The sequence below is a fragment of the Corynebacterium sp. HMSC11D10 genome (assembly GCF_001806995.1).
Lineage (GTDB): Bacteria > Actinomycetota > Actinomycetes > Mycobacteriales > Mycobacteriaceae > Corynebacterium > Corynebacterium coyleae.
In genome coordinates this window covers 1-54,181 of the sequence record NZ_KV787056.1, presented here as the reverse complement: position 1 = coordinate 54,181, position 54,181 = coordinate 1, and the positions used below count along the sequence as shown (strand labels likewise).

At 62.7% G+C, this 54,181-nt stretch carries 60 protein-coding genes and 1 tRNA gene (1 of these 61 cut by a window edge); 22 read left to right on the top strand and 39 right to left on the bottom strand.

Going from position 1 to position 54,181, the window contains the following annotated elements; translation table 11 throughout:
• The 3 genes from metG to rsmI all read right to left on the bottom strand — a co-directional run.
• Positions 1-1,294, bottom strand: partial view of a methionine--tRNA ligase gene (gene metG / locus HMPREF3120_RS07455; protein ID WP_246815442.1) — the 5' portion only. It extends 554 nt beyond the left edge of the window; only the first 1,294 of its 1,848 coding nucleotides appear in the window; the start codon lies at positions 1,292-1,294; its stop codon lies beyond the left edge, outside the window.
• Positions 1,295-1,375: 81 nt separating this feature from the next.
• A complete protein-coding gene (locus tag HMPREF3120_RS07450) occupies positions 1,376-3,184 on the bottom strand; it encodes a BCCT family transporter (RefSeq protein ID WP_083279308.1) in 1,809 nt (602 codons plus the stop codon).
• A 97-nt stretch (positions 3,185-3,281) separates the two neighbouring features.
• A complete protein-coding gene (rsmI, locus tag HMPREF3120_RS07445) occupies positions 3,282-4,142 on the bottom strand; it encodes a 16S rRNA (cytidine(1402)-2'-O)-methyltransferase (RefSeq protein WP_070451758.1) in 861 nt (286 codons plus the stop codon).
• Between the two features lie 40 nt (positions 4,143-4,182).
• Here rsmI and HMPREF3120_RS07440 point away from each other — a divergent pair, with 40 nt between their 5' ends.
• A complete protein-coding gene (locus tag HMPREF3120_RS07440; RefSeq protein WP_371441200.1) occupies positions 4,183-5,814 on the top strand; it encodes a dolichyl-phosphate-mannose--protein mannosyltransferase in 1,632 nt (543 codons plus the stop codon).
• 14 nt (positions 5,815-5,828) lie between these two features.
• Here HMPREF3120_RS07440 and HMPREF3120_RS07435 read toward each other — a convergent pair whose 3' ends face one another.
• Complete coding sequence (locus tag HMPREF3120_RS07435; protein WP_070451755.1) at positions 5,829-6,464, bottom strand: zf-HC2 domain-containing protein; 636 nt, start codon at positions 6,462-6,464, stop codon at positions 5,829-5,831.
• Positions 6,457-6,864 carry a DoxX family protein gene (locus HMPREF3120_RS07430; RefSeq protein ID WP_070421414.1) on the bottom strand — a complete coding sequence of 136 codons (408 nt, stop codon included), beginning with the start codon at positions 6,862-6,864 and terminating at the stop codon, positions 6,457-6,459. Before HMPREF3120_RS07430 ends, HMPREF3120_RS07435 begins: the two co-directional genes overlap by 8 nt.
• A 52-nt stretch (positions 6,865-6,916) precedes the next feature.
• On the opposite strand from HMPREF3120_RS07430, the gene HMPREF3120_RS07425 reads away from it, so the two are divergent.
• A complete protein-coding gene (locus HMPREF3120_RS07425) occupies positions 6,917-7,546 on the top strand; it encodes a DNA-3-methyladenine glycosylase I (protein WP_246815441.1) in 630 nt (209 codons plus the stop codon).
• Here the strand turns inward: HMPREF3120_RS07425 and HMPREF3120_RS07420 are convergent.
• The 6 genes from HMPREF3120_RS07420 to HMPREF3120_RS07395 all read right to left on the bottom strand — a co-directional run bounded on the left by HMPREF3120_RS07420 (position 7,543) and on the right by HMPREF3120_RS07395 (position 12,712).
• Positions 7,543-8,151 (bottom strand): cation efflux transmembrane domain-containing protein, encoded by a 609-nt coding sequence (locus HMPREF3120_RS07420; RefSeq protein WP_317985807.1) that lies wholly within the window; start codon positions 8,149-8,151, stop codon positions 7,543-7,545. The genes HMPREF3120_RS07425 and HMPREF3120_RS07420 overlap by 4 nt on opposite strands.
• Positions 8,152-8,213: 62 nt before the next feature.
• Positions 8,214-8,286 (bottom strand) — tRNA-Ala (locus tag HMPREF3120_RS07415).
• Positions 8,287-8,361: 75 nt separating this feature from the next.
• Positions 8,362-9,615 (bottom strand): divisome protein SepX/GlpR, encoded by a 1,254-nt coding sequence (glpR, locus tag HMPREF3120_RS07410; protein ID WP_141739392.1) that lies wholly within the window; start codon positions 9,613-9,615, stop codon positions 8,362-8,364.
• A 138-nt stretch (positions 9,616-9,753) separates the two neighbouring features.
• Complete coding sequence (locus HMPREF3120_RS07405) at positions 9,754-10,392, bottom strand: GNAT family N-acetyltransferase (RefSeq protein WP_070421481.1); 639 nt, start codon at positions 10,390-10,392, stop codon at positions 9,754-9,756.
• 10 nt (positions 10,393-10,402) lie between these two features.
• Positions 10,403-11,713 carry a molybdotransferase-like divisome protein Glp gene (gene glp, locus HMPREF3120_RS07400; RefSeq protein ID WP_070451748.1) on the bottom strand — a complete coding sequence of 437 codons (1,311 nt, stop codon included), beginning with the start codon at positions 11,711-11,713 and terminating at the stop codon, positions 10,403-10,405.
• 24 nt (positions 11,714-11,737) lie between these two features.
• On the bottom strand, positions 11,738-12,712 hold the full coding sequence (locus HMPREF3120_RS07395) for a UTP--glucose-1-phosphate uridylyltransferase (protein WP_070421418.1): 975 nt from the start codon (positions 12,710-12,712) through the stop codon (positions 11,738-11,740).
• A gap of 57 nt (positions 12,713-12,769) precedes the next feature.
• Here HMPREF3120_RS07395 and HMPREF3120_RS07390 point away from each other — a divergent pair, with 57 nt between their 5' ends.
• The 3 genes from HMPREF3120_RS07390 to mscL are packed head-to-tail and all read left to right on the top strand — an operon-like array spanning position 12,770 to position 14,449.
• Positions 12,770-13,363, top strand: coding sequence for a 5-formyltetrahydrofolate cyclo-ligase (locus HMPREF3120_RS07390; RefSeq protein ID WP_070451746.1), 594 nt, complete (start codon positions 12,770-12,772; stop codon positions 13,361-13,363).
• 35 nt (positions 13,364-13,398) lie between these two features.
• Positions 13,399-14,025, top strand: coding sequence for an SAF domain-containing protein (locus HMPREF3120_RS07385; protein ID WP_070451744.1), 627 nt, complete (start codon positions 13,399-13,401; stop codon positions 14,023-14,025).
• Between the two features lies 1 nt (position 14,026).
• Positions 14,027-14,449, top strand: a complete 423-nt coding sequence (gene mscL / locus HMPREF3120_RS07380; RefSeq protein ID WP_070421421.1) for a large conductance mechanosensitive channel protein MscL — start codon at positions 14,027-14,029, stop codon at positions 14,447-14,449.
• Here the strand turns inward: mscL and HMPREF3120_RS07375 are convergent.
• The 7 genes from HMPREF3120_RS07375 to HMPREF3120_RS07345 form a co-directional block, all read right to left on the bottom strand.
• A complete protein-coding gene (locus HMPREF3120_RS07375; protein WP_224212929.1) occupies positions 14,446-14,652 on the bottom strand; it encodes a hypothetical protein in 207 nt (68 codons plus the stop codon). The two genes, mscL and HMPREF3120_RS07375, sit on opposite strands and share 4 nt — an antisense overlap.
• A 10-nt stretch (positions 14,653-14,662) precedes the next feature.
• The gene (locus tag HMPREF3120_RS07370; RefSeq protein WP_070421423.1) at positions 14,663-15,238 is read right to left on the bottom strand and encodes a MogA/MoaB family molybdenum cofactor biosynthesis protein; all 576 of its coding nucleotides are present in this window, start codon (positions 15,236-15,238) and stop codon (positions 14,663-14,665) included.
• Between the two features lie 59 nt (positions 15,239-15,297).
• Entirely contained in the window at positions 15,298-16,551 is a 1,254-nt protein-coding gene (locus HMPREF3120_RS07365; RefSeq protein WP_083284829.1) for a S1C family serine protease, read from the bottom strand.
• 89 nt (positions 16,552-16,640) lie between these two features.
• Entirely contained in the window at positions 16,641-18,104 is a 1,464-nt protein-coding gene (locus tag HMPREF3120_RS07360) for a HAMP domain-containing sensor histidine kinase (protein WP_070451742.1), read from the bottom strand.
• The gene (locus HMPREF3120_RS07355) at positions 18,104-18,802 is read right to left on the bottom strand and encodes a response regulator transcription factor (protein WP_070421425.1); all 699 of its coding nucleotides are present in this window, start codon (positions 18,800-18,802) and stop codon (positions 18,104-18,106) included. Before HMPREF3120_RS07355 ends, HMPREF3120_RS07360 begins: the two co-directional genes overlap by 1 nt.
• Before the next feature lie 106 nt (positions 18,803-18,908).
• Entirely contained in the window at positions 18,909-19,082 is a 174-nt protein-coding gene (gene rpmF / locus HMPREF3120_RS07350; RefSeq protein ID WP_070421426.1) for a 50S ribosomal protein L32, read from the bottom strand.
• Positions 19,083-19,103: 21 nt separating this feature from the next.
• Positions 19,104-19,376, bottom strand: a complete 273-nt coding sequence (locus HMPREF3120_RS07345) for a type B 50S ribosomal protein L31 (protein ID WP_070421427.1) — start codon at positions 19,374-19,376, stop codon at positions 19,104-19,106.
• A gap of 208 nt (positions 19,377-19,584) precedes the next feature.
• Here HMPREF3120_RS07345 and HMPREF3120_RS07340 point away from each other — a divergent pair, with 208 nt between their 5' ends.
• Complete coding sequence (locus HMPREF3120_RS07340; RefSeq protein WP_070451834.1) at positions 19,585-20,718, top strand: SLC13 family permease; 1,134 nt, start codon at positions 19,585-19,587, stop codon at positions 20,716-20,718.
• Here the strand turns inward: HMPREF3120_RS07340 and HMPREF3120_RS07335 are convergent.
• The 6 genes from HMPREF3120_RS07335 to HMPREF3120_RS07310 form a co-directional block, all read right to left on the bottom strand.
• Entirely contained in the window at positions 20,690-21,580 is an 891-nt protein-coding gene (locus HMPREF3120_RS07335) for a DUF418 domain-containing protein (RefSeq protein WP_141739390.1), read from the bottom strand. The two genes, HMPREF3120_RS07340 and HMPREF3120_RS07335, sit on opposite strands and share 29 nt — an antisense overlap.
• Positions 21,581-21,669: 89 nt before the next feature.
• A complete protein-coding gene (locus HMPREF3120_RS07330) occupies positions 21,670-21,984 on the bottom strand; it encodes an NIPSNAP family protein (protein WP_174232238.1) in 315 nt (104 codons plus the stop codon).
• Positions 21,985-22,083: 99 nt separating this feature from the next.
• Positions 22,084-22,413, bottom strand: coding sequence for a DMT family transporter (locus HMPREF3120_RS07325; RefSeq protein ID WP_003849969.1), 330 nt, complete (start codon positions 22,411-22,413; stop codon positions 22,084-22,086).
• Entirely contained in the window at positions 22,410-22,769 is a 360-nt protein-coding gene (locus HMPREF3120_RS07320; protein ID WP_048733039.1) for a DMT family transporter, read from the bottom strand. The genes HMPREF3120_RS07325 and HMPREF3120_RS07320 overlap by 4 nt, the downstream gene beginning before the upstream one ends.
• Positions 22,766-23,311: a TetR/AcrR family transcriptional regulator gene (locus HMPREF3120_RS07315; protein WP_034666346.1), complete on the bottom strand. Its 546-nt coding sequence runs from the start codon at positions 23,309-23,311 to the stop codon at positions 22,766-22,768. The genes HMPREF3120_RS07320 and HMPREF3120_RS07315 overlap by 4 nt, the downstream gene beginning before the upstream one ends.
• A 10-nt stretch (positions 23,312-23,321) precedes the next feature.
• A complete protein-coding gene (locus HMPREF3120_RS07310; protein ID WP_141739389.1) occupies positions 23,322-23,717 on the bottom strand; it encodes a DUF418 domain-containing protein in 396 nt (131 codons plus the stop codon).
• A gap of 204 nt (positions 23,718-23,921) precedes the next feature.
• Between HMPREF3120_RS07310 and rpmB the strand changes: the two genes are divergently transcribed.
• The 5 genes from rpmB to HMPREF3120_RS07285 all read left to right on the top strand — a co-directional run bounded on the left by rpmB (position 23,922) and on the right by HMPREF3120_RS07285 (position 25,702).
• Positions 23,922-24,158, top strand: a complete 237-nt coding sequence (gene rpmB / locus HMPREF3120_RS07305; protein WP_042409504.1) for a 50S ribosomal protein L28 — start codon at positions 23,922-23,924, stop codon at positions 24,156-24,158.
• Positions 24,158-24,322 (top strand): 50S ribosomal protein L33, encoded by a 165-nt coding sequence (gene rpmG, locus HMPREF3120_RS07300; protein ID WP_006841072.1) that lies wholly within the window; start codon positions 24,158-24,160, stop codon positions 24,320-24,322. The genes rpmB and rpmG overlap by 1 nt, the downstream gene beginning before the upstream one ends.
• A 3-nt stretch (positions 24,323-24,325) precedes the next feature.
• Positions 24,326-24,631 (top strand): 30S ribosomal protein S14, encoded by a 306-nt coding sequence (gene rpsN / locus HMPREF3120_RS07295; protein ID WP_034999472.1) that lies wholly within the window; start codon positions 24,326-24,328, stop codon positions 24,629-24,631.
• A gap of 11 nt (positions 24,632-24,642) precedes the next feature.
• Complete coding sequence (gene rpsR / locus HMPREF3120_RS07290) at positions 24,643-24,894, top strand: 30S ribosomal protein S18 (RefSeq protein WP_180950003.1); 252 nt, start codon at positions 24,643-24,645, stop codon at positions 24,892-24,894.
• A gap of 127 nt (positions 24,895-25,021) precedes the next feature.
• Positions 25,022-25,702: a TetR/AcrR family transcriptional regulator gene (locus HMPREF3120_RS07285; RefSeq protein WP_070421430.1), complete on the top strand. Its 681-nt coding sequence runs from the start codon at positions 25,022-25,024 to the stop codon at positions 25,700-25,702.
• A gap of 1 nt (position 25,703) precedes the next feature.
• Here the strand turns inward: HMPREF3120_RS07285 and HMPREF3120_RS07280 are convergent, their stop codons facing one another.
• From HMPREF3120_RS07280 to HMPREF3120_RS07245, 8 genes are read right to left on the bottom strand one after another with little or no spacing between them, the layout of a single operon-like run.
• Complete coding sequence (locus tag HMPREF3120_RS07280; protein WP_070451735.1) at positions 25,704-27,086, bottom strand: hypothetical protein; 1,383 nt, start codon at positions 27,084-27,086, stop codon at positions 25,704-25,706.
• A gap of 27 nt (positions 27,087-27,113) precedes the next feature.
• Positions 27,114-27,968 (bottom strand): J domain-containing protein, encoded by an 855-nt coding sequence (locus HMPREF3120_RS07275; protein ID WP_070451733.1) that lies wholly within the window; start codon positions 27,966-27,968, stop codon positions 27,114-27,116.
• A gap of 12 nt (positions 27,969-27,980) precedes the next feature.
• Positions 27,981-28,628 (bottom strand): hypothetical protein, encoded by a 648-nt coding sequence (locus tag HMPREF3120_RS07270; RefSeq protein ID WP_070451731.1) that lies wholly within the window; start codon positions 28,626-28,628, stop codon positions 27,981-27,983.
• A gap of 39 nt (positions 28,629-28,667) precedes the next feature.
• Positions 28,668-29,531, bottom strand: coding sequence for a serine hydrolase (locus HMPREF3120_RS07265; RefSeq protein WP_210384504.1), 864 nt, complete (start codon positions 29,529-29,531; stop codon positions 28,668-28,670).
• A 2-nt stretch (positions 29,532-29,533) separates the two neighbouring features.
• Positions 29,534-30,409 carry a serine hydrolase gene (locus tag HMPREF3120_RS07260; protein WP_083284827.1) on the bottom strand — a complete coding sequence of 292 codons (876 nt, stop codon included), beginning with the start codon at positions 30,407-30,409 and terminating at the stop codon, positions 29,534-29,536.
• A 22-nt stretch (positions 30,410-30,431) separates the two neighbouring features.
• A complete protein-coding gene (purH, locus tag HMPREF3120_RS07255; protein ID WP_070451727.1) occupies positions 30,432-31,976 on the bottom strand; it encodes a bifunctional phosphoribosylaminoimidazolecarboxamide formyltransferase/IMP cyclohydrolase in 1,545 nt (514 codons plus the stop codon).
• Positions 31,973-32,554: a phosphoribosylglycinamide formyltransferase gene (purN, locus tag HMPREF3120_RS07250; RefSeq protein ID WP_371325687.1), complete on the bottom strand. Its 582-nt coding sequence runs from the start codon at positions 32,552-32,554 to the stop codon at positions 31,973-31,975. Before purN ends, purH begins: the two co-directional genes overlap by 4 nt.
• Positions 32,555-32,564: 10 nt before the next feature.
• Positions 32,565-33,803 carry a cell division protein PerM gene (locus tag HMPREF3120_RS07245; protein ID WP_070451725.1) on the bottom strand — a complete coding sequence of 413 codons (1,239 nt, stop codon included), beginning with the start codon at positions 33,801-33,803 and terminating at the stop codon, positions 32,565-32,567.
• A gap of 300 nt (positions 33,804-34,103) precedes the next feature.
• Between HMPREF3120_RS07245 and HMPREF3120_RS07240 the strand changes: the two genes are divergently transcribed.
• Entirely contained in the window at positions 34,104-34,829 is a 726-nt protein-coding gene (locus HMPREF3120_RS07240; RefSeq protein WP_070421437.1) for a M23 family metallopeptidase, read from the top strand.
• Positions 34,830-35,118: 289 nt separating this feature from the next.
• The gene (locus HMPREF3120_RS07235; RefSeq protein ID WP_224212937.1) at positions 35,119-35,817 is read left to right on the top strand and encodes a M23 family metallopeptidase; all 699 of its coding nucleotides are present in this window, start codon (positions 35,119-35,121) and stop codon (positions 35,815-35,817) included.
• Here the strand turns inward: HMPREF3120_RS07235 and pcrA are convergent.
• Entirely contained in the window at positions 35,814-38,126 is a 2,313-nt protein-coding gene (gene pcrA, locus HMPREF3120_RS07230; protein WP_070451723.1) for a DNA helicase PcrA, read from the bottom strand. The genes HMPREF3120_RS07235 and pcrA overlap by 4 nt on opposite strands.
• A gap of 68 nt (positions 38,127-38,194) precedes the next feature.
• Between pcrA and HMPREF3120_RS07225 the strand changes: the two genes are divergently transcribed.
• A complete protein-coding gene (locus HMPREF3120_RS07225; RefSeq protein WP_070421440.1) occupies positions 38,195-38,488 on the top strand; it encodes a chorismate mutase in 294 nt (97 codons plus the stop codon).
• Between the two features lie 27 nt (positions 38,489-38,515).
• Here the strand turns inward: HMPREF3120_RS07225 and HMPREF3120_RS07220 are convergent, their stop codons facing one another.
• Positions 38,516-38,851 (bottom strand): antibiotic biosynthesis monooxygenase family protein, encoded by a 336-nt coding sequence (locus HMPREF3120_RS07220; protein ID WP_070451722.1) that lies wholly within the window; start codon positions 38,849-38,851, stop codon positions 38,516-38,518.
• Between the two features lie 118 nt (positions 38,852-38,969).
• Between HMPREF3120_RS07220 and pgi the strand changes: the two genes are divergently transcribed.
• Genes pgi through HMPREF3120_RS07205 form a run of 3 tightly spaced genes read left to right on the top strand, consistent with a single transcriptional unit; the run spans position 38,970 to position 42,754 of the window.
• On the top strand, positions 38,970-40,607 hold the full coding sequence (gene pgi / locus HMPREF3120_RS07215; RefSeq protein ID WP_070451830.1) for a glucose-6-phosphate isomerase: 1,638 nt from the start codon (positions 38,970-38,972) through the stop codon (positions 40,605-40,607).
• Positions 40,607-42,094 carry a glutamate-cysteine ligase family protein gene (locus HMPREF3120_RS07210; RefSeq protein WP_070451720.1) on the top strand — a complete coding sequence of 496 codons (1,488 nt, stop codon included), beginning with the start codon at positions 40,607-40,609 and terminating at the stop codon, positions 42,092-42,094. Before pgi ends, HMPREF3120_RS07210 begins: the two co-directional genes overlap by 1 nt.
• 15 nt (positions 42,095-42,109) lie before the next feature.
• Positions 42,110-42,754: a DedA family protein gene (locus tag HMPREF3120_RS07205; protein WP_070451718.1), complete on the top strand. Its 645-nt coding sequence runs from the start codon at positions 42,110-42,112 to the stop codon at positions 42,752-42,754.
• Between the two features lie 48 nt (positions 42,755-42,802).
• On the opposite strand, the gene HMPREF3120_RS07200 is transcribed toward HMPREF3120_RS07205, so the two are convergent.
• From HMPREF3120_RS07200 to HMPREF3120_RS07190, 3 genes are read right to left on the bottom strand one after another with little or no spacing between them, the layout of a single operon-like run.
• Positions 42,803-43,051, bottom strand: a complete 249-nt coding sequence (locus tag HMPREF3120_RS07200) for a hypothetical protein (protein WP_070421444.1) — start codon at positions 43,049-43,051, stop codon at positions 42,803-42,805.
• A gap of 10 nt (positions 43,052-43,061) precedes the next feature.
• Positions 43,062-43,958 (bottom strand): RelA/SpoT domain-containing protein, encoded by an 897-nt coding sequence (locus HMPREF3120_RS07195; RefSeq protein ID WP_070451716.1) that lies wholly within the window; start codon positions 43,956-43,958, stop codon positions 43,062-43,064.
• Between the two features lie 33 nt (positions 43,959-43,991).
• The gene (locus tag HMPREF3120_RS07190) at positions 43,992-44,801 is read right to left on the bottom strand and encodes a DNA-formamidopyrimidine glycosylase family protein (protein ID WP_070451826.1); all 810 of its coding nucleotides are present in this window, start codon (positions 44,799-44,801) and stop codon (positions 43,992-43,994) included.
• 208 nt (positions 44,802-45,009) lie between these two features.
• On the opposite strand from HMPREF3120_RS07190, the gene HMPREF3120_RS07185 reads away from it, so the two are divergent.
• Positions 45,010-46,524 carry an HNH endonuclease signature motif containing protein gene (locus HMPREF3120_RS07185; protein WP_070451714.1) on the top strand — a complete coding sequence of 505 codons (1,515 nt, stop codon included), beginning with the start codon at positions 45,010-45,012 and terminating at the stop codon, positions 46,522-46,524.
• A gap of 10 nt (positions 46,525-46,534) precedes the next feature.
• Here HMPREF3120_RS07185 and HMPREF3120_RS07180 read toward each other — a convergent pair whose 3' ends face one another.
• A complete protein-coding gene (locus HMPREF3120_RS07180; RefSeq protein ID WP_070451712.1) occupies positions 46,535-51,208 on the bottom strand; it encodes an ATP-dependent helicase in 4,674 nt (1,557 codons plus the stop codon).
• A gap of 30 nt (positions 51,209-51,238) precedes the next feature.
• Here HMPREF3120_RS07180 and HMPREF3120_RS07175 point away from each other — a divergent pair, with 30 nt between their 5' ends.
• The 4 genes from HMPREF3120_RS07175 to HMPREF3120_RS07160 are packed head-to-tail and all read left to right on the top strand — an operon-like array spanning position 51,239 to position 53,587.
• The gene (locus tag HMPREF3120_RS07175) at positions 51,239-52,012 is read left to right on the top strand and encodes a 3'(2'),5'-bisphosphate nucleotidase CysQ (protein WP_070451710.1); all 774 of its coding nucleotides are present in this window, start codon (positions 51,239-51,241) and stop codon (positions 52,010-52,012) included.
• Between the two features lie 3 nt (positions 52,013-52,015).
• A complete protein-coding gene (locus HMPREF3120_RS07170; protein ID WP_070451708.1) occupies positions 52,016-52,813 on the top strand; it encodes a thymidylate synthase in 798 nt (265 codons plus the stop codon).
• 11 nt (positions 52,814-52,824) lie between these two features.
• A complete protein-coding gene (locus HMPREF3120_RS07165; RefSeq protein ID WP_070451822.1) occupies positions 52,825-53,301 on the top strand; it encodes a dihydrofolate reductase in 477 nt (158 codons plus the stop codon).
• Position 53,302: 1 nt separating this feature from the next.
• The gene (locus HMPREF3120_RS07160; RefSeq protein WP_070421450.1) at positions 53,303-53,587 is read left to right on the top strand and encodes a mycoredoxin; all 285 of its coding nucleotides are present in this window, start codon (positions 53,303-53,305) and stop codon (positions 53,585-53,587) included.
• Between the two features lie 25 nt (positions 53,588-53,612).
• Here the strand turns inward: HMPREF3120_RS07160 and HMPREF3120_RS07155 are convergent, their stop codons facing one another.
• On the bottom strand, positions 53,613-54,089 hold the full coding sequence (locus HMPREF3120_RS07155) for a GNAT family N-acetyltransferase (protein ID WP_070451819.1): 477 nt from the start codon (positions 54,087-54,089) through the stop codon (positions 53,613-53,615).
• Between the last annotated feature and the right edge of the window lie 92 nt (positions 54,090-54,181).

The following is a 54,181-nucleotide window of genomic DNA, read 5'->3' as shown; positions in this document are numbered from 1 at the left end:
GGCCCGGCGCGGGCACCTGGCCGAAGTTCTTGTGCGCCATGGACACGGTGCGGTTGACCAGGTTGCCCCAGCCGTTGGCCAGCTCGTTGTTCACGCGACGGACGAACTCGTCCCAGGTGAAGTCGGTGTCATTGTTCTCCGGGCCTGCGACTGCGATGAAGTAGCGCAGCGGATCCGGGCCGAACTCCTTGAGGAAGTCCTTGACGTAAATGACCACGCCCTTCGACGAGGAGAACTTCGAGCCCGACATGGTGAGGAACTCAGAAGAGACAACCTCGGTGGGCAGGTTGAGCTCGCCAAGACTGTGTACCTCGCCGCCCTTGGAGCCCTGGCCCGCGTAGCCAAGCAGCTCCGCCGGCCAGATCTGGGAGTGGAAGGTGATGTTGTCCTTGCCCATGAAGTAGTAGCCCTCGGTGGCTGGGTCCTGCCAGAAGTCCTTCCAAGCTTCCGGCTTGCCAATGTTGTGGGCCCACTCGATGGAGGCAGACAAGTAACCGACGACGGCGTCGAACCAGACGTAGAGCTTCTTCGACGGGTTGTCCTGCCAGCCCTCTACTGGGATCGGGATGCCCCAGTCGATGTCACGGGTCATGGCGCGCGGGCGCATGTCCTCGAGCAGGTTCAGGGAGAACTTCAACACATTCGGGCGCCAGTCCTCGCGGGTGGACAGCCACGCCTCGAGTGCGTCGTGGAGCGACGGCAGGTCGAGCATGTAGTGCTCAGTCTCGACGAACTCCGGGGCCTCGCCATTGATCTTGGACACCGGGTTGATCAGGTCTGCCGGGTCCAGCTGGTTGCCGCAGGTGTCGCACTGGTCACCGCGGGCATCGGTTGCGCCACAGATTGGGCAGGTGCCCTCGATGTAGCGGTCCGGCAGTGTGCGGCCCGTCGACGGGGAGATCGCCCCCTTGGTGGTTTCCTTCACCATGTAGCCGTTAGCGTCCAACCCGCGGAACAGTTCTTGGACCACCGCGTAGTGGTTGCGGGTGGTGGTGCGGGTAAACAGGTCGTAGGATAGGCCAAGGCCTGCGAGGTCTTCGACGATCTGCTTGTTGTAGCGGTCCGCTAATTCCTTGACGCTGACGCCTTCCTTATCCGCCTGGACCAACAGCGGGGTGCCGTGTTCGTCGGTGCCGGAGACCATAAGCACGTTCTTGCCGGACATTCGCTGGTAGCGGGCGAAGACATCGGAGGGGACGCCGAAGCCGGCGACGTGTCCGATGTGGCGCGGGCCGTTTGCGTACGGCCAGGCCACACACACAAGAACGTTCTGGGTGGAATCAGCAGCAGTCATGGCTCCCAGCATAAGTTATGGCCCCGCTAAGCAATGAAACTGCTCCGCGGGGCCAGCAACGAAGGTGCGAAACGCTACGCGTTAGTTCTTCGCGCGCGGCTTCAGCATCTTCTTCATTTGCTCGCGACGTGCGTCGAGTTGCGCTTGGTCGCGGTGCATGCGGCGCTCGATAGCCAGCTGGCGGGCGAAGCGCTCGTGTTCCTTCTTATCCAGGTAAATGGTGTCGTTGGACATGTCCTTCACAATCGCGAACATGAGCGCGATAAGGATGAACAGGAACGGTGTTGCGGCCACGATGGTGACGGACTGCAGAGAGTTCAGCGCGTCAGCACCACCGGAGATCAGCAGGGTCAGACCGACGAATGCGGTAGCCACGCCCCACATAGCGGCCAGCCACGGCTTGGCTTCGGTCTTGCCGGACTGGGTCATGGACGCCATCACGGTCGAGGCCGAGTCTGCGGAGGTAATAAAGAAGGTACCCAGCAGCAACAGGGCGAACACGCCGACAACGTAGCCGCCCGGCAGGGCGTGCAGCAGGTTGAACAGCTGTTCCTCGTTGGAGCCGCCGCCGACGATGGACTGGCCATCCTGCTCCATCTTGATGGCGGTGCCGCCGAAGATGGCGAACCATACGGTGGACAGGCCAGCCGGGACGAGCAGGACGCCGAGGCAGAACTCGCGCACGGTGCGGCCGCGGGAGATGCGAGCCAGGAACGTACCGACGAACGGCGACCAGGAGATCCACCACGCCCAGTAGAAGATGGTCCAGCCGGAGAGGAAGTCACCAGCCTGGCCGTCGGAGCTCTCTGCGGTGCGGGCTGCCATTTCGAAGAAGTTCTGCAGGTAGTTACCAAATGCGGTCGGCAGCATGTTCAGCTGCGCAACGGTCGGGCCGAAGACAAAGACGAAGATCGCCAGGATCGCGGCGATGACCATGTTGGCGTTAGACAGCCACTGGATGCCCTTGGACACGCCCGACATTGCGGACAGCAGGAACGCCAGGGTCAACACGGAGACAATACCGATAGTCAGCTTGGTGGATGGGTTGTCCACGAAGCCGGACGCCTCCAGGCCGGAGCTGATCTGCAGCGCGCCAAGGCCCAGGGAGCAGGCGGTGCCGAAGATGGTGGCGAACACAGCGAACGCATCAATGAGACGACCGAGCCAGCCGTCAGCACCCTTCTGTCCGATCAGCGGGATGAAAGCGCTCGACAGCAGCTGCTTGCGGCCAAGGCGGAACGTCGAATACGCAATGGCCAGGCCGAGAATGGCGTACACAGCCCACGGGTGCAGCGTCCAGTGGAACATGGTCTGTGCCATGGCAGCGCCTACTTCACGTTCGTTGTGGCCGGGTACGCCGTCGAGGTACATCGCCAGTGGTTCTGCGGCGCCGTAGAACATCAGGCCGATGCCCATGCCGGCGGCGAACATCATGGCGATCCATGACGTGGTCTTAAATTCTGGTCGCTCGTCTGCGGTGCCGAGGCGAATGGTGCCGAAGTTCGACGCCGCAATCACGATGACAAAAATGACAAAAATGGTGCCGCCGAGGACGAATGCCCAGCCCAGGTTGTCAATCACCCAAGTGAAGGCGGCATCGGCGAAGTTGGAAAAGCTGTCGGGGGCAGCCAGGCCCCAGCCGACAATTGCCGCGACAATAATGGCCAACGGAATGACAATGCCCCAGTTCACTGGGGCATCTTCTGCATCCGCGGCACGCTCCATGCGCTCTTCCGGGTCGACGTAGTCCGTCGCAACGCCGTCGCGGTCGGCGTCGAGCAGCGCAGCAAGTTCGCTGGCTGCAGAAGTTTCTTGGGGTGCGTATTGATCAGTGCTCTGCGTCTCCGCATCGGGATCGTGTGGATCCCTTTGTGAGTCTCGCTGAGACATACGGTTACTCCTTTGAAGTTTTCAGGTGTTTAAAAGTGCCCAAGCAGGCTAACGTAAATAACACCTTTGTGCTAACCGAGTTGTCGCGAGAACTTACTCAACCGCGCGCAGCGAGCGCGGCATCATACAGGTCCCCTACTTTCACGCCGTGCGCTTTGGCGACCTGTTTCGCAGCGTCCTTCATACGCTCGCCCTTCTCGACGAGCTCAAGCACCTTCCCCACCAAATCTTCCGCTTCCGGCTGCTCAGGCTCCCCGCCTTCGATCACAAGCGTGATCTCCCCGCGTACGCCGTCTGCTGCCCATTCGGCAAGTTCTGCAAGAGTGCCGCGCTTGACCTCTTCATAGGTTTTGGTCAGTTCCCGGCACACCGCGGCGCGGCGTGTACCGCCGAGGACGTCGGCGGCGTCGTCAAGCAACTGCGCGATGCGGTGCGGGGATTCGAAGCAGCAGACGGCGCGACGCTCGTCGATAAGGGATTCCAGCCAGGCCCGACGCGCACCGGCCTTGCGGGGCACGAAGCCGTCGAAGATGAAGTGGCCGACGTTGAGCCCGGACAGCGCAAGTGCCGTGGTTACCGCAGACGGGCCCGGGATACAGGTCACGGGGATGCCGGCGTCGTGGGCGGCGGCGACGATCGAATGCCCTGGGTCGGAAACAATCGGCATGCCGGCATCCGTGACGACGAGGACGGTGCCGGTGCGGGCGGCGTCGAGAAGCTCACGCGAGCGCGCGTCCTCATTGTGGTCGAAGTTGGACACCACGCGCCCGGTGATCTCCACACCGAGTGCCGCAGCCAGCGCGCGGGTGCGACGCGTATCCTCCGCGGCGACGATATCGGCCTGACCAAGGGCCTGCACGAGCCGTGGAGAGGCGTCCCCGATGTTGCCCAGCGGTGTGGCGGCGAGCACCACTCCGGTAGCTGGGAACTGGGTTTCACGATCATGCTCGGCGGACATAAGCCTGAAGCATACGCGTCAGGCGCTAGTATCTTCGTCCGTGACCACTATCGCGAGCACTTCCAACGCCACCCCGGCGCCAGACGAACCAGGCGCGGCGCGCAAAGTCCGCCCGAGCCGACCGGCCCCCACCGCACCCGTATCGGTGCCGTGGACGCGCCGCGACACCATCGCCGCCAGCGTGATCGGTGTCCTCGCGCTGTTTACCAGGTTCCTGGGGCTGACCCAGCCAACCAGTTCCGGCACCCCGGTCTTCGACGAGAAGCACTACGTGCCGCAGGGCTGGGACATGGTGCGTAGCTCCTTTAACCCCGTGCTCGGCGGCATTGAGTCGAACCCGGGCTACGGTCTTGTCGTGCACCCGCCGCTGGGCAAGCAGCTGCTGGCGCTCGGCGAAACCATCTTCGGCTACACGCCTTTGGGTTGGCGCATCATCACCGCACTGTTTGGCACCGCGGTGATCGTGTTCGTGTTCCTCATCGCGCGCCGCGTGAGCCAGTCCACCTCTATCGGTGTGGTCGCGGGCATCATCGCACTTTTCGACGGCGTCCTGCTCGTCGCCGCCAAATTCGGCATGCTGGATATCTTCCAGGTCCTGTTTATCGTCATTGCCGCCTGGACGCTCGCCGGCGACATGCGCGAGGTACACCACCGCTGGCACGATGCCTGGCTGGCCGGCAAGTTGGACGGCACCGGCCCGTTCGGCCCACGGATGGGCTTCCGCTGGTGGCGCTTCGCCACCGGTGTCGCCCTTGGTCTTGCGCTGTCGGTGAAGTGGTCAGGCCTGTACTACATCATGTTCTTCGGCCTGTTGTCGTCGTTCTGGGACCTCTACCTGCGCCGCCGCTACGGCGTGGAAAAGCCGGTCGCTGGCACCTTGCTTCGCGACGTCCCAGCTGCACTCGCCTCGATCGTGCTCATCCCAGCACTGCTTTACATCTGGTCCTGGCGCGCCTGGTTCGCCTCTGAGACCTCTGTGTACCGCCACTCGCTTGCAGACGGCACCATCGCCGGCTCCGACTGGCCCTGGCTGACAAACCTGCCCGATTCCGTCGCTGGCTGGCTGTACTACCACTTCTCCGTCCTGAGCTTCCACGCATCCCTGACGTCCTCGAGTGGCCACTCGCACCCGTGGGATTCCAAGCCGTGGGCATGGCTCGTCTCTGCGCGCCCGATCCTCTACTACTCCGCCACTGACTTGGAGTGCAAGGTCGCCCCGGGTGATGGCACCTGCCGCGAGATGATTTACATGTTCGGCACCCCTGCCATCTGGTGGCTCACCGTGCCAGTCCTGCTCTGGGCGTGCTGGGTCTGGCTGACCCGCAAGGACTTCCGCGTCATCGTTCCGGTGATCGCCTTCGCCGCCGGTTTCCTCCCGTGGCTGGCTGCATTCGACCGTCAGATGTATTTCTTCTACGCCACCGCACTGGTGCCGTTTACGGCGGTGCTGCTTGCGCTGGCGGTGGGCAACCTTGCGAAGAAGGGCGGACCCGTGACGTGGAGTTGGGTCAACAAGGTCGCAGGCTTTGAGATGCGCTGGGGCCAACTCGCTGCCGTGGTCTACATCGCCTTGGTCGCGGCAAGCTTCTTCTACTGGTCACCGATTTTCTACGGCATGCGCATCCCGGATTCCTACTACGAATCCCTCATGTGGCTGCCGAGCTGGAAATAACCAGCTGGAAATAACTACAACGGGTTGGCGCCGAGAATGCGCCACGCTCGGCGCACTTCCCCGCCGCGGTCCGCGAACCACGTCCACACCAGCGCGATCACGCTGACAAACGGGATGAATACCGCGGCAGGTTCAAACTCACCCGCGCCAAGGACCGCGTCGCGCACCGCGAAGCCGACCGTGAAGGTGAACATCGACCCCACGATCAACAGCACGCCCGGGATCTGACGCGGCTTCCACGCCGTAAACGCCAGCGCTAGCGCCACACCAAGGCGTACAGACGCGCTAGACGCCACCACCGGCTCTTCCCCACCCGCACCGATGAGGCTGATGGCCCACAGCACCCACGCCACCGCCATGGCGAAAAGCAGAGTGCGCCCGATGGCAAGGCCGAAAGCGCGCCGTTGCGAGAGCTTGCGCCATTCGTCGTCCACGCTTGCCAGGATCACCTCTGACAGATCCTGCGGCGGGGCCATCGGGGGACGCTCCTGCGGCACGAACTCATGGGAGAGCACCAGGGCCTGGTCGAGGAAGGCCTGGCACTCATCACAGCTCGCCAGGTGTGCGTCGACGACGGCGTCGTCGAGACCGGCCGGTTCGCCGTCGATACGCGCAGACAGCGCTGCCTGAACTTCCTCGTGGCTAAGCACGCGTTAACACCCCATCCAAACTCGCACGACCGGTGCCGAACACGATGATGATAAACAACGCCGCAGCTAGCACCAGCGGGTACTCGATCCCGGCGTTTTCCACGAAGAACCCGTTATCCAGGTGCACGAAATACCCCGCGGCGAGCACGAGCAGCGTCAGCACCGACGCGACGATCGTAGTGAGCAGCCCCACTGCCAAAAACGCCCCACCGATAAGTTCAGCGGTACCAGTCAGGTATGCGGACAGTTGTGGCTGCGGCACCCCGAGTGCCGCGAAATCGCGCCCGGTTTGCGCCATGCCGGTGTCAAACCAGTGTTGAAACCCGCGGGCGACAAATACGGTGCCGAGGACAAGACGCAAAAGGAGCAGCGCAAAGTCACGTACGGCAGGCCTATTCATGCCAATGAGCGTACCCGTGGAACCGAATGGGGTAGAAACGAGTCCAATAGTTATGAGTGAAAACAAGATGAACGAAACTGACCAACTTCCAGACGCCGCAGGATGGCCCGTCGTCGGCGAAGACGGCCGTGCGCGCCCGCCATGGGCCGCAACCGATCCCCTGCTGCGCGACTACTACGACGCAGAGTGGGGCGACCCCGTACGCGACGAGCGGGGCATGTTTGAACGCGTCTGCCTCGAGGGCTTCCAGGTGGGTTTGTCGTGGCGGTTGATCCTGCAAAAGCGCGATGCGTTCCGCGACGCCTTCGCAAACTTCGACCCGGAGGTGGTCGCGGGCATGAGCATTGAGCATTTGCTTGACGACGACACCTTGATCCGCAACCGCCGCAAACTCCAAGCCGCCGTGACCAACGCCAAGGCAACACTTGCCCTGCGCGAGGAGGGCACGCACTTGGGCGAGTTCATCTGGTCCTACAAGCCGGAGACAACCCCTGCCCCGCGCACGATGGCGGAAGTCCCGACACAATCCGACGAGTCTGCGCAGTTAGCCAAGGATTTGAAGAAGCGGGGGTTCACCTTCGTGGGACCGGTGACCATGTACGCGCTGATGGAGTCCACCGGCATTTTGGACACGAACCTCATCGGCACGTGGAAGCGTGGCAGATCCGGAGTGTGGGACTAGTCGTCGTCCATTTCGGCGAAGGCGTCCTCGACCGAGTCGTACTCCTCACGGGAGGCCTCCCACACTTCCTTCGCCGCCGAAAAGTTCACCGCGGCGATGATCGCGCCGACGATGATGTCGAACCATGCGGTGTGCCACACGAAGGTCAGCAATCCCGCGACGATGATGAGCACGTTGGCCAACGCGTCGTTGCGTGCCGCGAGCCACGCGCCGGTGGCAAGCGACGAGCCTTCGTCGCGCAGCCGCAGCAGGATCACGGCACAGATCAGGTTGACCGCCAGCGCGCCGAGCGCAACACCGGTCAGCCCTTCCGGTGAGGGTGGCTCTGGGTTCAAAATCTTGACCACCACAGTCACCACGGCTGCCACCGCCGGGATCAAGATCAGGGCGGCGAGGACACTGCCGGCAGCGCGTCGCCTCGAAGCAGGCCATGCAACCGCAACAAACACGAGCAGGTTGATAGCGGTGTCTTCGAGGAAGTCGGCCGAGTCCGCAAACAATGATGCGGAACCAATCGATATCGCAGCGACGAACTCAACGAAGAAGTACGCGAGGTTCAGCAGCGCAACGATGAGCACTGCGCGGCGAATCTTCTGCGCGGACACCGTGACCAATCCTTTCCATAGCGAAAGCCCCGCACGATCGTTCTATCGTGCGGGGCGGAAAGTGGAGCTAAGGGGAATCGAACCCCTGACCTTCGCATTGCGAACGCGACGCTCTACCAACTGAGCTATAGCCCCTCAAGGGCGCCTCTTGAAGGCGATTGCCACGTTACTCCTGCAACCCGATGTGGTTAAATCGCCTGGTTATAAGCACTAGCTGGCGCGTGCAGCGAAGCGGTCGCGGATATCGCGGTAGTCGGCCCGGTCGTGGTCGTCTTCTGGCGGAGTGAAGCGAGAAACGGGCAGTGCGTCGAAGTCGGGGCTGTCGTCGTCAAGATCCAGGATCACCGAGCCCGAGTAGCGACGAGCAACGCGCTCTCGCGAGTTGGCCTCATCACCCAGAGCGACACCCAGGCGCGCGCGACGCAGCTGGCGGAGACGACGCTGGTGCAGTGCGCGCTCCTGCAGCACGGTGTGGCGCAGTGCGATCATGTACCACGCGGTCAGGCCAAGCGCGACGATGTTGAGCGCCCACACCCAGCCACCGGCGACGAACGCGGCCACAAACGTGATCACACACGCTGCAAGCAGACCGAGCAGCGTGCGCTGGCGGCGCTGTTGGCGCGTGGCCTTGGCTGCCTGCTCGCGCTGTGGGTCGTAGCCACCGCGGCCACGACGCGACGCCGCAAATGCGATGTCTGCCTCGTCGACGACATCGTTTTCGGCCGCGTCTTCAGCGTCTGTGTCTGCGTCCACAGCATCCTCAGCGTCGACGGCCTCGACAGCGTCCGCGTTGTCCTCTGCGTCCTCCGCACCTTCAGCGTCAGCGACCTCAGCCTCAGCGCCTGTGTCCGTGTCTGCATCTGTGACGGTGTCTGCGGTGGCGTAGCCCAGGTCCGCCGGCGAGGTGTACGTCTCGTCGAGCTCGTAGAGGTCTTCCTCGACAGCTTCTTCAGCGGTGTGTTCAGCGCCTTCTTCGTTCTGGACGAGCACAGAGATTGCGGTCGAGCCGCCAGCCTCTGCGGCGACAACACTGGCGGTCTCAGCAGATTCAGCGGTCTCGACAGATTCCTCAGACTCGGCGGGTGCAGCCTCGTCCTGGGATTCAGCGTCAGCCTCGTCGGCGACGTGCTCGATAACTTCGCCATCGACGGTGTTGTCGTCCTGGGCAGCGTCTTCGGCCTGTGCGGATTTGAAGAGGCGCAGGTTCGGGGCGTCGTCGATAAGCACCTGCTCCTCCTCGGCGACAGCCTCGACAACCTCGTAATCGTCATCTGCGTCGTCGTGGCGGTGGATGTCAGCCTGGGTCAGCTTCGGGCGACGGCGGGTTGCCATGGGGGCGTCGCCACCTTTGTGCAGCACGCGCGTCTCTTCGTAGCCCTCACCGGAGCGGCGAATCGGCTTGTTATTCCCCACCGCCAACGGCGCGAGCACGATCACCCACACGATGAGGATCAAAACGATCAATAAGCTCGAGCTGCCCATCACAGACCTTTCCGCAACTACATGCACCCAATAGACACTTCACGCCACGGTATCGGCACAACCGACACTCGGCGTGTTGGCGCGCCGTGGTCGCGGAAAGGAATTCAAAAACCAGACAACCTAGACAAGCCGACCCGCGCGGCGGAGCCGTTGCACCGCGGTCGTGGGATAGTCGTCGATATTGATGGCGACGAAGTGATGGTCACGCCACTGCCCGTCGATGTGCAGGTTGCGTCGCAAATAGCCTTCCTCCACAAAGCCGTTGGTGCGCAGCACCTTGCCAGAGGCAGGATTGCCCGGCAGATACGTCGCCGTCACACGGTGCAGGCCCACGCGCCCAAAGGCGTGATCCACGCCGAGTGCACACGCCGCCGACGCAACCCCGCGCCCCATATATGGCGAATGCACCCAGTAGCCGATCCAGCATTCGGAGACGATCCCGTGCTGGATGTTGCCCAACGTCACTTGGCCGGCAAACGCGCCGTCGACCTCGATGACCATCGGCACCACCGTGCCCTGCTGCGCCATGCGTTTGAGGTTGAGCCACGAGTTGCGCCACGCTGCATGCGAGTGGGCGTCCTCCCAGGTGCCGTCCACTGTGGGCTCGACAGGCGCGAGCCATTGCCTATCGACGACGCGCGTCTCACACCAATCCGCCCCATCACTACCGCGCAGCGGACGCAACTGCACACGCGCACCGTCCGGCAGCCCGACGGCAGGGGTCAGTTCTGGCCAGCCCGGTGTGGGCGGGCGAAACATGGCAAACACGCTAGCTGCGCTGCCGGATGAACTCGACGTCCACCTCGTCGCCCGGGCGCACGTGGGTGGCACCCTCTGGCAAGTGGATCATGGCGTTGGCCTCCGCAAACCCAGCCAGCAAGTGGGTCGGGCCGGCGTCGAGCACGCTCAGCGGCTCCACGAGGTACTCGCCGGTCTCGCTGTCTCGCATGAGGCGGGCGCGAATGTAGCCCCGACGACCGTCGATGGACTCCATCGGACGCAACGAACGCGCACGCACCGTCTGACGCGTGATCGTCGGCGCCCCGAGGGCACGGCGGATGAGTGGCCGGACGATGGTCTCCGTAATCACCAGAGCGCTCACCGGATTCGAGGGCAAGAGGAACACCGGGATCCTCTCCTCCCCCAGCACGCCGAAGCCCTGAACGGAGCCAGGGTGCATGGCAACGCGGGTGGTGTCGATCTGCCCCATCTCGCGCAGGATCTCCTGGATCGCCGTAGCCCCGGAGCCACCGACGGCGCCGGTGATGATGATGCACTCGCTCTTATCCACGTAACCGGCGATGGTCTCGCGCATGCGGCGCGGCTCCGCGTTGATGATGCCCGCGCGTTGCACCTCAGCGCCAGCCTCTTCAGCAGCGGCAGCCACAGCGTAGGAAGCGATGTCGAAGACTTGACCCAAACCAGGATCGCGCTCCAAATCGACGAGTTCCAGACCGTAGCTCATCACCGTCACTCGCGGGCGCGGGTAAACGAGCACCTTGTCGCGACCGGCCGCAGCAGCCAGCCCCACCTGCGCGGGACCGAAGATGGTGCCCTGGCGCACAGCAACGTCGCCGGGCTGGATATCGTCGCCGGCCTTGCGCACAAAGTCACCGGTGCGCACGGGGCGCAGCGGAGTCACACGCTTGCGGCCGCGGTCGGTCCACTCCAGCGGCAACACAGCATCAGCCAGGGTGGGCAGTGGTGCGCCCGTGGCCACACGCACCGCCTGGCGCGGTTGGAGGCGCAGCGGCTTCTGAGATCCGGCGGGCACCTCACCGACGACCGGCAGCGCACGATCGGGCGCCGGGCGCGGGGCCTTCTGCTCTTCGGCGTCCGCTTCGGACTCATCCTCGGCGCCAGCTGCTGGTCGCCTGCGCAGACCTGCGGTACCGCCGACGTCGACGGCGCGAACCGCAAACCCGTCGATGGCAGCCTGAGCAAAACCGGGAACCTGGCGGGTGGCGGCGATTTCCTCCGCGCACCGCAGCCCGAGGGCATCAGTGAGTGCGACGCGGATGGGCTCCGGCGCAACGGCAGCATCAATCACCGCTGCAAGCTGCTCCTCAACGCTGCGCATGGATGTACCCGCCTTACTTTCGCCTTAGTTTGTCAGTTCGGGGTGTTCTGCTTCGTATTCGGTGATGATCTTCTTCAACGCCGTGTACAACGCCGGCCCGTACTTTTCATCGTGCAGACCAAAGTCCACATTCGCCGGAATATAACCACCCGGATTGCCCAAATCATGGCGCTTGCCCTCATGAACCACCACGTGCACCGGGTGGCCTTCAGAGATCATCAACTCAATCGCATCAGTTAACTGCAGCTCGCCACCCTTGCCCGGGGTAATACGACGCAGCGCATCAAAAATGCCACGATCCAACAAGTACCGGCCAGTAGCCACAAGCGTCGACGGCGCATCCTCCACAGCAGGCTTTTCCACCATGCCACGCACCTTCAACACCTCGATGCCATCAAAGGACTCCCCCGCATCCTCAACATCAAACACGCCGTAGTTAAACACCTCTTCACGCGAGACGTTAAACGCGCACAGCACAGACCCACCGAGGCGATTGCGCACTTCGACCATCTTGTCCATCACCCCCATCGGCAGCACAAGATCATCCGGCAACATGACGGCCACGGCATCTTCGTCGTCGTCAAGCGCCTGCTCCGCACACCCCACAGCATGACCCAGGCCGAGGGGCTGATCCTGCTCAACCGCAACAGCCTGAATCAGCTCGCCAGCACGAGCAACCTTTTCAGCCTGCTCTTCCTTGCCGCGCGCGACCATGAGATCCTGCAACTCGGCAAAGTCACCGAAGTGGCGCATGATCTCTTCCTTATTCGGCGCCACCACCACCGCCAAACGCTGCGCACCACAGGCCGCAGCCTCCTGGGCGATCAACTCAATGCCCGGAGTGTCCACCACCGGCAGCAACTCCTTCGGCACAGTCTTCGTCGCCGGCAAAAAACGCGTCCCCATACCAGCAGCAGGAACAACAACCGTCTTCAACGAAAACGCGTTGCCGTCCGTGGCAGCCGGGGCCGCAGCAGTGTGGTCAGTAGAATTCCGCATAAGTCATGAGCTTAACCTGACGCCCCTGTAAACCCGGTGAGCGACCCAAGGAGTTCCGTGTCCCAATCCACACCAGCCGTCAATGCAAAAGGTGCTTTACGACGAGCCCACCTCTCCACCCGGCGCGAATTAGCCGCAGACACTGCACGTAAGCAGTCACTTGACGACGCGATTGTGTCGCACACACTGGCGTGTTTGCGTGAGACGAATGCGGTGGGGACCAACATCGCGGCCTACAACCCGTTGGCTACTGAGCCGGGCCCAGCCGATTTCGCGACACGTCTTACCGGGCCCGCCCGCACGGTGTTCTTGCCAATCTCGCTCAGCAGCGGCGAGCTGGCGTGGTCCCCAGCCGCAGCCGACGACGCCGGTGCAACCGGTGCACTCGGAGTCGTCGAGCCCACCGGCGCGAGATTCACCTCCCGGGTGCTGCGCTCGTGCGGGTTGATCGTCGCGCCGGCACTCGCGGTGGACCGAGGCGGGATGCGCCTGGGTAAAGGCAAAGGCTATTACGACCGTGCGCTTGCAGGACTCGACGTACCGGTGGCGGCGGTGGTCTACGACGAGGACATCGTGGACGCCGTGCCTTGCGACGACCACGACCAACCCGTGGACTACATCATCACCCCAAGCGGATTTTTTAGGGTCTGAGGGAACCGGGGTAGTGCAGGGTCCGTCAGATACCTATGGACCTTCACGCACAGTTCGCACAGTTGCGCACGCCCGGATACCGCCGGTCTGTCATCATTCGCCGCATCGTTGCGGTGGTTCTTGTCATCGCCGCGGCGTTGCACGTCATCGTCGGTGTGTCACGCAATGATCCAGCGGTGGTTGTCTTTGCCCGTGAGGTTGCGCCCGGCACGACCCTCACCGGCGAGGACGTAGCCCTGCGGCGACTTCCAGCTGACGCAGTACCGCAGGGGGCACTGTCTGATCTCGCGCTGGCGGAGGGCCAGCTTCTTGCCGCGGCGGCATCAGCTGGTGAGGTGGTGACCTCCACACGCCTTGTCGGACCGGATCTCACCGCAACCTTGGTTGCGGAGGAACCACCCGGCGAAGAGTTCTCTCTGGTGCCAGTTCCGGTCGCGGAATCAGACATCATTCCGCTGCTGCATCACGGTGCACGGGTGGACGTGATCGCACAAGGGCCGCGCACTGTCGCAACTGGCGGGCGCGTGGTCACATCAGGTGAGAAAGGTACAGTTCTTGTGCTATTTCGGCAGTCTCAAGCAGAAGCCGTTGCTGCAGCCTCGCTGGATGGCCCATTGACCTTACTTTTGAGTCGTCATATACAACCGCCTAGTATTCCCTAACATGCTTCAAGGTTTTAAAGATTTCATCATGCGCGGCAACGTCATTGACCTTGCCGTTGGCGTTGTGATTGGTGCAGCTTTCACCGCTGTCGTCACCGCATTTTCCGATTCCATCATCAACCCGTTCCTCGCAGCCCTCGGCGGCGTGGACTACTCCGGCCTCGGCTTCTTCGTCCGTGAGGGCAACGAGGCTACCTTCGTTGACTTCGGTGCACTGATCACCGCAATCATCAACTTCCTGCTCATCGCTGCAGTGATCTACTTCCTGCTGGTCATGCCGATGAACAAGCTCGACGAGGCACAGAAGCGTCACAAGGGCGTCGACCCAGAGGAGCCGGCTCCGACCGAGACCGAGCTGCTCGCGGAAATCCGCGACCTGCTGTCCAACCAGAACCCGAACTCCACCCAGAAGCCGCTGAACTAATCCCCGTGATGCGGCGGCCGCTGCTCTTCGTAGAAGGCGCGGCCAGTCAAGCCCGGCTCTTCGTCATCGAGTAGCACTTCGCGCTCGCCGTCGAACGCCGGGCTTTTGCGTTGTTGCGACGGCGCCTTATCCGCCGTGCGGTCGTAATCCACATCCGCACGACGCACGACTCTTCTTCTCTTGCGTTCCATCTGCACTGTCACCGCGCGCTATCTACACCGAGTACTGGTTGAGTTCGCCGATGAGGTGGGTGACCAGCGGGGCAATCGTCGATACGCCATCGCGAATCGCCTGACGGCTCGACGCCAAGTTCACCACCACCGTAGAGCCGGATACACCGCAAATGCCGCGGGAGGTGCACGCATCAACCGCGCCACACGCCTGCCCCGACGCCCGAATCGCCTGGCTCACCCCCGGCACCACCTTATCGATGATGCCGCGCGTCGCCTCCGGCGTCTTATCGCGCGGACCAACACCCGTACCGCCGAGCGTGAGCACCAAGTCCACACCACCGACGACACCGGTCTCAATCGCCTTGCGGATATCGGACTTCTTCGACTTCACCCGCACCACACCGTCAACCCGGTAATTGAACTCGCTAAGGAGCTCCACCACCATCTTGTCGGTGTTATCGCCGGGGGCGTCGTATCGACGATCCCCCACCAACACAACAATGGCACGCGGCGATTCCGGCGCAGCCTGCTCCAGCTCAGAGGCACGAAGGGTTGCATCGTCCGGCTCATTCATGTCCAGATCAGCAAGATCAACCGAGTCATACAGTTCAGTCATCGTAAAACGGGCTCCCGTCCGTCAGCGCGGTGAGAAAATATTGCAAGTCTCTAAAGAACTTACCCTGTGCTGAGGGTCACCTCTACCGGAATCGGCTCACCTTCTCCTTGACGCTCCACTTGCAGCGTCACTGTCTGGCCAAAGTCCTGTGAACGGGTAGCGGCAATCAACGCGTCGGCTGAATCTATAAGTCGGTCATTCAACCGCGTGATCACATCTCCCCGTTTCAGGCCCGCCTGCTCCGCGGGGCTGCCCGGCTCCACCGCAGCAACCACAGCGCCGCCAGTGATGGCCTGGGCGATGCTGACCTGCACACCCAGCATCGGTTGCGCCGCCTCACCATTACGGATCAGCTGGTCCGCCACTCGCTTGGCAAAGTTCGACGGAATGGAGAACCCAAGACCGATCGAACCGCCGGAGCTCTCTCCGCCAAAGCTGCTCTGGGACAGCGACGCAATCGCCGAGTTCATACCGATCAGGTTGCCGTTCATATCCACCAACGGGCCGCCCGAGTTACCGGGGTTGATCGCCGCATCCGTCTGGATGCCGTCCATCAGCGAGCTCTCGCCGCCACCCTGGCTCGCGCGCACCGGTCGGTTGAGCGCAGAGACGATACCTGAGGTTACCGTCGCAGACAGACCCAACGGCGAGCCGACCGCCACGACCTGCTGGCCCACACGCAGGTCATTAGAATTGCCGAACTGCACCACCGGCAAGTTGTCTACGCCCTCGATCTTGAGCACGCCAATGTCGGTGTTCACATCGGAGGCAACATACTGCGCGCGGTGGCGAGAACCATCGTTGAGTGTGACTTGAATTTCGGTCCCCGGCTGCGCACCTGCGGCAATCACATGGTGGTTGGTCAGCACATACCCATCAGAGGAAATGATGGAGCCGGATCCCTCCGCCCCACCAGAGCGCGTGGCCACCTCAATGGACACCACCGACGGCAGCACCTGCGCCGCCACCTTCTCTACCGATCCATCTGGTGCCTCCGCGGCATTCGACACAGAGGGATTCTCCAGGGCGTTTTCTTGCGCCTGCTCTCCACTCGGAGCATCTGCGCTTTGCGACGATCCCGCCGACCCCGCAACGTAGCCCGCACCACCACCGGCTGCAAGGGCTGTCACCAACGCAACCGCAAAGGCGGTTCCTACGCCTGCGCGACGCTTTGGAGCCTGGGATTGCGGCGGAACCGTGTACACGCCACCGCTTGGCACATACGGTGCCTGGTCGTAGTTTTCAGTTGTCTGGTGCGGAAAGCTCGAGGTTTCATCGTTGGGTTGCTCTCCGAAATCGCGCGTATTGCTCATGGATTGCGAGTATGCCCTACCGCGCTGTGGCGGCGCTTGCGACCTCACCAAACGAAACGTAGTGTTTTCTGTACATTTTCTGTACGGGTTTAGCTGTAGCTTTTCTTCGGGATGACGCGGGTCTCGTTCTCGTCTTCAACTACAAGATCTTCAGCCGTCTCGTCCTCCGGAGGACGTCCCGGGAACACCACCCGGAAACGGGCGCCACCGTCATCCGACTCTTCCGCCACGATTGTCGCACCGTGGCGGTCCATCACCTGTTTCACAATCGCCAATCCCAGGCCAGAACCCGGCATAGCGCGCGACTCCGGGGAACGGTAGAACCGTTCAAAGACTTTCTCGCGCTCCTCGGGTGGGATGCCGGGGCCCGAGTCGTCGACAATAAGCACCGCGTTGCGCTTCGCCGCCTTAAGCGACACACGCACTGCACCACCCTCCGGCGACCACTTCGCAGCATTATCGATCAAGTTGATCGGCGCACGTCCCATGGCAAAACGATCACCACGAATGACCCACGGGTCGGCGTGGAACAAGAACGTCACATCGGGGCGACGACGACGCACACGGTCCAGCGCCTCTTCGAGCACCTCGTCGAGGCGGAAATCCTCCGGCTCGGTCTCATGCGACTCGTCGCGAGAAAGGTCCACCAGGTCGCCGATCAGAATCGACATCTCTTCCATCTGGGCAAGCACATCACGTTCCAGATCGGCCCGGTCCTCGGCCGAAATCTGGTCTTGGCGGCCCGAGTTATGCAACATCATCAACAACTCAATGTTGGTGCGCATCGATGTCAACGGCGTCTTGAGCTCATGGCCCGCATCCGCCACCAGTTGCGCCTGACGCTTCTTGGACTCCTCCAACGACCTCACCAAGGCGTTGATCGAAGAGGTCACCTCCGCAAATTCGTCGTCGCCCTCCACCGGAAGTTCACGCGGCCCACTCGACTCGTTAGCGTTGTCCAACTCACGGTGCAGCCTGCGCACCGGAGTCAAGCCCACCGCCGAAATGAACGCACCAGAAATCCACGCCACCAGGCTGCCGACACCGATAACCACCAGCGCTGCCGCCGCCCGGCTTCCAGAGATGCGACCGTACGGGTCCTCTGTCCGAGATGCGGCAACCACCATCCCATCCGGTGTTTGGCGCACAACAACACGCTTACCGTTGACTGAGCGCACGGATACCGAATCGCCGCTCTCCGTACGCAAATACGGCCCTGAAATTGATACCGGATCCCCCAAGAACAGGTTCGAGTCTGCCCCTGAAACCGCAATGCTTGTCAACGGGTTTGATCGCCGAAACGCCGCAATTTCAGAGCGGATCTGATCTTCCGAGGCCCCGTCGAGCTGGCGAGCCATCCCCAACGTCTTGCTCCGCAGCTCAGTATCCAACACGCCTTCGTGGGTTTTGGTAGACAGCCACATGCCAAGCATCGTCGTTAACCCAACTGCGGCAGCGACAATGAAGCCCGACAGCACCGCCAATTTCAGGCGCAAGGAATGACCTGCCCCGAGGCGGGTCTCATAGGCATCGCCAGACGCGACGCGCAACATCACGGAGCAGTCTCCCGAAGCACGTAACCCACACCACGCACAGTATGGATAAGGCGAGATTCACCGCCAGCCTCAGTCTTACGACGCAAGTAACCGATGTAAACCTCCAGGGCGTTGCCTGAGGTTGGGAAGTCGTAGCCCCACACTTCCTCAAGAATGGTCTGACGGGCCAATACGTGGCGCGGGTTCTGCATCAGCAGGTGCAGCAACGCAAACTCCGTACGAGTCAGCGAGATCGGTCGGCCATCGCGGAACACGTCACGCGTCGAGGTGTCCATGGTCAGGTCCTCGAACTTCAGCGTGGTCGAATCCTTCTGCTCACTATGGCGCGACTCCGCACGGGAGCGACGCAGCAGCGAACCGACACGGGCCAGCAGCTCCTCAAGCGCAAACGGCTTAGGCAGGTAGTCGTCCGCACCAGCGTCGAGGCCAGCCACACGGTCCGCGACACCATCGCGCGCCGTCAGCATAAGAATCGGGCCATCGTAGCCCGAAGAACGCAGCGTACGGCAGACACCGAGGCCGTCAAGCTTTGGCATCATAAGGTCCAAAATGGTCAGATCCGGCTGTTCTAACCGGATCTGGTCGAGCGCATCCTCACCATCTACGGCGAGGACAACGTCGTATCCGTTGAAACGAAGCGACCTACGCAGTGACTCGCGCACAGCCTGTTCGTCATCGGCAACGAGAATTTTCATGCGGATATTATGACTTATTTTCCTCTAAGAGTGAAAACGGCATTAAAAAACCGGGCCCCACCTGTGGGAACCCGGTATTTTTGCGCGAGTTTTACCTTGCGGAAGCTTAGAACTGCTCGACGTCGATCAGGCCAGCCTGAGCTGCCTTGACCAGACGACGCGGGATCTGCACCTCGCGGCCGTCGATCTTGACGTTGACCAAGTCGGGGTTGTTGGCCTTCCACTGGGAACGGCGCATGCGCGTGTTAGCGCGGGACATCTTGAACTTAGGGGTTGCCATGATTGTGCTCCTTTACGCCCTTTAGTTAGCGGACTTCTTCTTGCGGCGTGCCATGCCACCGAAACGCTGGTTGAACTTCTCAACACGGCCAGCGGTGTCCATGAGACGCTGAGCGCCAGTCCAGAACGGGTGAGACTCTGCGGTCACGTCAACCACGATGAGCGGGTACTCGTTGCCGTCCTCCCACTGCTCGGTGCGTGCGGAAGTCAGGGTGGAGCGCGTCAGGAACTTGTGGCCCGTGTTCGCGTCCTGGAAAATCACCGGGTGGTAATCCGGGTGAATGTCTTTCCTCATTAGTATTCGTCTCCCTCAGGATTGAACTACGGGTCGGTTCCTTACATTAAGGATCGTGCCCGAGTTGGGTGCGAAATGGTCTTTTCATCCGACGGTTGCCGGACAACTCGAAATAGCATACAGCTCACTTACGCTGCGACCTAATCATTGCAACTTGCTTATCGACGACCTCCGCCCTGCTCATCCACCACTTACCCTCAACTCCGCCATGAAGCTTTCCTCGTTTTCTTTGCCGCTGGCCGCAATCGCCAGTCTCGCCGTGCTCGCCGCGGTGTCCCTGAACGACGCCACTGAAGTTGCCCTTCGGCTTGTTCCAGTACTGGGTTTCGCGGCCGGCATGTCTGTCGTCGTCAATCTCGCTGCTCGTGTGCACACCTTCGAGTGGCTGGTTGGCGCGTTGCAGCGCACGACGTCACGCAGAGAGATCGTTCTGGCGGGGTTTCTCGCACTGTGTGTCGCCGCAACGGCGTTCCTCTCGCTCGACACCACTGCGATCATGCTGACCCCGCTGGCGGTGCAACTCGCCTCCCGCTTCCGCCTCCCGGTGCCGGCGGTGGCGCTTTCCGTGGTGTGGATTGCCAACTTTGCGTCCATGCCTTTGCCGGTTTCCAACTTGACGAATTTGCTGGCGGTGGGCGGCGACGCGTTTTCCACCACCGGTGAATACGTGAAACTCGCCGCCGCCCCTGCAGCCGTGGCAGTGGCAGTGGCAGTGGCAGCGTCCTACGCGGCCCGGGCGATATACCGCAGCGCAGCCGGCGAGCCTATGCCCGAAGCGTCATCGATCCTCCCCCGCCCAACGGACGCCCTTGCGGTGCTGGGCGTCACCGTCCTCGCACTCCTCAGCCCGATCCCCTACTGGCTGACGAGCACCGTCGCCGCCATCGCAATGTGGTGTGCGGTGGGCCCGACCGGACGGCGCGACGGCATTACTCCACTCATCCCGTGGTCGGCGCTCAGCCTTGCCACTGCCTTCTCCGCGGTGGCGACACTGGCCCTGCAGATCAGCGATATTTCGTCCGCCGTGCAGCAACTCGCCGGCACACACCCCTTAGCAATTGCAGCTGCTGGCGCGACCACAGCGAACGCGATCAACAACATCCCTGCGTTTTTAATGCTCGAACCTGCAGTCAGCGATCCAGCCAGCGCGCTAGCGCTCCTGATCGGCGTCAATGTCGGCCCGGTGATCACCCCATGGGCATCGCTCGCCACACTGCTGTGGGCAGATCAACTCCGCCGCGCAAAGGCCCCAGTACCGTGGCGTGGGTTCATCCTGTGGGGCCTACTCCTGGCACCAGTTACCGTCATTGCCGCTACCGCTGCACTGCTGGCCGTTGCTTAGCCGCAACCATGTCGACAGCCCGGTGCATGACAATTTCAAACGGTCCACGCTGGAAGCGCTTCAGCCACAACATGCTGAACGCAATGAGCAGCGCACACAACGCGAGATAAACCCCACACACGAGCAAGGTGCCGGCAGGGCCCTCCACGTGCCGGGCAAGGCCAAACCCGAAGTCGTAGAACACCACAGAGGCGAGCACGTTCTGCAGGATGTAGCACGTCAGCGCGGTGCGACCGACTGCAGCCAAACCGGTTCCCACCACACCAAGCGTGTTGTCGCGGCGGATGTAGAAGGCCGCGATGAGCGCGAGGACACCGAACGCCACTACCGTCGAGGTGACGTAGCGCGTCAACGATGCGGATGCGCCGGTGGCAAACAAGCGCAGCCCCCAGTCCAGCGGGATACCAACACCAAGGCCGACGAGCATCACTTTGCGACGCAACCCCGCTCCGGCGGGTTGGAACAATCCAGCGCGGTACAACCTGGCCGCGAGGAGAAACACACCGATGCCCATCACGAACATGATTGGGATTTCGAACCTGCCGCCGAAGAAGTCGTCGATACGCGCCTGCACCATCGCCGGATAGCTGTCGGTTGCGGTGTAGAGCGCAAACGACTGGTCAAACGTGGGGATATCCTCGCCACCCTCGATCTCGTCGAGCGGAATACTGTTAAGCAGATAGGTGCCCACGGAGAACAGCAACATGACAAGGACATGTGCGCTCAGCGCCAGCCACATCCATACCTTTTGCACGCGCTCGCTGCGCGCAATAATCGGCGCCACCGCAAGGGCGGTCAGGCCGTAGCCCATCAACACATCAAACTCAAAGATGAAGATGTAGTTCAGTAGCCCTTCGGCCACAAGCAAGATTGCGCGCCAGTAGTACACCCATCTGTACGCGCTGACCTGCGGCGTTGTGGGTTGTGCCGAGCGTGCTGCCGGAGTCCCTTTCAGTGTCCCTGGGGTAGGAGCGGCCGCATGAAGGTGCGCTCGTACCGCAGGACGCACTCGGACTCGTCTCGAATCCGGTCAGCGGCGATGAAGTCCGAGTGGGTGCCGAACAAGGTGCGGTACTGCTCGTAGGCAGCCAGGCTGGGGAAGCTGAACAGGGATTCCGCACGGTCACTCACACCTTCCGCGGGTAGGTAGTACCCGTGGTGGGTGCCGCCGTGTTCGTCGACATGCCGCATCCAAGCGCGGGCGAACTGTTCAAAGGCTGCGATCTGGTCGGGGTCGATGGTGTAGTGGACGACACAGGTGATCACATCCACAACGCTAGGCCCACAGGCGCTCATTGGGGAGCCTTTGTCTGTGCGCCTCGTGGTGCAGCACACCAATCTGCCTGGTTTACCTGCGGAAATGCGTCAGTTCGCCAAGTTGGCGCCGAGTTCAACGGTGAGAACTCCGACGGCGATGAGGAGGATGCCGAGGGCCATGGTTCGGGTGAGGGGTTCGTGGAAGATGACCCGGGCGAGGATCGCGGTGAGAGCTACGCCGGATGCTGCCCAGATGCCGTAGGCGACGCCAAGGGCCATGCCGTCGGCCAAGGCGAGACTTAAGGCGACGAACGCCACGAGATACCCCGCGATGACGCCGATGAACCATTTCTTCACCCGGCCACCGTCGGAGGCTCGTAGCGACATGGTCGCGACGACTTCGGACAAGATGGCGCCTGCGAGGAAGATCCATCTCATGAGTTGACTCCTGCTTCCTGGGCTGCGGTTTGCTGAGCTTTCTGGGAGCCGAGTTCGACGGTGAGGACACCGCTGATGATCGCAACCATTCCAAGACCCATCACAGCGGTCAGAGGTTCACCGAAAATCGCGGCGGATAGCACGGCGGCGAGCACGACCCCGCTGGCTCCCCAGATGCCATAGGCGACGCCGATCTGCATTCCTTCGCGCAGGCAGAAGGTGAGGAAGACGAAAGTGCCGATGTATCCGGCAGCAACCACGATGTACCAGGATGGGTGATTGAGCGCCGCCTTGAGAGACAGCGTCGCCGCCACTTCGGTAGTGATGGCGCCAGCGAGCAGGAACCACTGCTTCATGGGGTTGTTCCTTCGATCAGGGAGCGAATGCTGGAGACGACGGCTTCGAGATCCGCGCCGTGGAGGGTGGACACACCTGTGGCCTGGGCGCCCCAGAGTCCGTCGGCGGCGAGTCGGGCGGTGGTCAGCCTGGCTCGGGTGGCGGCGTCGAGATCGTCCGGGAGTTCGAGCCAGCGGCCCATCCGCGTAGTCCACGGTTCGGTGAGTTCGGGCCGATACGTCGCTTGGCCCCAGATGATGAACTCGGCGCGCTTGGCGGCCCCGTGGGCGGCGACGTGAACGTAGCTCAGGAGCCGCTCGGTGGCGTTGGCGTTCTCGAGGGGCTTGCCAAGGGTGGCAGTCATGTCGTTCTCGACGTTGGCCGCAGCGTGGTCGACGATCGCGGCGAGCAGTACGTCGCGGTTGCGGAAGTGATATAGCAATCCCGGTTTGGTGAGCCCGGCCTCGTGGGCCACTGCGTCAAGGGTAATGTCGCCACCCTCCGCTGCGTTCATGACGCGGAGGGCAGCTTCCAGGATCTCGGAGCGCTGACTGGTTCGCATATAGCTAACTTTACCATTTGGTAGGTGAAGCCTTCAACTGCGGGCGCTGGTAGGGGCACCTGGGGTACAGCCCGGGCCAGCGCTGGTTTCGTTTCGCTGCAGATTGGCGCTGGATCTCCATGCCGATGCCGAACATGATGGTGAGCAGTCCCAGGAACTTGCCGTCCGTGACCAACGCGCTTGCGGCATTGAACAACGCGTCGGCGGCCTCTGCTGCAGTTCCATTCGTGGAAGCGGCGCGAACCTCATCCCAGAGCGTGAAGTTCGGATCGAAATACTGCTCCATGACGCTGTCCATCTGGTGCCAGGTGGCAAAGATCCAGATATTCGTTGCCAAGGTGCCCAGAATTGCGATACCTCGAGCGACGTCGAGAGCGACGATTCTCCGATAGGTGGGTTCATTCACGGGTGTCATACTACGCAAAACGCGATTATGAGAAATGGCGCAAAGACGGTAGGGTTGTCTCTCGCTGTTGTCGAAGTACACATATACGCCTACGTCAACCGATTGCATTTGCGCCGGTAGCGGACCCTCACACCGCTTCTCACCTGGCGCTTTCCTCACATCGTGATCGAGTCGTGGGCGGTAAGAAGAGTAAGGAAGAAACCCATGTCGGCACATTGCCAGGTCACGGGACGTCAGCCGTCGTTCGGCAAGACCGTCTCGCACTCGCACCGCCGCCACTCGCGCCGTTGGAACCCCAACGTGCAGAAGCGGAAGTTTTACCTGCCCTCCGAGGGCCGTACCATCACCCTGAACGTTTCCACGAAGGGTCTGAAGATCATTGACCGCGACGGCATCGAGTCCGTCGTAGCCCAGATCCGTGCACGAGGTGAGAAGATCTAATGGCACGTAACGATATCCGCCCGATCATCAAGCTGAAGTCCACCGCGGGCACCGGCTTCACCTACGTCACCCGCAAGAACAAGCGCAACAACCCGGACCGCATCACGCTGAAGAAGTACGATCCGGTAGTTCGCAAGCACGTCGAATTCCGCGAGGAGCGATAATCCATGGCGAAGAAGTCTAAGATCGCTAAGAACGAGCAGCGTAAAGAGATCGTCGCCCGCTACGCGGAGCGTCGTAACGAGCTCAAGGCAATCATCAAGAACCCGGAGACCTCTGACGAGGATCGTCTGGACGCTCAGTTTGAGCTCAACCGTCAGCCGCGCGACGCATCCCCAGTGCGCGTGCGCAACCGTGACTCGCGTGACGGCCGCCCCCGCGGCTACCTCCGCAAGTTCGGTGTTTCCCGTGTCCGTATGCGCGAGATGGCTCACCGCGGTGAGCTGCCTGGCGTCCGTAAGTCTTCGTGGTAAGGAGGACTCAAATTATGAAGCGCAACAATTCGCGTAAGCCGCGCATTGAGCAGTCCCGTCGCCCGAAGAAGAACCCGCTGAAGGCAAAGGGCATCGAGACCGTCGACTACAAGGATATTGAGACCCTGCGTCTGTTTATCTCCGACCGTCACAAGATTCGTTCCCGCCGCGTCACGGGCCTGACCCCGCAGCAGCAGCGCCAGGTCGCTACCGCTGTGAAGAACGCGCGCGAGATGGCTCTTCTGCCGTTCACCACCCGCTAATTAGCCGGTTGACGATGACAGCGTAAGAGTCTTCGGCTCTAAGCACCCGCACTCCCCTCCCCGCGAGGGTTGAGAGCGGGTGTTTTTCTTCTAAAGTAGTGGCGTATCCCAGAAAGGTAGGCAGGGTATGGCGAATTCGGTCGGACGACCACGCAAGCAAAGCCCACGGCGCAAAGGCGCAACCGCCCGCGAAGAAATCCTCGATGCCGCATCCGAACTTTTCACACGCAAAGGCTTCGCAACTACCTCCACTCACGACATTGCTGACGCCGTAGGCATCCGTCAGGCGTCGCTGTACTACCACTTCCCCTCCAAGCGCGACATCTTCCTCACGCTGCTCATGGGGACACTGCAGCCTTCGCTGGATCTCGCATCAGACTTGGCCAAGACCGACGAGACTGCAGCCGTGAAGCTCTGGGCGCTCGTCGCCGCCGAGACCCGTATCTTGTTGTCCTCGAATTGGAACGTCGGCCGGCTCTACCAATTGCCGGTGTTGGAGTCGGAGGAGTTTGACGAGTACCACGAGGCACGCCAACGCCTGGAGGGTATCTTCCGCGACCTGGCGGCGCAGATCGTTGGCGACGATGACCCCCGCATCGACCTACCGTTCCACATGACGCTCGCCGCCATCGAGATGCGCGACAACACCGGCGTTGCGCCATACCCGCTTGTCGACGACGCCCTGCCCGCCCCCTCCGTCACCATCGCCGATGCCGTTTTGGACGTGCTCCATACGGACCTTCCGGATCGCCGCGCCGAGCGCATGCTCAGCCTCGTCGCGCAGGTATCGCGCGACGAGGACGCGTAGTTTAGAACTTGTCGAGATCCTCGACCGCGACGCGGGCCTCGAACCAATCCCCGTCGTCTCGCTTCACGCCCCAAATCCGGGCCCCTGACGGTGAATCAATCGGGAACACATCCGCATCAGCGGTGATAAGTTCCTTAGTCTTCACATCGCTTTGAGCAACGCGCGGGGAAGTTCGATTGCCGTCGTAGGTAAAGATCGACTCCCCGTCCGAAATCGCGTCGACGAAGTCCAACTCCTTGAGTTCGTCCTCGCCTATTTCGAGCAGGACTTCTCCAGACTCGGGCTTCAGAACGAGGAGTTTTACTATGCCCTCGGCTCGCGAGGTGAAGATGGCCGTAATGACGTCACCGCTGCGCCGCACCACAGGTACAGAACTGTAGGTTCTGGTTTCCATGCTCATTGCCTCGTCTGCCTTGCCACCGCTGACATAAAGGAATTTCGCTTCACAAGGCTTCGTTGGCTCATCGGTACAGCGCTCCTGTTCCGCAGTATCCTTGCCGTACACAAGGGCATCGTCGCCGATACGCCACACGGCTTCGGGTGCGAAACCTTTACGTATCTCAACGTCCTCGCCCGACTCTAGGTTTCGGCGCCTCAAATCCCCATCGTTGCTTGCGTAATACAGCACGGGCTCCCCGCTCTGTGCAATCACGCCGAAGAAATCATTGGTCTCGATGTGCTCATGCCTTGTTTCTTGGCCAGAGGCGATATCCACCGCAACGACATCGATTTGTTTCTTCGAGCCGGCCTCCGGAATGTTCGCGAGATAGATCTTCTCCGCACTCGCCGCGATAATTTCGGCGGACTTAGCGTCGAGGTTCTTCGAATCCACTTCCGCGAGGGTTGGCTCGTCGAAGGATGCGAAATCGTCAAGGAACGTCGACAGGCTTACCTTCTCGGTTTGTAGGCCTTGGGTACTCTCCACAGTCTTCACAAGGCTGGCGCCTTTGGTCTTCCCGTCGTCGGCAACCAGCATCATCGTCGTGGTCATACGTTTGTCCTCAGAGCCATCGAACTTCTTCGGGGAGACGTCGTACAACGCTCCCGTGTCCAGATCGAGCGCACGGGTTTCTTTGTCCCAGGATGTGACAGCGAGTTTTGCAGGGACCGCCTGATTGAATGTCGGATTGAACACGTCGAGGTTGTCGATCCCAAGTGACCTTGTTTCTGGCAAGTCACGTGCTGCTTCAGGCGCCGCCTCTAACGGATCGACGGCCATGCGTGCGTTGTTGTTCCACTGTGGCTTAAGGGATTCCGCAGCCGTAGTTGCGTGCTTAGTTGGGTCAAGCACTTCCGTTTCGGTTTCATCCGCGCCGCCACAGGCACTCAGCGAGACTGTCAACAGCCCTGCTCCAAGAAGTGCGATTGCTTTCGTCTTATTCATGTTCAATCTCCTCGTTCTCTCGCCGTGTTAGTCAAAGATGTCGTAGAGCTTCCAGTCGCCGCCATCTCGAGCGAACAGAAACAGTTGGGTATTGACCGATGTCGCATGGACGTCCTTGTTTTTCACCTCCGTGTTGATCCCAACGAGTCGCGCCTCCTTGATCCCACTCAACCCGTAAAGACGGTCGAGGTAGTCGGTATTCTCCGACGCATCGTCACCTTGTTTCTTTGCGACGAGGTCCTTCAGGTCGTAGCTCTCCCCCGCGGCGTACTCGGCATCGTCGGATGATCCGATGCTCGTGTTCTCAAGCTTGTTTTCAAGCAACGCTGCACGGCCAGCAGCGGCATGCTGATTCATCCAGTCGGCCCTATCGTCCTCATCAAGCTGGGCGATTTCGTTGGCGAGCTTCTCAGGTCCGCTCGAGCCCAGCCCAGCGCCAACAAGCTGAGGAACTACCAGCGCAATGACGAGCACACCCGCAACAACAGCAGCAATAGGCCACCAACGCTTCACATCGAACGACTTCTCCGGTGTGTTGTCCCCTTCGCCAGAGCCGGGAACAACGGCTGGTTCGGAAACTTCGGGGGCTTCTGGTGCTTCGGGTGCGGTCGGTGCAGCCGTTGCAGCCGGTGACGCCATGGCGGCCAGCGACCGAAGGCTTTGCACGTTCATGGGCATGCCACTGTCGGACTTCAAGCGAGAGTCGTACATCTGGCGCTTAGTCGGGTCTCCCAGAATCTCCCGAGCCAGACGCAATTCCTCCTCGCCACCAGGGTTGGAGGTGAGGCCGCTGTCGAGGCGTTGCGTGAGCTCGTCGACAAGCAGCTCGCTCGAAGCCGACGGATCAAGTTCGAGCGTCTTGTACAGGTTGTAATGCTGCATCCCGGTTTCCTTCTACTGCTCGCTGATGAAGACGGAGGCGTTGTTGCCGCCGGTGCAGCGGAAACCGCCCTGCGCCGGCGAGCAGGACATCATGTAGTACTGGCCGGTCTTCGGGCTCAGGCTACGCAGCGAAGTCGGCGTCTTTCCGTGCTCCGCGTAGTACGCGCGGAAATCATCACCAACGGCACGCGCAAAGCCCTCAGTTGTGACGGACGTTTCCGGCACGCCAACCCCGAAGGTACGGTCCTTTCGGTCAGCGTCTGGCTTCGCCGACGACGGTGCCGCCGATGGCTTTGCGCCGTCAGGCGCGGCCCCACCTGGAGCACGCGTCGACGTTTCCACAACAGTAGAGGTCACCGGCTCCGTGGAACCGCTGGACGATCCGCCAAAGCTCCACGCGGCGAACGCACCGAGCACAGCCAGGAGGGCAACGGCGAGCACGCCAATGATGATGTAGAGCACCCGGTTCGACGACTTCGGCTCTTGTGGGCCGGGCGCCGGCGCGTACGCAGGTTGGCTCCACTGCTGCTGTTCCCAACTTTGCGCCGGGAACTGCTGGGTGGGCATATGCTGCTGTGGTTGTCCCCACTCGTCGTATTCGGATGGTTTCGGGGTGTATGCCGCCCACTCATCGTTGGGGTTGGCATTTGGGTTCGACATCGTGGAATCTCCAAGCTACGGGGGTGTTTATCCCGCAGTCTATCGTCCAGCCTCCGAACAGTCAGGATTTGGCGAGCCCAATTGCAGCTCGAGCACAGCGTTTGTGAGATCAGTTGCCATCAATTGGGCCGTCGCATAGGTGCCGTCTGCAGGCGAAACTGTCAGCGCGATGCCGTAGCCGTTGTACAGGCCGAGCTGGCGCACGGTGTACTTCCCGTCGTCCCCCGGACCCCAGCCACCTTTGAAGGCAACATCCGGCAAAACCCCCAGACCGTAGCGCTGCTCCGGCACTACCTTGCGCATCATGTCGAGTACCTCGTCGGACCCCGCCACGCAGCGCAGGTTGGAGGCGAACACTGCCTGCTCACGAGTGCCCCATCGCGTTTGACCGAAAGCCGTGAATCCAGGCCTGAGCACAACGGTGTTCATCGGTAGATCGACTCCCGCTTCACGCAGCACCGCTTCTACCTCCGTAGGCTCGACTGCCGCCCACAGAGTTTCTGCCGCGAGGTTGTCTGAGGCGGTAATCGCAGACTCCGCAACCGGAAGTAGCGAAGGGTCTTTGCGAAGCGCAGCGACCGCGATCGGAACCTTCGAAGTTGACCACGCTACCTGCGGATCTTGTTCCGGCGATCCTACTGCGTCCCGGCCGTCAGACACCGCGAGCTCTGCCGTTCCCCCGTATTGAGCAACCACGGCATCGACTGCTGCTTGGAGCTGCGGTTGCAACTGCTCCAGAACAGGCGCGGGGACGGGCGAGGGTGCGAGTGAACTCGGCGTAATTACGTGGGTTGCCGTCACAGTTTCCGTCGCTGGTTCTGAAGCCCGCTCCCCTGCCCCGCACGCGCTGAGCGCAAGCCCAGCGGCGACCAGCACTGCAGCAAACCTCAGTCGCGGCGTCATGTTTAGCAGCGGGCCGTCGGCAGATCGCCGCGCATTGCTGCGATGCCGTCCGCCAGCTCGTTGAGCATGGCGAAACTACCCTCGTGCCCCTTCGGGCTGTGCACGGTGATCGCCACTGCGATATCCCCGTTCGGCCCAGGGATGAGGCCAAACTGGCGGGCGAGGTGCCCGTTCTCGTAGTAGTTCCAGCCGCCCTTGAAGCGTGCACCAGGGATGCGCCCTACACCCCAGCGCTGATAATCGACGACGCGCCCCATCATGTCCAGCACCGGCTCATGCCCCTTCACGCAGCGCAGGCCCGATGCAAACGCCGCCTGGTCGCTGGTGGTCCACAGCGTGCCCATCTGGTATCCCGCGGAGTTGGTGGTCCGCGATCCTGCCTCGGCGATGATGCCGTCGAGTTCCGCGCCCGATACCTGGCCAAACATACGGTGCGCGGCAGGGTTATCGGAGCGGGTCACGGCGACCTCAGCATCCGGGTAGGCTGCCGGGCTCTTGCGCAGCGCACCAATAGCCACCGGGACCTTCATAGTGGAAAATGCCGGCTCCGGGCGGTTATCCCCTGCGGTAATGCCACCGACAGATGCTGTCGCGCGGCCACCATGTCGCGCAACAACGTCGCGCACAAGCTGATCAAGCTGCGCTTGAACCTCCGTGGCACTCTTGCCCGTCGGCTGTCTCTTCGCGGCGGCCGGTGCCGTCAGCGGCAACGGCAGGTGGATGGCTCGCTGCACTTGCGGCGGCAGTTGCTTGTAGGTCTGCACAATGGCCGGGCCTACAACCGGGATCTGATCAATCGCGGAGTAGGTGGGAATGGCCGGCAGGCCCGGAAGCGAAATACCTGCGGTGAGCGCAAGCGCGGCGAGCTTGGAGGACACGGAGGTACTCTCCTTCAGAGGGTTAGTGGGCGAAGTGGCGGGTTCCGGTGAGATACATGGTCACGCCGGCTTCCTTGGCTGCAGCGATGACTTCCTCGTCACGGATGGATCCGCCGGGCTGGACAACGGCCTTCACACCGGCGTCTGCAAGCAACTGGAATCCGTCGGCAAACGGGAAGAACGCGTCGGAGGCTGCCACGGCACCGTTGGTGCGGTTGCGGCCCTCGTCCAGTGTGTTCGCGCGGTCAACGGCCAGCTTGGCCGAATCGACGCGGTTGACCTGGCCCATGCCGATGCCCACCGATGCGCCGTCGTTGGCAATCAGGATGGCGTTGGACTTCACGCAACGCACCGAGCGCCACGCGAACTCAAGATCGGCGAGGGTCTGCTCGTCGGCAGCGTCGCCGGCAACCAACTTCCAGTTGGCGGCTGCGTCGCCGTCGGCCTGGAACTGGTCGCGCTCCTGGACCAGCCAACCACCGGTGATCTGCTTGCGCTCCTCGGTGAGTTGCTCCGGGGTGACCTCCAGCAGGCGCAGGTTCTCCTTCGTGCGCAGCAGCTCGAGTGCTTCCGGCGCGAAAGACGGGGCGATGACCACCTCGGTGAAGATCGGGTGGATCTGCTCTGCAAGCTCAAGGGTGACCTCGCGGTTCGCGGCGATCACGCCGCCGTAAGCAGAGACAGGGTCGCAGGCGTGTGCCTTCTTGTGTGCATCCGCGATGGACTCGTCGGAAACTGCGAGACCACACGGATTGGCGTGCTTGATAATCGCGACGCACGGACGGTTGTGATCCCAAGCCGCACGCCATGCGGCGTCAGCGTCCTGGTAGTTGTTGTAGCTCATTGCCTTGCCGCCGTGCTGCTTCGCAGCGGCAATGCCCCAACCGTCGCTTTCCAGGCGGGCTGCCTGGTGCGGGTTCTCGCCGTAGCGCAGTTCCGTGGTCTGCGCACCAGACTCGGTCTGGCTCTCGAGCTGGGAGGCGAGCCAGGAGGACACGGCGGCGTCGTAACGCGCAGTGTGCGTGAACGCCTCGAGGGCGAGCTCGCGGCGCTCGTCGAGCGTAAAGCCACCGTTCTTCACGGCCTCCACAACGTCGGCGTAGCGCTTCGGGGAGGTCACAACCGCGACAGACGGGTGGTTCTTGGCTGCCGCGCGCACCATCGACGGACCACCGATATCGATCTGCTCGACGCACTCGTCAAAGTTGGCACCTGAGGCGACGGTTTCCTCGAACGGGTACAGGTTGACCACGACGAGCGAGAACGGCTCGATGCCCAGCTCCTCAAGCTGCGCCTTGTGGTCGTCCTTACGCAGGTCTGCCAGGATGCCCGAGTGCACGCGCGGGTGCAGCGTCTTCACACGGCCGTCGAGCACCTCCGGGAAACCGGTGACCTCTGCGACCTCGGTCACCGGCACGCCTGCGTCTGCAATGCGCTTCGCGGTGGAACCAGTGGAGACGATTTCTACGCCGGCTTCGCCCAACGCGCGAGCCAGATCCTCCAGCCCCGTCTTGTCGTAGACGCTGATCAGCGCGCGCCTGATTTCCCGCTTCGCGGCATTCGTCATGAGAAAAGGACCTTTCCGTTTACTACTTGGGCGTTATGGAGCAGTTCCACGATCTGCTCGCGCTCGACCTTCTTGATGCGCTCGTGCAGCGTGGAGGTGGTGTCGTCCGGCAGCACCTCAACGGCACGCTGGGCGATGATCTCGCCGCTATCCAGTCCGGAATCGACGTAGTGGACGGTGCAGCCGGTGACCTTCACACCGTATTCCAGAGCATCCCGGACAGCGTGTGCGCCCGGGAATGATGGCAGCAACGACGGGTGCGCGTTGATGGTTCGACCTTCATACTTCTCAAGGAAGGGCTTGCCCAGGATGCGCATGAAGCCTGCCGAAACGACAAGGTCTGGCTTCACGGACGCAAGCGTGGCGGCAAGTTTTTCGTTCCACGCGTTGCGGTTGGTTTCCATTGGCACCACTGCGGTGCGGATACCCGCGTTCTTCGCACGTTGGATCGCTGGGCAAATTTGATCCGCCACCACAATGTCGATGCGGTAGCGACCTTGCGCATTGTCGATCATGGACCGCAGCAACGTACCCGTTCCAGAGACGAGCACAGCAATTGATTTCACTGAATCACTCACGCGAAGCAGTCTAGCTGTCAGTGTTCGCAGGTGTGCGTTGCCTTAGCGCAGCTACCCCCAACACGGTTGCACCGGTGACGGCAACCCACACAAACAGCAGCAGCGCCAGCACCCATGGGTCCACACCGATGACCCCATAAGCGCCTGCTTGCCCTGAGGAGAAGACGCCTGCGGCCGCGCCGAATAGGGCGCACCACGTGGCAGTTGCTGCAATAGCAGTCAGAGACACTTGCTTTGCAACGAAGTAATGCACCAGCACCGCCGCCGGCACCACCAACAGCACCGGCGCCCACGCGGGCACCTCCGCCGGGATCGCACCAAACAGGGGCAGGGGTGGGTACGGGATCTGGACTGCGTCGAAGAGGTTTATCGAACCGGCACCGTAGGTAAAGGACCCGCCGAGCATGACCGACAGCGCCCCGATAGCCGCATTTGGCAGGTACGCCACACAGAGCACGAACAGGCCGATACCGCCGCCCCACCCGAGGGATGGGTACTGGCCGAGCAGTTCGCGAACCTCACCAAAACCTGCAACGAGGAACGCAAGGTAGATCACTGCGGCTGCACTCAGCAGGCGTACAACGATGTTGCCTGCAGCCTCACCTGCATCAACGGTTTCCGCGGGAACCCCCGCACGCTTCGCGAGCGCATGCCACACCACGTTGCGGATTCCGATGCAGTAACCAATGAGGTGCAAGATGACCGGGCAAAGCAGCGCGGCCACGGGGTGTGGTGCGGCCACCGGATAGACGGCCGACGCGTCAGCGACCATGAACAACGCGATGCCGCTGAACACCAGCGCAAAGCCGATGACAAGACCAAGCAGCACGAGGAGGTCCAGGATGCTCACTCGTCCCGCCGTAGCCGCACGGATGCGGCGCGCCACGAGTGCGACAACACCGATGGCTGGCAAAAGGGGTACGGCGGCGAGCTCGATGTCGTCGATACGCACTGGCACTCCGTGGAAGACGAACCAGCTCTCCCCCACCGCGGCAGGCAAGTAGGTCAGGCGCCAACCTGCGATGAGGATGACGGCAAAGCACACCACAAGCAGCCCGAGCCCGACGACAGCATTCGGCACAGCGACATACGGCAGGTAGTGCTTGATCCGCTCTTCGGTCGTCTCCGGGACCTTTGCGGGGGCAGACCGCTTCTTAATACCGGTGATCTTGCGCTTGGACATGCTGGCGTTGCGCGCGCGGCGCCCGCTTGTCGACGACGCCGGGCGTGGTTTCGGTGTGGTGCTCATCCCCGCCAACTCTGCCACTCCTCACCCCCACTTCTGGGGAAGGACACCCGATCTTCCAATTTGCCCCACCCGTCCGGATAGTCACACCATTCACATACGACTACACATGACGTGGATGCAACCGGGATGTAACACTGCGAAGACAGCGAACGATTAAGACAATTTTCAGATTCATCTTGCCCCGATGAAACCAATTCGTTACAGTAACCACTCGTAGATAACAGGAAGGTTACGATTCCCCTGCCAAAAACAGCACTAGCAGGGGGAATTCGGGCCAACGGGAAATCTCAAAGAGGGCACATGTTCATTTCGAAGAAGCAGGGCGGCAAGCACCGTAAGCAGACGCCGAACACGGGTCGCGCAGCTGTCGTCGCCGCCGCCACTGGCGCGGTTTCCACCGCCGGCTTCTCCGGCCTCGCCGCAGGCGCTCTCACCTCGGACAAGAGCCAGGACGCGGATTACTCCATCCAGCTCGCAGCCGATACCGACGAAATTGCCGGCACCCCAGACAGCGACGCCGCAACCCCGCAGATCCTGGCGATCGCGGAGTACAAGCCGGTTGAGAACCTTACCGACCAGCTCAACAAGGCAGTCCAGCACTCCGACGAGGTCGCTCGCCAAGACGAAGCAGCACGTGCCCCGCTGGTCGTCCGCCCGGCCGACGGCGCTTACACCTCCGGCTTCGGCATGCGCTGGGGTTCGATGCACTCCGGCATCGATATCGCCAACGTGGAAGGCACCCCGATCCGCGCAGTTGCCGATGGCACTGTGATCGACTCCGGCCCGGCCCAGGGCTACGGCCAGTGGATCCGCATCCGCCACGAGGACGGCTCCATTTCCGTCTACGGCCACATGCAGTCTCTGTACGTAGGCGTCGGCGAGCAGGTCCATGCCGGCCAGGACATCGCCGGCATGGGTTCGCTGGGCTTCTCCACCGGCTCGCACCTGCACTTTGAAATCTGGCCGGACGGCGCAACCGCTGTCGACCCGGAGCCTTGGTTGGCCGCACGCGGCATCCAGCTCTAGGCCACACACAGACTTCTGCCCCGCTTCGGCGGGGCTTTATCATTGTTGGGTGTCCAACTTTTCGGAGCATGCGGGGGTACACCATCCACCCCCACAGGCAATTAACATCCGTAACAAATTTCACTTCAGTAACATCGCGCCTGCCTGCAGCGATACCACATAGCTACGCCCAATTAGAACAAACGTGCAGGTCACGCCATTGCTTCGCGGGTGGACACACGTTAAATTGACCTGCTGTGCGCGTAGCCAAAGCTGCGCCGAACCAGACCTGCGTAGAGAAGGTAAAACTGTGAAAACCAGTCGTATGTTCCCCGGTGCCTCCGTGGCAGCCGCTGCAGCATTGGCGCTGACGCTTGTAGCGTCGCCAGCGCACGCACTGACCCTCACTGTCGGTGGCGCACCTATCGGCAACCAGGGCGACGCCTTGGGCGCCCTTGCAAAGGCTGCAGACGCCATCCTGGACAACGGTGCAACCGTGACCGCCGGCGGCTACAAGATCGTGTACGACCCGCGCGCCCTCGATGCGCCGCTGTCGGCCGCGTTCGCTCCTGCCGATGGCACGGACTGGGTCGCACCGCAGCGCGGCCGCACCGCAGATGGCCGCACCGTGGTCATGCCGGCGTCTGGCCGCTACACCTCCGGTTACGGTCCACGCTGGGGCACGTTCCACCGTGGCATCGACATTGCCAACACGGAAGGCACCCCGATCTACGCGGCAATGGACGGCACCGTCACTGCAGCAGGTCCGGCGCAGGGCTTTGGCAACTGGGTCGTGATCAAGCACGACGGTGGCGAAGAGACCGTCTACGGCCACATGCGTTACTACGACGTGCAGGTCGGCCAGCGCGTCAAGGCGGGCCAGAAGATCGCCTCCATCGGCAACGAGGGCTACTCCACGGGCCCGCACCTCCACTTCGAGGTCAAGCCGGACGGTGTGAACCACGCCGACCCCGAGGTCTGGCTGGCCCAGCAGGGTATCCGGATCTAAAGCTTTTCCATCGGCACCCCGCCGATGGTCATCAGCCTGACGGTGCCAGACGACCCGAAATCGATTGTCACCGTCTCCCTCACGCCGGAACCTTCCACGGTGAGGACCGTGCCCAACCCGTACTTCGCGTGGTTGACGCGGTCTCCGGCCACTAAGTTCAAATTCTTGTGCACCGTCTGTTTCGGTGCACGGCGCGCAGAGCGCATCTGCGTGCGTGGACGCGAGGGCGAGCCCCACGCATCCGCGTTGAAGGAGCGCTCCGGTTCCAACCTGCGCCAGTCGATGAGGTCCTCCGGGACCTCTGCGAGGAAGCGACTGGCCGGGTTGGTTACCGGAGAGCCCCACGATGAGCGCAGCATCGCACGCGTCAGATATAGCCGCTCGCGGGCGCGCGTAATCCCCACATACGCCAGGCGACGTTCCTCGGCGAGCTCCGCTGGATCCCCCAACGCACGCAGGTGTGGGAACTGTCCGTCCTCCCAGCCGGTAACAAACACCACCGGGAACTCCAGGCCCTTTGCAGTGTGCAACGTCATCAACGTGACCACGCCCTGCTCGTTGTCCGGCAACTGATCCGCATCAGCGACGAGCGAAACCTTCTCCAAAAACGCCTGCAGTGATCCCGGCGCGGGTTCGCCTTCCTGCATAACCTCGTCGATTTCTTCATCGGTCATGTACGCCATCTGGTTCGCAGCGTCCGAGGAGAACTCACGGGCGACAGAGACCAACTCGTTGAGGTTGTCCAGGCGCGCCCCGTCCTGCGGGTCGTTGGAGGCTTCAAGCTCTGCCTTGTAGCCGGTGGCATCAAGCACCTGGGCGACCAGTTGCCCGAGGTCTGGCATGCCGGTGACCTCATTGACCATGTTCGGCATGTCCTGGCGGAGCCCCCTCATCATGTCCACGAAGCGGGTAATGGAGTTCGTGGCGGCCTTGGCCAGCATGTCCACGTTGCCCTCAGTGGCGTCGATAAGCGAACGCCCAAAGCTTTGATTGTTTTGCTCCGAGTGCAGCGCCACCATGGCTTGCGCCTTGTCGCCAATGCCGCGTTTTGGCACGTTGACAATGCGCCGCATGCTCACCGTGTCGTCCGGGTTTTCTAGCACCTTCAGGTAAGCAACGATGTCGCGGATCTCGCGGCGCTCGTAGAAGCGGGTCCCGCCGACTACCTTGTACGGAATACCCGAGCGGATGAAAATGTCTTCCAACGCGCGCGAGGCGTTGTTGGTGCGATACATCACTGCGATATCCGAGTACGGCACGCCGCGATCCGACAGGGCATCGATTTCCGTGGCGATGAAGCGGGCCTCGTCGTGCTCGTTGTCCGCGACATAGCCGACGATCTTCTCCCCCGTGCCGTGGTCAGTCCACAGCTTCTTCGGGCGGCGGCCCTCGTTCTGCGCGATGACAGCGTTCGCGGCACTCAAGATGTTCTGCGTGGAGCGGTAGTTCTGCTCCAGCATGATCGTCTCCGCATCGGGGTAGTCGCGCTCGAACTCCTCGATGTTGCGGATCGTCGCGCCACGGAAGGCGTAAATGGACTGGTCAGAATCGCCCACCACCGCCAGCTCGGGCGCGTCGGGGCCGTCGCCCACCAGGGTGTGGATGAGTTCGTATTGAGCGTGGTTGGTGTCCTGGTATTCGTCGACAAGCACATGCCTGAAGCGACGCCGGTAGTACTCCGTGACCTGCGGATGCGTCTTGAAGATGCGGACTACCTCGCCGATCAGATCGTCGAAATCGAGCGCGTTGGATTGACGCAGGCGGCGCTGATATTCCGCGAACACGTTCGCCACCGTGGTCTCGAACGGGTTGTGGGTGCGTTGCGCCTGTGCTTGCGCCTGGTCCGGATCCACCAACTCGTTTTTCAGATTCGAAATCGCGTTGGCCAGCACGCGCGGCGAGAGCTTCTTCAGATCCAAGTTCATGTCTTTGCCGATCATGCCGAGCAGTCGACGTGAATCGTCCGAATCATAAATAGTGAAGTTGGTATTCAACCCCGGCACCAACTGCGCCTGCTGGCGCAAAATACGCACGCACACCGAGTGGAACGTGGCCACCCACATGCGTTCCGCCTCAGGTCCGACGAGTTGGCCGACGCGCTCCTTCATCTCCGCTGCGGCCTTATTAGTAAAGGTGATGGCAAGGATCTGCCACGGCGCTACCCCACGGTTTTGCAGCAAATAGGCAATACGGCGGGTCAGCACCGCAGTTTTGCCGGAACCAGCGCCGGCGACGATAAGCAGCGGGCTACCTTCGTGCACGACGGCCGCCTGTTGCTGCGGGTTCAGGCCAAGGGTCACATCAGTCATGGCAGTCACTGTACTAACGCCGCCGACACGACCCTGACCATGTGTTCGAACTGGCATAATCTACTGCCATGAGTGAGCTTGAAATCCGCATGCCATCCGGCACCGACGATCCCCTTTCGGACGCGGAGATCCAGGAATACCGCAAGGAAATCGACCGACTTGACCGCGTCATCCTCGACGCAGTGAAGCGCCGCAGCCAGATTTCCGCCGCGATTGGTAAGACACGCATGGGCTCGGGCGGCACGCGCCTTGTCCACACTCGCGAGGTGGCCATCATTAACCAGTTCCGCGACGAGTTGGGCGAGGAAGGCCCCGGCCTGGCACAGATCCTGCTGCGGCTCGGCCGGGGCAAGTTGGGTTAACGCACTTGGGGCTAGCGCTCCGGACGGCTAGTCCTGCTCGGTGGAATCGAGCACGACCTCAAATTCCAGCAGTTCAGCAGACTGTGACACCGGCTTGCGCGGGCCCTCACCGTTATCGCCGCCCTTGTCGCTTTCAGCGTGCCCGGCGCGGCCTGCGCCTTCCCACCAGGCGTTGTAGGACTTCTCGTCGGCCCAGCGGGTGACCACGAAGTAGCGCTCCTCCCCCTTGACCGGGCGCAGAAGCTGGAAGCCTTCGAAGCCGGGCTGGGAGTCGATGGCGTGCTTGCGGGCAGCGAAGCGGCGCTCGAGTTCCTCGCCGGCGCCTTCGGGGACAGTAATCGCGTTGATCTTGACGATGCTCATGGGCGCCATTATCCAGATTTGCCGGGTGGTGGGGTGTTACCCGGAAGGCACGACAGGTTTTGACTACCGTAGTTTGCATTGAACGCTGGAGATGATCACCGCCGCCTGGGAGGCTGCAATGCACGACATTACGTCCGCACCGAGCTGGAAAAAGCTCGAAAAACTCCATGCTGAAACGTCTCGCACGACGCTGCGTGATCTGTTTCGGGCCGACGCGCAGCGCGCCGAGCGCTTCACTTTCGACGCCGCCGGTTTGCACGTGGATCTGTCGAAGAACCTGTTCAACGGGCGTGTCATGGAGGCGCTGATTGCACTTGCCGACGACGCCGACCTGACCGAACGCATCACTGCAATGTTTTCGGGCGAGCACCTCAACACCACCGAGGACCGGGCTGTGCTGCACACCGCGCTGCGCGCCCCGGCGGATCGGGCGCTGATCGTCGACGGCCAGGATGTCACCGCTGACGTGCACGATGTGCTGGAGCGCATGAGTGCGTTTGCGGAGTCGGTGCGCTCTGGCGATTGGCTCGGCCACACGGGCAAGCCGATTACCAAGGTGGTCAACATCGGCATCGGCGGCTCCGACCTGGGGCCAGCCATGGCTGCTCAGGCGTTGCGTACCTACGCGGATGCTGGGGTGAGCGCGGAGTTCGTCTCCAACGTGGATCCGGCCGATATGACCCGGGTGCTCGCTGACGCTGACCCGGAGCAGACGCTGTTTATCGTCGCCTCCAAAACGTTTACTACGCAGGAAACACTGTCTAACGCGCATGCGGCGAAGCGCTGGCTGCTCGAGGCTTTCGATGGCGACGACACCGCGATTGCGAAGCACTTCGTAGCCGTCTCTACCAACGCGGAGAAGGTCTCCGAGTTCGGTATTAATACGGACAACATGTTCGGCTTCTGGGACTGGGTTGGCGGCCGCTACTCGGTGGATTCCGCAATCGGCCTGTCGCTGATGGTGGTCATCGGCCCGGAGCGTTTCCGCGAGTTCCTCGCCGGGTTCCACGCGATGGATGAGCACTTCCGCACCACCGATTTCGAGCGCAACGTGCCTGTACTCATGGGGCTGCTCAACGTGTGGTACCGCAACTTCTACCGGGCCCAAACCCACGCGGTGTTGCCGTACGCGCAGGACCTCGCCCGCTTCCCGGCGTATCTGCAGCAGTTGACCATGGAGTCCAACGGCAAGCGCACGCGTATCGACGGCACCCCGGTCACCTATGACACCGGCGAAATCTTCTTCGGCGAGCCCGGCACCAACGGCCAACACGCCTTTTTCCAATTGATCCACCAGGGCACCACACTGATTCCGGCGGACTTCATCGGCTTTGCCAAACCACGCGCTGATCTGCCCACCGCCACCGGCGAAGGCTCCATGCACGACCTGCTCATGGGTAATTTCTTCGCGCAGACGAAGGTGCTGGCGTTTGGCAAAACCCAGCAGGAAATCGAAGCAGAAGGTGTCCCGCATGCACTTGCGCCGCACAAGGTTATGCCTGGCAACCGCCCCACCACCACGATCCTGGCGGAGGAACTCTCCCCGCACTCCCTCGGCGCGTTGATTGCGTTGTACGAGCACATCGTGTTCGTGGAGGCCGCCATCTGGGGCATCAACGCCTTCGACCAGTGGGGCGTGGAGTTGGGCAAAGCTCAGGCCAATGACCTCGCCGCTGCCGTTGCGGGCGAGGAAGAGCCCGCCTCCGGCGACCAATCCACCGACAACCTCATCACCTGGTACAGGGAGCACCGCTAATGGGCGACGCCATCTCATCCGAGTCCTACACCCCACGTCAGCGCACCACGTACCGCCGTCGGCTCGAAGATGAGCTGGAGCGCTTCGACCGGCACCTCCAGGGCGCCGAGTTCGTCGATCACGGCACGATCGGGCTGGAGTTGGAGCTCAATCTTGTCGACGACACCATGCTCCCCCACCCCAACAACCAAGCCGTGCTCGCGCTGCTTGATAGCGAGTACCAGGCCGAAATCGGCGCTTACAACGTGGAGATGAACCACCCACCCTTGGATATTCAGGGCCAGGGGCTAGTGGAGCTGGCTGGTGGCGTCGAGAAGCGACTTGCTCGAGTGCGCGAGGCAGCGCAGCAAGCTGGGTCGCACCTTGCGATGATCGGCACACTGCCCACGATGACCTCGCAGTTTCTCGACAGCGACGAGTGGATGACGCAGGAAAACCGCTACGCCGGACTGAACAACTCGATCCTGGAATCGCGCGGTGAACTGGTCAAAATCGACCTGCGGGGCGAGGAGAAATACACCCACTACTTTGAGACCATCGCCCCCGAATCCACCTGCACATCCATGCAGCTACACCTCCAGGTGGCACCAGACCGGTTCGCGGAAGCGTGGAACGCCTCCCAAGCCATCGCGGGTGTGCAGGTCGCGCTCTCAGCAAACTCACCGCTGTTCCTCGGCCACAAGGTGTGGCACGAGTCGCGCATCCCGGTGTTCAAACAGTCCATCGATACACGCACCAAAGAACTGATCAACCAAGGCGTGCGCCCGCGTGTGTGGTTCGGCGAACGCTGGATCACCAGCGTCTTCGACCTGTTTGAAGAAAACGTGCGCTACTTCTCTCCCCTGCTGCCCGAGGGCCGCGCCGACGCAGGCACCCCGTTCATGAACGGCGACAACCCTGGCCTGCACTACCTCAACCTGCACAACGGCACGATCTGGCGCTGGAACCGGCCCATCTACGATCCGGCGGGCGAACTCAGCCACATCCGCGTGGAAAACCGCCTGCTTCCCGCTGGCCCGACCGTCAAGGACATCGTTGCCGACGCTGCGCTCTACTACGGCCTGGTCAAAGCCCTAAGCAACCAGACCCGACCTGTGTGGTCGCGCCTCACCTTCGACGCCGCAAACCGTAACTTCCTCGCCGGCGCCAAGCACGGCATCAACGCCGAGATGGAATGGCCGACGTTGGGTTCGGTTCCGGTACGTGAGCTCGTCGAGAAGCATCTGCTCGACCTCGCCTACGAGGGGCTGCGAGCCCTTGACGTGGACCAATCCTGCGCAGACGAATACCTCGGCATCATCGAAGGCCGCGTGCGCACCGGCCAAAACGGGGCGACCTGGCAACTGGACGCCCTGAGCCGCGCCGCCGCCGGATCAAAACCCGCCACCAGCGAACGCGCCGAAGGCCTCGCACGGGTTTTGCGGCAGTACATCAAAAACTCCCAGGCAGGCGCGCCGGTGCACACTTGGAACCTTGAGGTCGAATAAGGCAAGATAGGCGCAATGCAGAGCATCATCGACTGGATCGTCGGCCTAATGGAAACCCTTGGCGCCCCCGGCGTCGGCATCGCGATCCTCTTGGAGAACCTCTTCCCACCCATCCCGTCCGAGGTCGTCCTGCCGCTGGCAGGCTTCACCGTCGCGCAGGGATCCCTGAACATGGTCAGCGTGTTCATCTGGTCCGTGCTTGGCTCCGTCGTCGGCGCATACGTACTGTACGGCATCGGCGCCTGGCTCGGCTTGGAGCGCCTGCGCAAGATCGCCGACTGGATGTGGCTCGTGCGCGCCTCCGACGTGGACGCCTCGATGGACTTCTTCAACAAATACGGCAAGCCCAGCGTGTTCATCGGCCGCCTCATCCCAGGTGTGCGCTCGCTGATCTCCATCCCGGCGGGCCTGGGCAACATGAACCTGCTCACATTCGGCCTGTGGACCACGCTTGGCTCCGGCATCTGGAACGCCATCCTGATCTACCTGGGCTACATCCTCGGCGACAACTGGGAGAAAGCCACCGAGTACGCCGACACCTACTCCAACGTCATCTACGTCGTGCTCATCCTGATCATCCTTGGCTTCCTGGTGTTCTTTATCCGCCGTGCGATGCGTGACCGCCAGGCTCCGGCTGACACCGCGGACACCACCAAATAACCCGCTCGAGGGCGACCGATCACGAAAGTGACGGTCGCCCTCTCCCCTTTAAGAAACCTTCTCGCCTTGCGCCCAATACGAAGCAACATCGGGAAGTTCATCGACCGCGAAGTATCGAGAGTGCGTAACCTTCAGGTCTTCTAAGGACGGCGCCCCGATCACAACAATCTCGACATCTGGATTGTCGTTGGCCTGTTCTTCCTCAAGCCGCTGCAGGATCGCATCACGTACATCCGCATACTCTTTCATCCGAAGCGCGCCGGTCTTGCGGTTGAACACCATAAGGAAGTGCTTCATCGTCTCCCCCTCACTCTTCTACCTCGTACGAACTGAGACGTTGCGATAGGGCTCGCAAAGATTCAATGAGGCTCAGAATACTCGAGGCATGCTGACTCGTAGCAGTCTCCGAGTACGACAATGCTCGAAAAGCTTCCGCCCGCAATTCATGCAGCCTCGAGTTCAATGGCAGACCCATCGGGATATTCGCTAACTGCTTCATCGAGTTCGAACTACTCCGACGCGTCGCTGCTCGTTGCCGTTCCATATGGTGAATATCACGCGCAATCGCAACTAGCGCATCAAAAACCCTGGCTAGCTCTTTATTCCCTGGCCGCGCATCGCTTTCGTATCGGATCTTTCGCCCAGTTTTGTCCGCTAACTTTTCAAAGGTGTTCGCCCACTCCGACTGGAGCAAGGTTCGCATTTGGAGTTCGACATTACCCGCAGCCGACTGAACCACCAGATGAATAGCCCGGTAACCCCCGGGCTGCGCACGGGCGATATAGTCACGCTCAATCACACGATGCCCCTCTGCCCGCAGCACCTGCTGCAGCTCCCATGAGAGATGGCGCAAATCGTCGTGCAACACGTTGGCCGTAATTCGAGCCCCGGCGAAATCCCACATCCGGCCGAGTTGAACCTTCTTCGTTTTGTCCTCATTCGACCGTCTGATTTTGTCACCAATAGTCGCCTGCGATTTCACTCGATAAGCACTGACAATGTCCGGACTTTGGTTTTCCTGGCCAAAAAGTTCCTGCGCAAAACCTGCACAGGCAGCAGCAGTCCGTCGAGCTAACTCGTCGTGCCAGATAATCATCTCCGCGGCTTCCGCAGGAACACTGGCACTACCAGCGAAATATTCTCCGAGCCGGTCGATTTCTCGCTTCCCCCACGGACGTTTTTCTCTCAAAAATTCAAAGTCCATATCTCGCCCCCCCTTTTCCAGAAATGGAATATATCAGGGCTCCGGCTGACACCGCGGACACCACCAAATAACCCGCTCGAGGTCGCCGTCGCCGCCGAGAAATCCCTTCTCAATGAGCGTGCCGCAGCGCCTACACGGCTTGTTGTTGCGGCCGAACACGTAACTTGTCTCCCCCGCCCGCTTGATCCCAGTGGTCACGCGGACGGGGGCGTCTTTATTCGCCCACATCAGCCGTCGCGCAAGACGCACATGCTTTTCGACGTCCACCTCCCCCACCCGTTCCCTCGGGTGGGTACCCGCGAGGAAGTTGATCTCCGCGCGGTACTCGTTCCCAATGCCGGCAAGATTGCGCTGATCCAGCAGGGCACGTCCGATTTCGAGGTTCGGCTGTGCCTCAATGCGCCTGACCGCCTCCGCCAGATCGAAATCCGGGTCGAGCAAATCCGGACCGAGATACCCCATCTCCTGCTCGTATTGGCGGGCGGGGAACACCCGAACGAGGCCGAGCCAAAAGCCGACGAGTTCGATGTCGGGCTGGGGGTCGTCGCTAAGCGAAAGCACCACGCGAGCCGCATGACCAGGCTTCTTCCAGCGTGTTCCGGCGCGATGCATCGACCACGTGCCCTCCATTTTGAGGTGCGTGTGCAGGATCTGCGCCTGGTGGCCGCCTTTAGCGAACTGCATGAAGAGGTGCTTGCCGCGAGGCCAAACGCGCTCGCAGGTCATGCCCGTGAAATCAACGGTGGCGTAGCGCGGGACGCGAATGCTTGTGGCTGTGACTTCGCGATTTTGCATCCACTGCAGGCGCTTTGACAGCTGATAGACGGAATCACCTTCAGGCATAGTGGAGCCCATGTTCCGCTTTCTGGGAAACTTTTTCAATTCTGGGCCGAGCCCGGAGGAGTCGCTTGTGGGCCAGGCGAATCCGCGGCTCGGCCTTGCGGCGGCAGCGCACCTGGTCAGACAGTTACAGTAGAACGCGTGTTCGAACGTTCGGTTTTGACGTCGGGCGCGTTGATAGATTGACCCTCAACTACTTGAAGGAGGGAACATGAACAACGTGTCTCGGCTCGTTGACCAGGTCGTAGACAGCCTGACGCAATTGCGCCTGCTTTTCGACGACCCCACGTCCCTCCCCTTCACTACCATCGCCCGCGACATCGCACGCCTCGAACAAGCTATGGATAAGAAGGCCTACGTCGACGCCTCCTTCGCCCACGCCTGCGTGCTCGCCGACGCCGGCAAACTCGTCGGGGCGAACTACCCGGACGCCTACCTCATGGAGATGTTGGGCATCTCCAAGGGCGAGGCCTACAACCGGCTCGCCCGCGCCAAAGCCATGTTCGCCCCGCCCCCGCCGCCCGAGCCCGACCTGGACGATTTCCTCGGGGACCTGTTTGGCACCGGCGATGAGCCGACCGATGAGGAGCGCGCCGCCGCCGAAGAAGCCGCCCGCAAGGCCGCCGACGAGGAAGCCGAGCGTCGCCGCAAAGACCAGGAGGACGCCCGCCGTCGCGCCGGCGAGGTCCCCGCCGCCAAGCAGGACATCATCCGGCGAGAACTCGACAAACTGCTCAAGGCCGCCGAGGGCGAACGCATGAGCATCTACGCCCGCGCCATGGAGGAAGCGAAGACACGCAGCGAAAAGGACCTGCGGCTGTTTGTGAAGCGCCTCGTGGACAAGGCGAACAAGCCACACGCAAAGAAGAACCCCAACGCTGGCTTTGAAAAGCGCGAGGCCACCCTGGGCAAGGAAAACTCCGACGGCACCTACGACGTGCGCCTTCACATGACCGCAGGCGACTACGCCCTCTACAAAGCACTCACCGACAAGGGGCTCGCACCAAACTCCAACATCCCGGCTGAACACCAGCAGGACCGCGACCCCCGCACCCGAGGCCAGCGCCGATACGACCAGTTCATGGCCATCATGCGCCAATACGAGCACGGCGAGCAGGCCGCCAACGGCGGCGCGGCCTCCGTGGTGGTGTCGGTGACGCTGGACGATCTTGCCGACGCCGACGCCACCACCCTGTTCCAAACCAACGTCGGCGTGGAGCTCAACGCCTTCGACCTCGTGCGCCTCGGCATGGACGGCACCTCCGACTTCTTACTCACCGTCGACGGCCTCACCGGAGTGCCGCTGCACCTGGGCAGGTCGAAACGGCTCGCGTCTGTTGCGCAACGCATCGCCATGTTCGCCATCCAAGGCGTGTGCTCATGGGCCGGCTGCACCACCGCCATGAGCGAGTGCGAAGCCCACCACATCATCTCCTGGCTGCGGTACGGCGGCACCGACATCACCAACCTCACCGGCCTGTGCCCCACCCATCACCGGTGCAACAATGACCACCGGGACGGCTCCTTTAACAAGGGCTACATGGATTACGACCCCACAACCGGCACCGCCGTGCTGGTCAAGGCAGACGGCACCCGCCACGTAAACACCACGGACCCCGCCATGCACTCGGCGGTCAACCGAATCCGGGCGAAACGGGCCCGGGCGGCGGGGCAACCGCCGGGGACCACCCACCGGCCGGTACCCCGCGTGCCGCTACGGCCCTAAAGCCTGGACCCTAGTCGTGAAAGGTGAGCCCATCCGCTGGGCCACCCAAATCAGGCCTGCCGTCGGCCTCCTCTGCACCGTCTAGCTCTCCCAGCGCCTCCGTTATGCTGCGCCCGCGCCGCTTCGGGGGTGCCGAGGCACGCCCTCCGATCTTCGCCCCCTTGTGGGTCACCGTCGCCCCGAAGTCTTTCAGAGAAAAGGCAGGACCGCCGTTAAGCTTTTCCACGCTCAACGGCTGCATGCGGCCGGCCCGGACCGCTTGAGTCAGGGCATCGACGACCAACGGCATCGGGTCCCCTACCCCGTCGGGGAAGAAATCGAAGAAGGTGGTCATGGTTCTCCCGCCGCGGGTGATGTGGGCGGCTAAGAGGCCGTCGACAAGCACCACCATGGCACCGGCCGAGCGGGTCGGCCCCTGCGCCGGCCACGGCAGCGCCGCCCCGTAGGGGTTCGACGGGTCGGTGGCGGCCAGCACGTGCACCTGCGGATCGCGCGCACCGGAGGGCCAGCCCACCACGTCGTCGGTGTCCTGGTGCCCGCGCAGCCGATCGATGGTGGCCGGGGTGGAAAACTGCGAGGCCCCAAGCCCCTCCACGAGGTAGCCGCGCATCGCCTTGCCTGATTCCTCAAAACCAGACAAGGTCTTGTAGGCCAGCGCGAACCCGCCCAGGATTTCCTCGGCCACCACGGAGCCGCGGGTGACCACCCCGTAGCGGTCCAGCAGCGACTCCCCTAAAGCCACCGAGCGACGCGTGGGGTCGCTATCAGGCGTGGGCGTGAGCGACCAACGGCCCACCATGTCGGGCGGGACCGTCGACGCGAACGAGGTCCGCCCCGAGCGCACCCTGCTTCGCTGCGGCCGCCGGCGCGCCCGGTGCGCCGTCCTCCCACCTGCTAACCGGGCCCGGATCGGAGCAAACGAATCCGGCGCGAGGAAGCCGGCCTCCACCAGGTCCCACATGGCTTCGCGCAGCTCCTCGGTGGTGGTCGAGGGTTCAAGCAGATCGCCGAACAGGAACCCGCCGCCGCGGCGCACCTTCTCCATCACCTGGGTTTGGGTCAGCGACAGCAGGGGTTCCTCGACCTGCGGCATGAGTTGGGCCGCGTAGTCGGTGGGCAGCAGCATGATCCACGGGTCACGCGCCCCTGCCTTGCCGGCGCCGACGATGGCAACCTCGCCGTTGGCGGTGAGCTCGTCGAGCATCACCGGCGAGTAGTCGCCCACGCGCGACGGGAAAATATGTGATTCCCAAGCACTTGCGGGCAGGCGCACCCCGGCGAGCTGCTCGATCACCGAGTAGACCCCGTCGGCGCCCCGCAGCGCGGGCGTGACCCCCACCGGAGCGACGTTTGACCACGAAGGCAGAAAACGCCCATACGCAGACTGCGACACGGGCCGGGTCTGGGCGCGCACCGCCGCCAGCGAGCGCGACCGGATGATGCGCAGCACCTCGGCGGCGACGTACTCCTGCTCCTCTACCCCCTGCCGGTAGCGGCCCTCGATGACCTTGTCCTTGTCCACCAGCGGCATCAGCGCTGCATGCGCCGCACCGACGGCCAGCCCGAACGCGTCCGCAAGGTCGCGCAACACAAAGGGCCCGCGGGTACGCACCCAACGCCCCACCAGTTGCGCCAACGCATCCGGGATGGTCTGCACCTGGGCGGGGACGCCGGGCGGGACGGGCACGCCGAGGCCGTCGCGAAGCAAGGGCGCATCCAGGACTTGGGCCACGTGTTCGCGCCCGCCGATGCGCACCCGCATCATGCGTGCCCCCAGGGACTGCTCCAGGGAGGCCAGGGGGACTGTGGTGTAGGTGGGCAGGTCGTCGATAGGCACGGGCCCCACGATGCGCAGGGTGTCGGCGAACTGCTCGGAAGTCTCCGCGCGGCCCACCCGGCGCAGCGAGGCGTCGACCTCCGCGATGATGTCGGCATCCAGCAGCTCGCGCAACTCCACGGTGCCCAGCAGTTTGGCCAGCAGCGACGGGTCCAAGGACAGCGCCGCGGCCCGCTTCTCGGCTAGCGGGGTGTCGCCCTCGTACATGAACGCGCCGGTGTAGTTGAACAGCAGCGAGGAGGCGAACGGGCTCGGCTGGTCGGTGGTCACCTCGGCGATGCGCACCCGGCGCGTATTGATGTCGCGCATCACCTCCTGCAGGGCGGGTAGGTCGTAGACGTCCTGGAGGCACTCGCGCACCGTTTCCAGGATGATTGGAAACGACGGGTAATTCCGGGCCACATCCAACAGCTGCTCGGCGCGCTGGCGCTGCTGCCACAGGGGTGCACGCTTGCCGGGGTTGCGGCGCGGCAGCAGCAGGGCGCGGGCGGCGCACTCGCGGAACCGGGAGGCGAACAGGGCGGAGTTGCCCACCTGCTCGGTGACAATGTCGGCGATCTCGTCGGCGTCGAATTGGAAGATCGCCCCGTCGGGCTCCTTCTCCCCTTGCGGCAGGCGCAGCACGATGCCGTCGTCGCCGGCGACCGCCTGGGCGTCCATCCCGGTCTCCTGGGCGACCCGCCAGCCGGTGGCCAGCGCCCACGCCGCGTTGACCCCCTTGCCAAACGGGGTGTGCAGCACGACGCGCCAGTCGCCTAACTCGTCGGTGAAGCGCTCCAGCACGAGGGTTTTCTCGTCGGGCAGGATCCCGGTGGCCTCCTCCTGCTCGTCAAGGTATTGCAGCAGGTTGGTTTGTGCGCGCTCGTCCAAGCTTTCGTCCAAAGCACTTTTTGCTTCTCGACGAAACGCCCCCACCGCCTTACCCAACTCATACGGCCTACCCAGCCCGTCGCCTGTCCAGAACGGCAGGCGCCCGGTGTGGCCGGGCGCCGGGCTGACCTGCACCTGGTCGCGGGTGATGTTCTCGATGCGCCACGAGGAGGCGCCGAGGGTGAACACGTCGCCGACGCGGGACTCGTAGACCATCTCCTCGTCGAGCTCGCCGACGCGGCGGGGTGCTTTGCCTCCCTCTTCCTGCGAGCTTGCGAGCAGGAAGACGCCGAACATGCCGCGGTCCGGGATGGTGCCCGCGTTGGTCACCGCGACCCGCTGGGCGCCGGGGCGTGCCTTCAAGACAGTGCCCTCGAGGATCGCTCGGGGCCGCAGCTCGGCGAAGTCGGTGGACGGATAGACGCCGGTGACCAGGTCGATCACCGAGTCGAACACCTCGCGGGCCAGGTCACGGTACGGCCAGGCGCGGCGCACCGTGTCGTACCACTCGTCCACATCCAGGTCCTCCACCGCGACGGCCGCTACGGTCTGCTGTGCAAGCACGTCCAAGGGGCTTCGCGGGGTGTGCAGCTCCTCGATGAGGCCCTGGCGCATCCGGGGCACCGTCACCGCGGTTTGCACCAGGTCGGCGCGGTGCTTCGGGTAGAACGTGCCCTCGGAAATGGCGCCCACGGTGTGCCCGGCGCGGCCCACGCGCTGCAGGCCGGAGGCAACCGACGGCGGCGACTCCACCTGGATGACCAGGTCCACCGCCCCCATGTCGATGCCCAGCTCCAGCGAGGAGGTGGACACCACCGCGCGCAGGGTGCCCTCTTTCAGCATGGTTTCGGTCTGGGCGCGCTCGTCCTTGGACACGCTGCCGTGGTGGGCGCGCGCGATCACGGTCGCGGCGTGGCCGGCAGTATCCACCGACTTCATCAGCTGCGCCGGCGGGCGGCGGGTCTGCGGGGACAGCGCCTCCGGGTCGTGCTCCTTCGCCCAGAGCTCGTTTAGCTGGCTGGTCAGGCGCTCCGCGGTGCGGCGCGAGTTAACGAAAACGATGGTGGACCGGTGCGCCATGACTTCGTCGTAAATCGCGCGCTCGATGTGGGGCCAGATGGAGTTGGTGGCACCGGGCGGCGGCGCGTCCAGGTCGTTGTCCAGGGCGTCGTCGAGAATCGCATCGCCGATGGTGGAGGCGTCCTCGGGAACGGGCAGGTCGCTCATGTCGTCGACGGGCACGCGCACGTCGAGCTCCCAGCGCTTCTCCGCCGGCGGGTTGATGATCGTCGTCTTGGGGCCCAAAAAGTTGGCCACCGCCTCGATCGGGCGCACCGTGGCCGAGAGCCCAATGCGCTGGAAGTCCCCGGCGAGGCGGCGCAGGCGCTCCAGCGAGAGCGCGAGGTGCACGCCGCGTTTGGTGCCGGCGAGGGCGTGGATTTCGTCGACAATGACCGTGTCCACCGTTTTCAGAATGCCCGCCGCCTTGGACGTGAGCATGAGATACAGCGACTCCGGCGTGGTGATCAAAATGTCCGGCGGCTTTCGCACCTGCCGGTTGCGCTCCGCCTGCGGAGTATCGCCCGAGCGCACCCCCACCGAAATGTCCGGCATGTCGCGGCCCAAACGCTGCGCCACCCGCGCGATGCCAGCCAGGGGTGCGCGGAGGTTGTTCTCCACATCCACGCCGAGGGCCTTCAGCGGCGAAATATAAAGGACGCGCACGCCGCCGTGGGTGGAGGTGTTCGCCCCATCGATGGGCAGCGCCTGCTGGCCGGCCCGCTCCACCAGGGAGTTCAGCGCCCACAGAAACGCCGCCAGCGTCTTGCCGGAGCCGGTGGGTGCGACGACGAGGGCGTTCTCGTCGTCGGAAATCGCGCGCCACGCCTGCTCCTGCACCGCCGTGGGCGCTGCGAAGACATCCTGGAACCACCCCGCCACCTGCGGGTGAAAGCGGTCCAAGATCGAGCCAGTCATTTCGCCAACCTTAGCGGTAGAGTCGGGCACATGACTGCTGAGTACTCCGACTCCCGGCTGACCAACCTGATTGCGGAAGGCACGGGTGAAATCCTCAAAGGCATCCGCGGGGTGGGCCTGCTGCGTGGCCGCGAACTCGGCGAGACTGGCGACGATCTCGCCCAGGCCTGGATCGAGCGAGTCTTAAGCCAACACCGCCCCAACGACGGGTTCCTCTCCGAGGAAGCGTCCGACAACCCGGCGCGCCTGAGCAAGGACCGGGTGTGGATCGTCGACCCGCTCGACGGCACCAAGGAGTTCGCGACCGGCCGGCAGGACTGGGCGGTGCATGTGGCGCTCGTCGAAAATGGCGTGCCCACCCACGCCGCCGTCGGGCTGCCCGACCTTGGTGTGGTGTTCAAGTCCTCCGACGTGCGCCACGTCTCCGGGCCGTTCGCTGGCAAGGTGGCCATGTCGCGCAACCGCCCGCCCGCCGTCGCCCGCTACGTCGCGGACGCCATCGGCTTCGAAACCGAACAGATCGGCTCCGCCGGCGCCAAAGCCATGCACGTGCTGCTCGGCGATTACGACGCCTACATCCACGCCGGCGGCCAATACGAATGGGACCAAGCAGCACCTGTAGGAGTCTCGCTCGCGGCGGGCCTGCACGCATCGCGACTCGACGGTACCCCGCTTCGCTATAACAACGAAGACACCTATATTCCAGACATGCTTATTTGTCGCCCGGAGATTGCCGACGACATTTTGGAAGCCGCCGCCCGCTACCACGACGAACACGGCTCGTTCGAAGGAGTACTGAAGTAACCAATGGTCAAGACCCCATACGAGGACCTGCTGCGCGACGTGCTGGAAAACGGCACCGAGAAAGGTGACCGCACCGGCACCGGCACCCGCAGCGTGTTTGGCCGCCAGATCCGCTACGACCTCTCCGAGTCGTTCCCGCTGCTGACCACCAAGAAGGTCTTCTTCAAGGGTGTCGTCGGCGAACTGCTGTGGTTTTTGCGCGGCGATTCCAACGTGCGCTGGCTGCAGGACAACGGCATCCGCATCTGGAACGAGTGGGCCGACGCCGACGGTGAGTTGGGTCCGGTCTATGGCGTGCAGTGGCGCTCCTGGCCAACCCCGGACGGTGGCCACGTCGACCAGATCGCCGAGGCCCTGGCAACGCTGAAGCAGAACCCGGATTCGCGCCGCAACCTGGTGTCCGCCTGGAACGTGTCCGAACTGGACAAGATGGCCCTCATGCCGTGCCACCTGATGTTCCAGCTCTACGTCGCCGACGGCAAGTTGAGCATGCAGGTCTACCAGCGCTCCGCCGACATGTTCCTGGGCGTGCCGTTCAACATCGCCTCCTACGCGCTGCTTACCCACATGTTCGCGCAGCAGGCGGGCCTTGAGGTCGGCGAGCTGATCTGGACCGGCGGCGACTGCCACATCTACAACAACCACATCGAGCAGGTGCGCGAGCAGCTCTCCCGCGAGGCCCGCGAGTATCCGCAGCTCAAACTGCGCAAGGCTGCATCCCTGTTCGACTACGACTTCGACGACATCGAGGTCGTCGGCTACGACCCGCACCCCACCATCAAGGCGGAGGTGTCCGTCTAATGCAGGGCCCGATGTTGGGCGCGATCTGGGCGCAAAGCGTCGACGGCATCATCGGCGACGGCGAGGACATGCCCTGGCACCTGCCCGAAGACCTCAAGCATTTCAAGGACACCACCAGCGGGCACCCGATCATCATGGGGCGGCGCACCTGGGAGTCGCTGCCGTTCAAGCCGCTGCCGAACCGCAAGAACATCGTGTTGTCCTCGCGCGAGGCGGGCGCCTGGTCCCGCGGGGCGTCGGTCATCGCCGACATCCCGGACCTCGAGGGCGATGCCTGGATCATCGGCGGCGCCCAAATCTACGCCGCCACCCTCGACGAGGTCGACGTCATCGAGCGCACGCTTATCGACGTCCACCCCGACGTCCCCGATGCCAAAGCCGTCCACGCCCCGCGTATCGACGACACCTTCACCCTCGCTTCCGAAACGGAGTGGCTCACCTCGTCGACAGGCTTGCGCTACAAATTCCAACGCTTCGAAAGGATCTAACATGACCGTCACCGCACCCGAAACCAACGCCCACGTGACCATCTTCGCCGCCGACTGGTGTCCGTTCTGCCAGAAGCTGCGCCAGCGCCTCGACCGCACCGAAACCCCCTACGACATCGTCGACGTCGAGGCCGACGGCATGGACGAGGTTAACGAGTGGATCAAGTCCGTCAACGACGGCAACCGCATCGTGCCCACCGTGCTCTTCTCCGACGGCACCCACGCCACCAACCCGGAGGCCTCGGCAGTGCGCGCCAAGCTGCGCGAACTCACCGGCGAGGAGTAGGCCCGGAGAATCCTTCGGGGCCCTTCTACTCTCTCCGGTCCCAGCGGACTTCGCCGTCGACGACCTGCCCCGTGGGGACCAACCCTACGGTGGCGGCGACTCGCTGCGAGGCGATGTGGTCGGGGTGGATATGAGCGATGAGGTACGTAATGCCTCGCTCCGCAAGATAGGTGGAAAGCAGTTTCACGGCTTCTTTGGCGTAGCCGTGCCCCTGCCACTGCGCCCCGATCACCCACGCTATCTCCGTCGCACCGCCGCTGCGGGGCACGGTCGCTTGGACGTATCCGATCGGCTGCTTGCCCGCACCGAGTGTGACGACGAAATTGATCCACTCCTCGGCACCATCGCTGGATTCGCCTCGAGCCTGGATCGCGTACCGCCGCGCAAGCTCATCCACAGAGGGCGGCCCACCGCCTGTGAATGTGTAAAGGGTTCGATCCGAAAGCACATCAGCCATCTCGGTAGCGTCCTCGACGCGAAGTGGCCGTAATTCGATAGTCATCTTCACCACCCGCCATCTGACCTCGACGCCACACCAAACCCCTATTTGCGCCCCAGAGAGTGTCTGAAGTCACGACATATTTGACAGGGTGT

Excerpts from the sequence above, each read along its gene's own strand:
- HMPREF3120_RS07240 (WP_070421437.1), top strand. The coding sequence starts at position 34,104 with ATGTTCATTTCGAAGAAGCAGGGCGGCAAGCACCGTAAGCAGACGCCG.
- rpsN (WP_034999472.1), top strand. The coding sequence starts at position 24,326 with ATGGCGAAGAAGTCTAAGATCGCTAAGAACGAGCAGCGTAAAGAGATC.
- HMPREF3120_RS07370 (WP_070421423.1), bottom strand. The coding sequence starts at position 15,238 with ATGACTGAACTGTATGACTCGGTTGATCTTGCTGATCTGGACATGAAT.
- HMPREF3120_RS07365 (WP_083284829.1), bottom strand. The coding sequence starts at position 16,551 with ATGAGCAATACGCGCGATTTCGGAGAGCAACCCAACGATGAAACCTCG.
- pcrA (WP_070451723.1), bottom strand. The coding sequence starts at position 38,126 with ATGACTGATGTGACCCTTGGCCTGAACCCGCAGCAACAGGCGGCCGTC.
- HMPREF3120_RS07425 (WP_246815441.1), top strand. The coding sequence starts at position 6,917 with ATGAGTGAAAACAAGATGAACGAAACTGACCAACTTCCAGACGCCGCA.
- purH (WP_070451727.1), bottom strand. The coding sequence starts at position 31,976 with ATGACGAATGCCGCGAAGCGGGAAATCAGGCGCGCGCTGATCAGCGTC.
- HMPREF3120_RS07355 (WP_070421425.1), bottom strand. The coding sequence starts at position 18,802 with ATGAAAATTCTCGTTGCCGATGACGAACAGGCTGTGCGCGAGTCACTG.
- rpmF (WP_070421426.1), bottom strand. The coding sequence starts at position 19,082 with ATGGCAACCCCTAAGTTCAAGATGTCCCGCGCTAACACGCGCATGCGC.
- rpmB (WP_042409504.1), top strand. The coding sequence starts at position 23,922 with ATGTCGGCACATTGCCAGGTCACGGGACGTCAGCCGTCGTTCGGCAAG.
- HMPREF3120_RS07200 (WP_070421444.1), bottom strand. The coding sequence starts at position 43,051 with ATGAAGCACTTCCTTATGGTGTTCAACCGCAAGACCGGCGCGCTTCGG.
- HMPREF3120_RS07190 (WP_070451826.1), bottom strand. The coding sequence starts at position 44,801 with ATGCCTGAAGGTGATTCCGTCTATCAGCTGTCAAAGCGCCTGCAGTGG.
- HMPREF3120_RS07320 (WP_048733039.1), bottom strand. The coding sequence starts at position 22,769 with ATGAAGCAGTGGTTCCTGCTCGCTGGCGCCATCACTACCGAAGTGGCG.
- glp (WP_070451748.1), bottom strand. The coding sequence starts at position 11,713 with ATGCGCAGCGTTGAGGAGCAGCTTGCAGCGGTGATTGATGCTGCCGTT.
- HMPREF3120_RS07275 (WP_070451733.1), bottom strand. The coding sequence starts at position 27,968 with ATGCAGCATTACAACCTGTACAAGACGCTCGAACTTGATCCGTCGGCT.
- HMPREF3120_RS07225 (WP_070421440.1), top strand. The coding sequence starts at position 38,195 with ATGAGTGAGCTTGAAATCCGCATGCCATCCGGCACCGACGATCCCCTT.
- HMPREF3120_RS07160 (WP_070421450.1), top strand. The coding sequence starts at position 53,303 with ATGACCGTCACCGCACCCGAAACCAACGCCCACGTGACCATCTTCGCC.
- HMPREF3120_RS07315 (WP_034666346.1), bottom strand. The coding sequence starts at position 23,311 with ATGCGAACCAGTCAGCGCTCCGAGATCCTGGAAGCTGCCCTCCGCGTC.
- HMPREF3120_RS07285 (WP_070421430.1), top strand. The coding sequence starts at position 25,022 with ATGGCGAATTCGGTCGGACGACCACGCAAGCAAAGCCCACGGCGCAAA.
- HMPREF3120_RS07265 (WP_210384504.1), bottom strand. The coding sequence starts at position 29,531 with ATGACGCCGCGACTGAGGTTTGCTGCAGTGCTGGTCGCCGCTGGGCTT.
- HMPREF3120_RS07395 (WP_070421418.1), bottom strand. The coding sequence starts at position 12,712 with ATGCGGAATTCTACTGACCACACTGCTGCGGCCCCGGCTGCCACGGAC.
- HMPREF3120_RS07165 (WP_070451822.1), top strand. The coding sequence starts at position 52,825 with ATGTTGGGCGCGATCTGGGCGCAAAGCGTCGACGGCATCATCGGCGAC.
- HMPREF3120_RS07170 (WP_070451708.1), top strand. The coding sequence starts at position 52,016 with ATGGTCAAGACCCCATACGAGGACCTGCTGCGCGACGTGCTGGAAAAC.
- HMPREF3120_RS07155 (WP_070451819.1), bottom strand. The coding sequence starts at position 54,089 with ATGACTATCGAATTACGGCCACTTCGCGTCGAGGACGCTACCGAGATG.
- HMPREF3120_RS07180 (WP_070451712.1), bottom strand. The coding sequence starts at position 51,208 with ATGACTGGCTCGATCTTGGACCGCTTTCACCCGCAGGTGGCGGGGTGG.
- HMPREF3120_RS07340 (WP_070451834.1), top strand. The coding sequence starts at position 19,585 with ATGAAGCTTTCCTCGTTTTCTTTGCCGCTGGCCGCAATCGCCAGTCTC.
- HMPREF3120_RS07345 (WP_070421427.1), bottom strand. The coding sequence starts at position 19,376 with ATGAGGAAAGACATTCACCCGGATTACCACCCGGTGATTTTCCAGGAC.
- HMPREF3120_RS07195 (WP_070451716.1), bottom strand. The coding sequence starts at position 43,958 with ATGGACTTTGAATTTTTGAGAGAAAAACGTCCGTGGGGGAAGCGAGAA.
- HMPREF3120_RS07205 (WP_070451718.1), top strand. The coding sequence starts at position 42,110 with ATGCAGAGCATCATCGACTGGATCGTCGGCCTAATGGAAACCCTTGGC.
- HMPREF3120_RS07325 (WP_003849969.1), bottom strand. The coding sequence starts at position 22,413 with ATGAGATGGATCTTCCTCGCAGGCGCCATCTTGTCCGAAGTCGTCGCG.
- HMPREF3120_RS07360 (WP_070451742.1), bottom strand. The coding sequence starts at position 18,104 with ATGTTGCGCGTCGCGTCTGGCGATGCCTATGAGACCCGCCTCGGGGCA.
- HMPREF3120_RS07450 (WP_083279308.1), bottom strand. The coding sequence starts at position 3,184 with ATGTCTCAGCGAGACTCACAAAGGGATCCACACGATCCCGATGCGGAG.
- rsmI (WP_070451758.1), bottom strand. The coding sequence starts at position 4,142 with ATGTCCGCCGAGCATGATCGTGAAACCCAGTTCCCAGCTACCGGAGTG.
- HMPREF3120_RS07245 (WP_070451725.1), bottom strand. The coding sequence starts at position 33,803 with ATGAGCACCACACCGAAACCACGCCCGGCGTCGTCGACAAGCGGGCGC.
- rpmG (WP_006841072.1), top strand. The coding sequence starts at position 24,158 with ATGGCACGTAACGATATCCGCCCGATCATCAAGCTGAAGTCCACCGCG.
- HMPREF3120_RS07210 (WP_070451720.1), top strand. The coding sequence starts at position 40,607 with ATGGGCGACGCCATCTCATCCGAGTCCTACACCCCACGTCAGCGCACC.
- HMPREF3120_RS07220 (WP_070451722.1), bottom strand. The coding sequence starts at position 38,851 with ATGAGCATCGTCAAGATCAACGCGATTACTGTCCCCGAAGGCGCCGGC.
- mscL (WP_070421421.1), top strand. The coding sequence starts at position 14,027 with ATGCTTCAAGGTTTTAAAGATTTCATCATGCGCGGCAACGTCATTGAC.
- HMPREF3120_RS07405 (WP_070421481.1), bottom strand. The coding sequence starts at position 10,392 with ATGTTTCGCCCGCCCACACCGGGCTGGCCAGAACTGACCCCTGCCGTC.
- HMPREF3120_RS07430 (WP_070421414.1), bottom strand. The coding sequence starts at position 6,864 with ATGAATAGGCCTGCCGTACGTGACTTTGCGCTGCTCCTTTTGCGTCTT.
- HMPREF3120_RS07270 (WP_070451731.1), bottom strand. The coding sequence starts at position 28,628 with ATGTCGAACCCAAATGCCAACCCCAACGATGAGTGGGCGGCATACACC.
- HMPREF3120_RS07185 (WP_070451714.1), top strand. The coding sequence starts at position 45,010 with ATGAACAACGTGTCTCGGCTCGTTGACCAGGTCGTAGACAGCCTGACG.
- HMPREF3120_RS07175 (WP_070451710.1), top strand. The coding sequence starts at position 51,239 with ATGACTGCTGAGTACTCCGACTCCCGGCTGACCAACCTGATTGCGGAA.
- HMPREF3120_RS07385 (WP_070451744.1), top strand. The coding sequence starts at position 13,399 with ATGGACCTTCACGCACAGTTCGCACAGTTGCGCACGCCCGGATACCGC.
- pgi (WP_070451830.1), top strand. The coding sequence starts at position 38,970 with ATGCACGACATTACGTCCGCACCGAGCTGGAAAAAGCTCGAAAAACTC.
- HMPREF3120_RS07280 (WP_070451735.1), bottom strand. The coding sequence starts at position 27,086 with ATGAATAAGACGAAAGCAATCGCACTTCTTGGAGCAGGGCTGTTGACA.